This is a genomic window from Paenibacillus sp. EB106-06-01-XG199, assembly GCF_058791575.1.
In genome coordinates this window covers 115,344-173,014 of record NZ_JBYTDQ010000011.1, presented here as the reverse complement: position 1 = coordinate 173,014, position 57,671 = coordinate 115,344, and the positions used below count along the sequence as shown (strand labels likewise).

At 46.9% G+C, this 57,671-nt stretch carries 50 protein-coding genes, 2 pseudogenes and 1 riboswitch (1 of these 53 only partly in view); of the genes and pseudogenes, 49 read left to right on the top strand and 3 right to left on the bottom strand.

Annotated elements, in window-relative coordinates; all coding sequences use genetic code 11:
* The first annotated feature begins 208 nt into the window (after nt 1–208).
* The 30 genes and pseudogenes from AC3WT9_RS29515 (at nt 209) to AC3WT9_RS29370 (ending at nt 30,812) form a co-directional block, all read left to right on the top strand.
* Entirely contained in the window at nt 209–514 is a 306-nt protein-coding gene (locus AC3WT9_RS29515; RefSeq protein ID WP_341379898.1) for a DUF3888 domain-containing protein, read from the top strand.
* 304 nt (nt 515–818) lie between these two features.
* Nucleotides 819–1,259, top strand: a complete 441-nt coding sequence (locus AC3WT9_RS29510) for an HIT family protein (protein ID WP_341379895.1) — start codon at nt 819–821, stop codon at nt 1,257–1,259.
* A gap of 212 nt (nt 1,260–1,471) precedes the next feature.
* Entirely contained in the window at nt 1,472–1,813 is a 342-nt protein-coding gene (locus AC3WT9_RS29505; protein ID WP_341096576.1) for a hypothetical protein, read from the top strand.
* Nucleotides 1,810–2,031 carry an abortive infection family protein gene (locus tag AC3WT9_RS29500; protein WP_341097792.1) on the top strand — a complete coding sequence of 74 codons (222 nt, stop codon included), beginning with the start codon at nt 1,810–1,812 and terminating at the stop codon, nt 2,029–2,031. The genes AC3WT9_RS29505 and AC3WT9_RS29500 overlap by 4 nt, the downstream gene beginning before the upstream one ends.
* A 575-nt stretch (nt 2,032–2,606) precedes the next feature.
* Nucleotides 2,607–3,614: a LacI family DNA-binding transcriptional regulator gene (locus AC3WT9_RS29495; protein WP_341096573.1), complete on the top strand. Its 1,008-nt coding sequence runs from the start codon at nt 2,607–2,609 to the stop codon at nt 3,612–3,614.
* 205 nt (nt 3,615–3,819) lie between these two features.
* Nucleotides 3,820–4,290: a hypothetical protein gene (locus AC3WT9_RS29490; RefSeq protein WP_492408482.1), complete on the top strand. Its 471-nt coding sequence runs from the start codon at nt 3,820–3,822 to the stop codon at nt 4,288–4,290.
* Nucleotides 4,287–5,300 carry a CehA/McbA family metallohydrolase gene (locus AC3WT9_RS29485; RefSeq protein ID WP_341096570.1) on the top strand — a complete coding sequence of 338 codons (1,014 nt, stop codon included), beginning with the start codon at nt 4,287–4,289 and terminating at the stop codon, nt 5,298–5,300. The genes AC3WT9_RS29490 and AC3WT9_RS29485 overlap by 4 nt, the downstream gene beginning before the upstream one ends.
* Before the next feature lie 19 nt (nt 5,301–5,319).
* Nucleotides 5,320–6,021: a glycerophosphodiester phosphodiesterase gene (locus AC3WT9_RS29480; RefSeq protein WP_341096569.1), complete on the top strand. Its 702-nt coding sequence runs from the start codon at nt 5,320–5,322 to the stop codon at nt 6,019–6,021.
* A complete protein-coding gene (locus AC3WT9_RS29475; protein WP_341096567.1) occupies nt 6,018–7,406 on the top strand; it encodes an MATE family efflux transporter in 1,389 nt (462 codons plus the stop codon). Before AC3WT9_RS29480 ends, AC3WT9_RS29475 begins: the two co-directional genes overlap by 4 nt.
* Nucleotides 7,407–7,465: 59 nt before the next feature.
* On the top strand, nt 7,466–8,395 hold the full coding sequence (locus AC3WT9_RS29470; protein ID WP_341096565.1) for a carbohydrate ABC transporter permease: 930 nt from the start codon (nt 7,466–7,468) through the stop codon (nt 8,393–8,395).
* Between the two features lie 16 nt (nt 8,396–8,411).
* Nucleotides 8,412–9,257, top strand: coding sequence for a carbohydrate ABC transporter permease (locus AC3WT9_RS29465; RefSeq protein WP_341096563.1), 846 nt, complete (start codon nt 8,412–8,414; stop codon nt 9,255–9,257).
* A 94-nt stretch (nt 9,258–9,351) separates the two neighbouring features.
* A complete protein-coding gene (locus tag AC3WT9_RS29460) occupies nt 9,352–10,758 on the top strand; it encodes an extracellular solute-binding protein (RefSeq protein WP_341096561.1) in 1,407 nt (468 codons plus the stop codon).
* Nucleotides 10,759–12,147: 1,389 nt separating this feature from the next.
* Nucleotides 12,148–12,831, top strand: a complete 684-nt coding sequence (locus AC3WT9_RS29455; protein ID WP_341096559.1) for a response regulator — start codon at nt 12,148–12,150, stop codon at nt 12,829–12,831.
* Complete coding sequence (locus AC3WT9_RS29450) at nt 12,824–14,194, top strand: sensor histidine kinase (protein WP_492408477.1); 1,371 nt, start codon at nt 12,824–12,826, stop codon at nt 14,192–14,194. Before AC3WT9_RS29455 ends, AC3WT9_RS29450 begins: the two co-directional genes overlap by 8 nt.
* Before the next feature lie 87 nt (nt 14,195–14,281).
* Nucleotides 14,282–15,649 carry a S41 family peptidase gene (locus AC3WT9_RS29445; protein ID WP_341096557.1) on the top strand — a complete coding sequence of 456 codons (1,368 nt, stop codon included), beginning with the start codon at nt 14,282–14,284 and terminating at the stop codon, nt 15,647–15,649.
* Nucleotides 15,650–16,301: 652 nt separating this feature from the next.
* A complete protein-coding gene (locus AC3WT9_RS29440) occupies nt 16,302–16,673 on the top strand; it encodes a LytTR family DNA-binding domain-containing protein (protein WP_256718263.1) in 372 nt (123 codons plus the stop codon).
* A gap of 12 nt (nt 16,674–16,685) precedes the next feature.
* Complete coding sequence (locus AC3WT9_RS29435) at nt 16,686–17,120, top strand: DUF3021 family protein (protein WP_341096556.1); 435 nt, start codon at nt 16,686–16,688, stop codon at nt 17,118–17,120.
* A gap of 225 nt (nt 17,121–17,345) precedes the next feature.
* The gene (locus tag AC3WT9_RS29430; protein ID WP_341096555.1) at nt 17,346–18,308 is read left to right on the top strand and encodes an ABC transporter ATP-binding protein; all 963 of its coding nucleotides are present in this window, start codon (nt 17,346–17,348) and stop codon (nt 18,306–18,308) included.
* Nucleotides 18,309–18,328: 20 nt separating this feature from the next.
* Nucleotides 18,329–19,489: an ABC transporter permease gene (locus AC3WT9_RS29425; RefSeq protein WP_341379890.1), complete on the top strand. Its 1,161-nt coding sequence runs from the start codon at nt 18,329–18,331 to the stop codon at nt 19,487–19,489.
* Nucleotides 19,486–20,616 (top strand): ABC transporter permease, encoded by a 1,131-nt coding sequence (locus tag AC3WT9_RS29420; protein WP_341096551.1) that lies wholly within the window; start codon nt 19,486–19,488, stop codon nt 20,614–20,616. Before AC3WT9_RS29425 ends, AC3WT9_RS29420 begins: the two co-directional genes overlap by 4 nt.
* 113 nt (nt 20,617–20,729) lie before the next feature.
* Complete coding sequence (locus tag AC3WT9_RS29415) at nt 20,730–20,954, top strand: hypothetical protein (RefSeq protein WP_341096550.1); 225 nt, start codon at nt 20,730–20,732, stop codon at nt 20,952–20,954.
* A 462-nt stretch (nt 20,955–21,416) separates the two neighbouring features.
* A complete protein-coding gene (locus AC3WT9_RS29410; RefSeq protein ID WP_341379889.1) occupies nt 21,417–22,382 on the top strand; it encodes a helix-turn-helix domain-containing protein in 966 nt (321 codons plus the stop codon).
* Between the two features lie 121 nt (nt 22,383–22,503).
* On the top strand, nt 22,504–23,106 hold the full coding sequence (locus AC3WT9_RS29405) for an MptD family putative ECF transporter S component (RefSeq protein WP_341096547.1): 603 nt from the start codon (nt 22,504–22,506) through the stop codon (nt 23,104–23,106).
* On the top strand, nt 23,103–24,905 hold the full coding sequence (locus tag AC3WT9_RS29400) for an ABC transporter ATP-binding protein (protein ID WP_341379888.1): 1,803 nt from the start codon (nt 23,103–23,105) through the stop codon (nt 24,903–24,905). Before AC3WT9_RS29405 ends, AC3WT9_RS29400 begins: the two co-directional genes overlap by 4 nt.
* Entirely contained in the window at nt 24,902–26,641 is a 1,740-nt protein-coding gene (locus AC3WT9_RS29395; protein ID WP_341096543.1) for an ABC transporter ATP-binding protein, read from the top strand. The genes AC3WT9_RS29400 and AC3WT9_RS29395 overlap by 4 nt, the downstream gene beginning before the upstream one ends.
* A 3-nt stretch (nt 26,642–26,644) precedes the next feature.
* Complete coding sequence (locus AC3WT9_RS29390; protein ID WP_341096541.1) at nt 26,645–27,316, top strand: energy-coupling factor transporter transmembrane component T; 672 nt, start codon at nt 26,645–26,647, stop codon at nt 27,314–27,316.
* 14 nt (nt 27,317–27,330) lie between these two features.
* Nucleotides 27,331–28,845 carry an ABC transporter ATP-binding protein gene (locus AC3WT9_RS29385; RefSeq protein WP_341096540.1) on the top strand — a complete coding sequence of 505 codons (1,515 nt, stop codon included), beginning with the start codon at nt 27,331–27,333 and terminating at the stop codon, nt 28,843–28,845.
* A gap of 118 nt (nt 28,846–28,963) precedes the next feature.
* A pseudogene (locus tag AC3WT9_RS29380) lies at nt 28,964–29,936 on the top strand (transposase); the annotation flags it as partial.
* An 89-nt stretch (nt 29,937–30,025) separates the two neighbouring features.
* Nucleotides 30,026–30,154: pseudogene (locus tag AC3WT9_RS29375) on the top strand (IS5-like element ISLpl3 family transposase); the annotation flags it as partial.
* 178 nt (nt 30,155–30,332) lie between these two features.
* Nucleotides 30,333–30,812 (top strand): hypothetical protein, encoded by a 480-nt coding sequence (locus AC3WT9_RS29370; RefSeq protein ID WP_341096535.1) that lies wholly within the window; start codon nt 30,333–30,335, stop codon nt 30,810–30,812.
* A gap of 528 nt (nt 30,813–31,340) precedes the next feature.
* Here AC3WT9_RS29370 and AC3WT9_RS29365 read toward each other — a convergent pair.
* Both AC3WT9_RS29365 and AC3WT9_RS29360 read right to left on the bottom strand, forming a co-directional pair.
* Nucleotides 31,341–32,192, bottom strand: coding sequence for an RCC1 domain-containing protein (locus AC3WT9_RS29365; protein ID WP_341379884.1), 852 nt, complete (start codon nt 32,190–32,192; stop codon nt 31,341–31,343).
* Nucleotides 32,193–32,342: 150 nt separating this feature from the next.
* A complete protein-coding gene (locus AC3WT9_RS29360; RefSeq protein WP_492408470.1) occupies nt 32,343–33,260 on the bottom strand; it encodes a DMT family transporter in 918 nt (305 codons plus the stop codon).
* Between the two features lie 115 nt (nt 33,261–33,375).
* On the opposite strand from AC3WT9_RS29360, the gene AC3WT9_RS29355 reads away from it, so the two are divergent.
* From AC3WT9_RS29355 to AC3WT9_RS29265, 19 genes are all read left to right on the top strand, one after another.
* Nucleotides 33,376–34,260: an AraC family transcriptional regulator gene (locus AC3WT9_RS29355; RefSeq protein WP_341097791.1), complete on the top strand. Its 885-nt coding sequence runs from the start codon at nt 33,376–33,378 to the stop codon at nt 34,258–34,260.
* Nucleotides 34,261–34,340: 80 nt separating this feature from the next.
* Nucleotides 34,341–34,712 (top strand): iron chaperone, encoded by a 372-nt coding sequence (locus AC3WT9_RS29350; RefSeq protein WP_341096529.1) that lies wholly within the window; start codon nt 34,341–34,343, stop codon nt 34,710–34,712.
* 279 nt (nt 34,713–34,991) lie between these two features.
* Nucleotides 34,992–36,434 carry a cellulase family glycosylhydrolase gene (locus AC3WT9_RS29345; RefSeq protein ID WP_341096528.1) on the top strand — a complete coding sequence of 481 codons (1,443 nt, stop codon included), beginning with the start codon at nt 34,992–34,994 and terminating at the stop codon, nt 36,432–36,434.
* Between the two features lie 324 nt (nt 36,435–36,758).
* Nucleotides 36,759–37,613: a P-loop NTPase family protein gene (locus AC3WT9_RS29340; RefSeq protein ID WP_341096527.1), complete on the top strand. Its 855-nt coding sequence runs from the start codon at nt 36,759–36,761 to the stop codon at nt 37,611–37,613.
* A gap of 153 nt (nt 37,614–37,766) precedes the next feature.
* On the top strand, nt 37,767–38,309 hold the full coding sequence (locus AC3WT9_RS29335) for a PadR family transcriptional regulator (protein ID WP_341096525.1): 543 nt from the start codon (nt 37,767–37,769) through the stop codon (nt 38,307–38,309).
* Nucleotides 38,310–38,339: 30 nt separating this feature from the next.
* Nucleotides 38,340–39,158: an SDR family oxidoreductase gene (locus tag AC3WT9_RS29330; protein WP_341096524.1), complete on the top strand. Its 819-nt coding sequence runs from the start codon at nt 38,340–38,342 to the stop codon at nt 39,156–39,158.
* A 54-nt stretch (nt 39,159–39,212) separates the two neighbouring features.
* Nucleotides 39,213–40,271 (top strand): NAD(P)-dependent alcohol dehydrogenase, encoded by a 1,059-nt coding sequence (locus AC3WT9_RS29325; RefSeq protein ID WP_341379879.1) that lies wholly within the window; start codon nt 39,213–39,215, stop codon nt 40,269–40,271.
* A 104-nt stretch (nt 40,272–40,375) separates the two neighbouring features.
* Nucleotides 40,376–40,482, top strand: a riboswitch (TPP riboswitch).
* 104 nt (nt 40,483–40,586) lie between these two features.
* On the top strand, nt 40,587–42,365 hold the full coding sequence (thiC, locus tag AC3WT9_RS29320) for a phosphomethylpyrimidine synthase ThiC (protein ID WP_341379878.1): 1,779 nt from the start codon (nt 40,587–40,589) through the stop codon (nt 42,363–42,365).
* Nucleotides 42,366–42,564: 199 nt separating this feature from the next.
* Nucleotides 42,565–44,106 (top strand): response regulator, encoded by a 1,542-nt coding sequence (locus AC3WT9_RS29315; RefSeq protein WP_341379877.1) that lies wholly within the window; start codon nt 42,565–42,567, stop codon nt 44,104–44,106.
* Between the two features lie 21 nt (nt 44,107–44,127).
* Nucleotides 44,128–45,894: a sensor histidine kinase gene (locus AC3WT9_RS29310; protein WP_341096518.1), complete on the top strand. Its 1,767-nt coding sequence runs from the start codon at nt 44,128–44,130 to the stop codon at nt 45,892–45,894.
* Nucleotides 45,895–46,180: 286 nt separating this feature from the next.
* Nucleotides 46,181–47,482, top strand: a complete 1,302-nt coding sequence (locus AC3WT9_RS29305) for an ABC transporter substrate-binding protein (RefSeq protein WP_341096517.1) — start codon at nt 46,181–46,183, stop codon at nt 47,480–47,482.
* Nucleotides 47,483–47,614: 132 nt separating this feature from the next.
* The gene (locus tag AC3WT9_RS29300; RefSeq protein WP_076114021.1) at nt 47,615–48,481 is read left to right on the top strand and encodes a carbohydrate ABC transporter permease; all 867 of its coding nucleotides are present in this window, start codon (nt 47,615–47,617) and stop codon (nt 48,479–48,481) included.
* Complete coding sequence (locus AC3WT9_RS29295; RefSeq protein ID WP_076113989.1) at nt 48,481–49,305, top strand: carbohydrate ABC transporter permease; 825 nt, start codon at nt 48,481–48,483, stop codon at nt 49,303–49,305. The genes AC3WT9_RS29300 and AC3WT9_RS29295 overlap by 1 nt, the downstream gene beginning before the upstream one ends.
* A gap of 69 nt (nt 49,306–49,374) precedes the next feature.
* Nucleotides 49,375–52,431, top strand: a complete 3,057-nt coding sequence (gene lacZ / locus AC3WT9_RS29290) for a beta-galactosidase, LacZ type (protein WP_492408464.1) — start codon at nt 49,375–49,377, stop codon at nt 52,429–52,431.
* Between the two features lie 162 nt (nt 52,432–52,593).
* Nucleotides 52,594–53,961, top strand: coding sequence for a hypothetical protein (locus tag AC3WT9_RS29285; protein WP_492408462.1), 1,368 nt, complete (start codon nt 52,594–52,596; stop codon nt 53,959–53,961).
* A gap of 630 nt (nt 53,962–54,591) precedes the next feature.
* A complete protein-coding gene (locus tag AC3WT9_RS29280) occupies nt 54,592–55,110 on the top strand; it encodes a GNAT family N-acetyltransferase (RefSeq protein WP_341379873.1) in 519 nt (172 codons plus the stop codon).
* 146 nt (nt 55,111–55,256) lie between these two features.
* Nucleotides 55,257–56,120 (top strand): copper amine oxidase N-terminal domain-containing protein, encoded by an 864-nt coding sequence (locus tag AC3WT9_RS29275; RefSeq protein ID WP_341379872.1) that lies wholly within the window; start codon nt 55,257–55,259, stop codon nt 56,118–56,120.
* Nucleotides 56,121–56,163: 43 nt separating this feature from the next.
* Complete coding sequence (locus AC3WT9_RS29270; RefSeq protein WP_341379871.1) at nt 56,164–56,571, top strand: DUF7674 family protein; 408 nt, start codon at nt 56,164–56,166, stop codon at nt 56,569–56,571.
* A 36-nt stretch (nt 56,572–56,607) separates the two neighbouring features.
* Nucleotides 56,608–57,030: a macro domain-containing protein gene (locus AC3WT9_RS29265; RefSeq protein WP_341096508.1), complete on the top strand. Its 423-nt coding sequence runs from the start codon at nt 56,608–56,610 to the stop codon at nt 57,028–57,030.
* 124 nt (nt 57,031–57,154) lie between these two features.
* On the opposite strand, the gene AC3WT9_RS29260 is transcribed toward AC3WT9_RS29265, so the two are convergent.
* Nucleotides 57,155–57,671, bottom strand: the final stretch of a protein-coding gene (locus AC3WT9_RS29260) for an LLM class flavin-dependent oxidoreductase (protein ID WP_341096506.1). It continues 545 nt past the right edge of the window; the window shows 517 of its 1,062 coding nt (coding positions 546–1,062); its start codon lies off the right edge, out of view; the stop codon is at nt 57,155–57,157.

Genomic DNA, 57,671 nt, shown 5'->3' with positions numbered 1-57,671 from the left:
TTCCACACGCTTCTTCTGTTCCCGCATACCCAAGATCGAGACAACGGTGTCTAATGAGCTTACTTTCTGAACGTTAACTGTATTCCGAGGCGACGAAATCCTACGAATGAGTGAGTATATGTGAGATAAACCCTTAAAACCGAGGGATGGGCAGGATAGTTTAGAAGTCGTATGGGAAGATTATTAAAAAAACTGAGGGGCGATCTCCATGCGACGCGGTGTAATGACATGTACTCTGATCATAATTTGTTTTTTGGCATCAATTCAAACAGCTTACGCTAAAACGAATCCAGACCCATATAGGGTCATACTTACCTTGTTAACGCCCAAGATACAAGAACAATTAGATATTTATTACAAGGATAAACTGAATGAAAAACCTACGTTTGCTCCATTTCTTGATCCATTGAACGTATTGGTTGGATATCAAGATTCCCATATCATCGTTAATGTAACAGTATCACCTTATATCGGTCCACATCTTGATGTTGGAACTACTTTATTTCCTTCATGATTGACAATATGGGAACGGTAGAAGTAATCGGGTTTGAGCATCTTAAGGATTTTGAGCTGCCCCCCAATTGGAACCACATTATTAAGAATGAGAAAGGTGTGGGCAAAACTAACGAGGAACGATAGCTCAATTCAGACATGACTGCAGCCGGCCAAACGATCGGCTAATCTTTTCATTACGCTAACGGGCAGGATAGCTTGATGATTTCCCCGAATACTCTACATATGGAGCTAAAGTTCGTAAATAAGACGTTATCTGAAATTACTGTAAAGTAAAAAAAACAAGAAAACAGGTGATATTCGTTATGAACTGTCTTGGATGTAGAATCGTAAATCTTTTAGAACCACATGTTAACATTATCTATGAAGACGAATTAGTAATATGCGTATTAGATATCGCACCTTTTAATGAAGGTCATATATTAATACTTCCTAAAAAGCATTTTTATGATTCGGATGAGATGGACAGGGATACTTTATATGCAATTATGAATGCCTCAGTCTACATATCTAAAGTACTTAAAGAAGTCTATAAACCGGATGGAATCACCATTTGTCAGAATGGTGGAATGTTTAATGACTTGACACACTATCACATGCACGTAATACCTAGATTTAAGGATGATGGTTTTACATGGTCCGATCCGATCATAGATCATAAAGCAGGAACTAGATTATTAGAAACAAGAAATAGAATTTTACAAGAAATTGAAAGGGTATCCCAAGGAGATAGTAACTTCAGATAACAATGCCTTCCACGCATCGGCGGACAAGCCGCCTCGGTCGCCAGAGGTATTTCGAAGAAGAGGATTCAGGCGACACATCCGCACCACCTAACCGCATCGCAGCCGCTCACATTCGTTCGCTTAAGGTGGTGGGACATCGTGAACACGGAAACGTTAGCTGAGATTCGGCAAAAACTAAAACAAATTAAAAAACTACTTGGAGTGAATCATTGATGGAAAGACTAGGAGGTAAGGAAGTAAACAGTGTTTTGGGGTACATCGGTGGCGAAGGTGGTTATCTTGGTAACTTTACATATGCTTCTCATGCTCAATTTTATCCTATGTATTGTGGTGTAGACATTGATCCCAATGAATTCCAAGGTACGACAAGGCAAAGATTTACAAGAATATTATCCGAGGCAGAACCATTTATTCAGTCGAAGATATTACATGGAGTAATAGATAAATATACCTTGGAGTTTTTTGAAGATCGGTTCAATGAAGAAATTTTGACTCAATATGAATTTGAACAAAAAAAGCGAATACACGACAACAAGATTACTGGAGTAAGCTGAAACAGGAACATCCTAGTATACTTATTGATCATTCACAAAGTCATTTACAAATCAATCAAATCGTTAATGCAATTAGCAAGCTGCTTGAGAATTTAAATGAGATAAGAAATAACAAGTCTTATACCCATCCCAATGAAGAAATAATTGGTGAAGAAGAGGCGAAACTTGTTTTGAATTTATTTAGAAGTATTTTACAATATATTGATTCCAAAATATAAGGAGAGTTTGGAAGCTGGTCAAAGATGTGCCGAACAGTATCGGAGAGACATCTGCTGAAGTCCCCCTTGCCGATGTGAATGCGGTAAGCTGCTTAACTAACGGGGGAACGAAAGCGTAAAGAGCAGACTGCTAAATCGGCTGCTTTTGTTTAACCTAACTGGCAGTCAAGCGCAATGTTATTATACATCGGATTTGTTTGGATCGGTCTCCAGAGGATGCGAACGATGCTGACAATTTTGTGCAAGAAATGCCCGGCAAGTCACTTTTATTTACGATAGTATTTAACTCGAAGGGAGAACGATGGATTGGTTGGAGAGGATACTTATTTTCCAAAAGCTGACGATTCTTCAATTCAAATACGTTGTTAAATCAACGACTCTAGTCTAATACTTTATTTTCACAGAACATCAAGTAGTCGTCATCCGTATCAGAAAATTACACAGGCCTTACACTTCGAAACGCAACAGTCTGTATAATGGATGATGTAAATTCTATAGCTGCCGCCAAATATTTCACAAAAACAGCAGCAGTTGTATGATTCATCCGCATTGACCTTGCTAAGGAGTGAGTACACATGAGCGCAAGAATAAAAGATGTAGCTAAACGAGCGGGTGTTTCTGTCACCAGTGTGTCCCGAGTTCTGAATAGTGAGAAATATATTAGCCAACATATTCTTGAGAAGGTGAACCAGGCGATCAAGGAATTGAACTACACCCCAAGCCAGATTGCCCGCAGTTTAAAAAAGCAGAAAACCGATACAATTGGTGTCATCGTTCCCGATCTCACGAATTATTTCTGCTCAACTATATTAAGCAGTATTGAGGAAAGTGCCAGCGAATATGGCTACAATCTAATCGTCTGCAATATTGCAGAAAATCTGGATAAGGAATTAAAATATCTGTATGCTGTTCAGGAGATGCGGGTAGACGGAATCATCATCATGCACCAAAAGGTGAACGAACGTATCCTTTCTTTTATAGAAAGTGCTTCTATGCCTATCCTGTTCTCTTGTGTCCGCTCCCCGCTGCCGGACAGGTTCTCTGTGCTGATTAATGACTATCAGGCGGCACTGGATGCCACCGAATATCTGATCGGCCTCGGTCATCGCCAGATTGCCTTCCTGGGTGGGGATCTGGAGGATGTAACGGCAGGCCGTAGTCGCTATCAAGGTTATTTGGATGCCTTAAACAAATCCGGTATTCCGCTCAATCCTAATTTCATCAGGTTTGGCAACTATAAACTCGAAAGCGGACGATTAATGATGCAGGAGATTCTGGAGCAAGGAGAGCGGCCTACTGTTGTTTTTGCTGCCAGTGACGATATGGCAGTAGGTGCCATGAACTGTGCGCTTGATTATGGACTTAGTGTTCCTGAGGATATATCTGTCATGGGATTTGACGACAGTCTGATTGCAGAGGCCGTCAGGCCAATGCTTACTTCTATGCAGCAGCCTGTCCGGGAGCTCGGACGGACTTCGCTTGAATATCTGCACAACTTAATTCAAGAAGGGGAGCAGCCGGACTGTAAAGACATTTATCTGCCGCACCGGATCATGGAGCGGGCAAGCTGTCGAAGAATATAATATGAAACACTGTACATGCAGGTCCGTCTAGGTTGACGGACCTGCTTTTTTTTTATATCAATTACGAACAAAACAATCGACTAACTTTAATATAAATCGACTGAAAAGCAGGAGTTCTTTTAACAAGAAATGATTATGCTAGTGAAGAAAAGTTTTCCGGTATCGATACCATATGAGTGATTACGGTGAGAAAGAGGTACAGGCCATGCATAAAGATATCATCACGGTTGAGGGTAAGCTCACTCCGCTTAGTTCTAAAACTCATATTACTTACCAATTCCACTTGGATTACCCCTTGTCTTCACTGGAGATCGATTTCAGGTATGCACCCAAACAGTTTTTAGACAGAGAAGCATCACAGCCGCTTATATTAGAAGCTATCGAGATATACTCCGATCCGGCTTGGGTGGCATTGCATAAGAAGCAATGGGACAATTTCTATCCCTTGCAGAATTTGTTGACATTATCTCTGGATAGCCCCTTGGGCTTCCGCGGCTCAGCACACCGGCATGCTCCAGAGCAGAAGCACATGATCTGCCCGGATGGGAGCAAGACTTCTCCCGGGTTCATCTCAGGGGACATTCCCTCCGGAGTATGGAAGATAACGATCAGCGTGCATTGTGTTGTTACACCCGATTGCCGCTATGAATTATTTGTGAGGGGGACCGGCAGATGAGATGGCTTCCATTTGAGCTTCATACCCATACTCCCCATAGTGATGGGACACATTCTCTACTGGAGATGTGCCGGGCAGCAGCAGAGCTTGGGCTTACAGGCATCGCGCTTACAGATCATAACACCGTATCGGGACTGGCAGATGCTGAAGCTGTCAGCAGGGAGACAGGCATTACTATCATTCCCGGCATGGAATGGACGACGTTTTACGGCCATATGCTGACCCTTGGCGCTCCTTATTGCGAATGGAGGGATCTCGGTCCCTACGATATTCATAAGGGCATCGCTCGTGTTCATGAGCAGGGAGGCATCGTGGGCATTGCCCATCCTTACAGCTTCGGCAGTCCGATCTGTACAGGCTGCCACTGGGATTACACCGTAAGCGACTGGAATCAGATTGATTATATGGAGGTATGGCATGAAACGAACCCTTCCATGAAGAATCATAATGTGCCTGCTTTCAGACAATGGACCGAGCTGCTGAACGAAGGGTACAGGATATCCGCTACAGCCGGTAGGGATTGGCATAGATCCGATTCGGCGGACAAGCTGGCGGCTTACACGTATATTGGCCTTCCCGATGCACCATTGCCGCATTCATTAACTGATATCATTAACGCAATCAGGCAGGGACAGATCTGCCTAAGTATGGGGCCGCTTCTGGAAGTCAGTCTTTCTCTTGGAGCTGACCAATATGGACTTGGGGACGAGGTTCCCTTAGCCATCAGGGAGGACCATCCTGTTGCAGGGATGACTGTACAGATCACACGTTCAAACCAGCCTGAGCGTCCTTGGGGACCGGAGGAGGGCAGCCTGATCATCGTAGATTCTAATTTGGGGGAGCTGGCAAAAGTACCGGCCTTCGGGTATAACGGATTGCCTATTATGCTGACAACCGCAGGATTGCGATGGCTGCGTGTACGGCTGTTTGGCATCATCGACGGAATCCTGACAACCATTGCCTGCACCAATGCGATTTATTTCGCAAGCGGGCAGCGGGATGAAGAATAATTGCAAAGGAGGGATAGCAATGCAATATCCGAAGCTGATCGCCCATGCAGGCTGCGAGGGAACGAGCTACAATTCGCTTGAATCCTGTGAAGCCGGAGTGAAGGCGGGGGCTCCTATTCTAGAAGTGGATGTCAGAGTAACCAAGGATAATGTGGCTGTTCTCCAGCATGATGATGAGCCTTCCGTCCACCAGTTGAATTATGGGCAGCTGCTGGAGACAGGGCAAAAGCCGGAGACGCTGAACCGGGTATTAACACGGTTCAGTCAGTTGCCCGTCGCCTTCAATCTGGATCTCAAAACAGAAGAGGCGGGGTTGGCGGCCATAGCTGATGTAACAGCCACATCTACCTGGAGTCAGGTATGGTTCACAGGGGCCACAGGGCTGATAGCGAATTCCGGATATTCCAGACATGTAATGTGGAATTTACCGAAGGAACTCAGTGAGTTGGACGAAGTAAGCTATCGGCAGCAAACGGCAGAGCTGTGCCATCGAGCGGCTGAAGCGAAGTTCGGCGGTGTGAATATCCAATATGAATGCTGCCGGCCTTATTTGGTTCAGCAGGCCCATCTTCACGGGTTGCAGGTTTGGATCTATACATTACCCTATGATCAGGACTTGTTCTTTAAATATATGGACATGGGCGTAGATGCAGTTACTGTCTATGAGGTGAAGAAGTTTGCAGCGCTGAGAGCTGTTATGCCTGAGGACGGCGGGGCATGAAGAGCAGCGCTCCCGCCCTCACCCTGCTGGAATTGGCCGGACCGCTGTTTCTGAGCCAACTGGTGCAGACGGTTATCTTCACAATCGATACCTTGATGCTTAGCAATTATTCTGATCTTGCCGTTGCAGCCATAGGTACGGTCTCGCAATTGCTCTCTACAATCAATCTGCTGTTCGGATTCGCCACCATAGGGGCCGGAATCATTATGAGTCAATTGAACGGCTCGGGGAAGCGGGCCGAGGCGGCCGATGTCGCCCGGACCGCAATAATAGCGAATCTGCTGCTCGGTGGTATAGCTAGCATAGGACTGTTCTTATTCCCTGAACCGGTCCTGCGCGCCATCTCCTTGCCTGAAGAATTGATGCAGTACGGGACAGTATTTCTATCGGTGACAGGACTTGCCTCCTTTGCCACGGCCTTCATTATGACTGCGGAAATGACCTTGCGCATGAACGGTATGGTCAAGCGGATGCTTCTGCTGTCCTTCGCGATGGTCGCTCTCAATACGTTTGGCAATTATATAATGCTGTATGAACCGTTCGGCCTGCCTTCCTATGGGGTTGAAGGTGTAGCATGGGTGACTTTCGGAAGTAAGCTGGTTGGTGTGGCGTTGGCTGTGTTCCTGTTGATCCGTGCGATGGGCCAAACTCTGTTCAGCGTTAAAGGCATCTTACTCCGACTTGCTGATTTACGGGAAATCTTCAAGCTGGGTATTCCTTCAGCAGGTGAGAATCTCTCCTATTCTGCTTCTCAGGTAGTCATTATGATGATGGTAACGCTTCTCGGGACTACAGCCATCACCACTAAGATATACACACAAACGCTTACCGGATATATTTTCCTGTTATCTGTCTCTATCGGTCAGGCGACTTCGATTATGATTGGTCATCTGATTGGAGCTGGAAAATCGGAGAAGGCGAGTACCACCGGGCTTAGGCATCTGAAAATCGGTCTCTTCCTGAGCTGCTCCGTCAGCCTGTTGCTGTATCTGGTATCCAAGCCACTGATGGGTTTGTTTACGGAGGACAGCAATGTCATTATCATGTCTGCCAACCTGATCCTGCTGTCCGTCCTGCTGGAAGCTGCCCGTGCCTGCAATGTTATTATGATTGCTTCGCTGAATGCCAGCGGTGAAGTGAAATATCCTGTCATTATGGGACTTATTCTGATGTGGGGAGTAAGCGTCCCTGCGGCTTATCTGTTCGGTATCGTATGGGGTTACGGGATATACGGCATTTGGCTGGCTTTTATTATAGATGAATGGATTAGAGCCTACTTCATGCTCCGACGCTGGAAATCAGAGAAGTGGCGGCAAATTCGCTTGTCTGCTATCGATACCAAATACAGAAGCACAGAATTGCAGCCCGATTCCGGAGCTGTCTAACGTTAACTTTACACAATATTTTTATTCTCCAAAATGAATAGTAGGGAGGGATAGTCCCCTTGTCCGACCACATGTCAAAGGCTACACCGCTGGGCGTCTTAAACCAACGTATGCTGCATAAACGCAACAAAATGATCCGGAGGCAGCCTCCGTTTGCCTGGTATCTGTTTCTTCTGCCCACCTTGCTTGGCATTTCGGTGTTCATGATCTACCCGCTGGCTGAGTCGCTGCGGCTCAGCTTCACCAAGGGGGCTGATGAGCGGTTCGTTGGACTGGAGAATTACGTGAGTGTGCTGGAATCAGGCACCTTCTGGTATTCGGTGTACAACACGCTCTACATTACCGTCTTCCAGCTTCTGATTGCCATTCCACTAGGTTTCATCATTGCTTGTCTAATCAACAATTTACGTCGTGGCTCAAACTTCTTCAAGGTGCTGTTCTATCTGCCCAATGTCACTTCTATTGTTGCAGCTGCCACTGTCTTTCTGGCGCTTCTACATCCCGATGGGCCACTCAACTATGTGCTGCAATTGCTCGGTTTCGAGAAGGTAGTCTGGCTGTCACAACCCCTCTCTGCCAAGTGGGGGGCGATCATTCTCTCTGTTTGGCATTGGCTGGGCTTCGTCATCATTATTAATCTGGCCAATTTGCAGGCGATATCAAGCGACTACTATGAAGCGGCTTCTATAGATGGGGCTTCACGTTTCAAACAGTGGCTGTACATCACCCTGCCAAATATGCTTGGAAGTCTGACTGTCCTGTTTATCATTGGCTGGATCGGCGGCTTGCAGCGGTTCTCCGACGCTTATATGCTCGGTGGCTTGCAGGGAAGTCCGGCGCGGTCCTTGCATACTGTTGTAGGGTTTATATTCGAAAGAGGGTTCGGTGGGCATGAATATGGTCTGGCCTCTGCGGCGTCATATATTCTATTCCTCTTTATACTTGCTTTCACTTATATCAATACCAAGGTCACGAAGATGAAAATATAAGGAGGAGACTCGTAACATGTTGAGCGTAACAGGAAAAGGGAAACTGTCGGGCGGATTGCTGTTCCTGCTCCTGCTTGGTATGGGTGTGCTGATGTTGTATCCCTTTCTCTGGATGTTAAGCGTCAGCTTGGAAAGAAGCAGCAACATAGCCGTTCCGTTTCCACCGCGGATCATTCCTGAACAGTTCTCCATATTCAACTATAAACTGGTATTCGAGAATGGGGTTCTGTTCAAGACCTATGCCAATTCAGCTATCATTTCATTGTTCAGTGTCATTCTCAGTGTGTCTTCTGCCCTGCTGGCCGGCTACGCCTTCTCCAGGGGGGAATTCAGAGGCAAGAAATTCCTATTCTTCGCAGTCCTGGCCACCATGATGATTCCGTTCGAGGCCAGACTGATTCCGATGTTCAGTATGTTCAATGATCTCGGTATGATTAATACCAAATATCCCCTGATATTTCCGGCGATCATTAATGCGCTAGGTATTGTGTTGGTGAAGCAGTATTTTGACCGTCTCCCTGAAGGGTTACGTGAATCAGCCAAGATTGATGGGGCCAATGAGTTCACAATCTTTATCCGTATTTTCGCTCCCCTGACCGGACCGATTACAGCAACACTGGCGATTCTGGCCTTCCAGGACAGCTGGAATTCCTTCCTGTGGCCGCTCGTTGTCATCAACGATCAGGATATGAAGACCGTACCGTTATTTCTTTCCAGCTTCTCTTCAGAGAATGGCAACCGGTTGGTGGGGGTTACGATGGCTACAGCGGCAATGAGTATTCTGCCGATCCTGCTTGTGTTTCTCTTTTTACAAAAATACATTATTCGCAGTATTGCCCTTAGCGGCTTGAAGGGAGAGTGATAACTGGAGAATGCGAGGTCACTTCAAGCGACAGGACTGGTAAGCAGGCAAGTGGCAATTTATAAAAAATATAATGGAGTTAGGGGAGCTAACAATGTTTAGTAAATCGACCCTGAAGTTGACAGGAACGCTGCTGCTGGCGTCTACTATGATTCTAAGTGCATGTGGGACAAACGGTAATTCGAACGGGGCAGTGAAGGCCAATAATGAGCCGGCAGAAACTGAAGGCACCAAAAGTGCAGTGGCGGCGAATGAAGCTCTGACAGGAACACTGAAAGTACAACTTGTGGGCGATTTCTCGCTGGAGGACAAGACCGATGCAATCTCAGGCAAAACCTCCAAGGGTGTAAAGGTGCTGAAAGAGGAGTTCGAGAAGCAGTATCCTAACGCAGCTGTCGAGTTTGTACTTATGGGCTGGGATAACTACAACGAGAAGACTCAAACTATGCTTCAATCAGGAGCAGCCGATGTATATCAAGTGCCTGGGATTGCCGCTTTTGCCGAACAAGGTCTGCTGGAGCCGTTGCAGTCCTACATTGATAAAGACAGCTATGATCTGGGGAGTTATCTGAATGGACAGGTGGATGGCTGGAAGGCCATGGGACCGGATGATCAGGAGCTACAGATTTATGGCTTGCCTTTTATCGGCGATGCGCGGGTAATTGTATATGACCGGCAGTTGTTCGATGAATGGGGTGTGGAATATTTGTCCGAGTCTCCGACTATCGAGGAGGTCATGGAGAAAGCCTCCAAGATGACAGGCAAGAACCCCAAAACGGGCGAACAGAACTATGGTCTGACCTTCAAGGGCGCCGATGCTGCCGATACTGTAATGAATATTAATGAATCGCTGGGTGGACAATGGGGCACAGGATTCTTGTGGAAGGATATGAAGCTGAACTTCGAAAGCGAGACCATGGTGAAATCAATCGATTGGTTGAAAGAAGCGATTAAGTATGCACCGGAGGGCGTAATGGCCGGACAAGGCTCTGAAAACTTCCTGACGGAAAATAACAACATTGCGATCAACCTGCGTGAAAGTCCGGGATTTATCAATGGTCTGGCCAACTTTGGGCTTGAAGACCGCTACGAGGCGGCCTTGCTGTTCAAAAATCAGGATACAGGTATGGGCGGCATGTTCGCCGGAAGCCCGTTCGCAATTGGAGCATCCAGCAGCAAAAAAGACCTGGCTTGGGAATGGTTGAAATTCAGCGGCAGCGAGTTCTTCCAGCAATATATGTGGGATGAACAGCGTTCGCAGAGTATGCCAGTCATCAAGGCAGCTGAGAAATGGCCTTCTGTTCAGGAGATTGGACAAATGGACATTATTCTGAAGCAAATGGGCCAGCTGTGGACACCACGTTATCCATACCGCTCCGGTCAACCGCGCTATATTCTGTCAGAGAATGTAGAACGTGTTCTGTTAGGTGAACTAGGTGCGGCCGAAGGAATGAAGAAGGCTCAGGAGGAAGGCACTAAATGGTTGGCCGATCAGCAGTAATGCTATGATGTAGACTATAGAGAAGTCTTGCCCTGGCAAAATGTAACTGACTAATGTATTCATACGGAAAATGTGCCGGCATAAGGCGATACCTAATTCGATAGGGAGTTGTCCATAAAGCCATGAATGGGCTGCTTGGGACAGCTCTATTTTTTACACGGATTGATGTGTGTGCTTAGGTGGGCACTTCGCAAATGGACCGTTGTTCCAAGCGCATTATTCTATGATTTTCCAAACGATCGTCGCAGGACAAGAACGTAGTCCCATAAGAACCCGCGCCCAGCGCGGTTTTTCTGTTTTATGCCGAAAATGGACAAGAACATGATTAGACATTCGTTTGTCGAAGACACCGGATATATTTGAATTGCATAAGAAGAGGACGATAATTATGAAAGTCCGCTGCTATAGAGAAATAGGCGAGTTGATTCTTCTTAATAGAGAAAAACACGGCTTAACTTTCAAAATATTGTAAAATCAAAATTAGTATAGTAACCTATTTGTATAATATTCCCACTAAAGAATATTATATTGTTTTATTCTATTTAGGAGGTGAGAAAATGAAGAAAAAATTTCTAGCTATCGTTTTTGCATTCGTTATGTGTGCATCAGTATCTAGTACTGCTCTAGCCGATGGTAGAGGAGGTGGCAAAGACCTTCCTGGTGGCAATCCTCCTCCTCCTCCAGCCTATTGCCCTAACGGAATTCATGGGCCTTGTTATTTGCCTTAGAGAAATTTATGCACCTTAGATATTGCCTGATTAATGCAATGATTTGGCGGGAGAATTCCTCCCGTCACTTCATTTCTAAGACGGCCACTTTGTTAATACAACTCCCTAATATAACTCCAAAGATTCTTACTTAAAAAGCGAATATTAGGGGGAGTGTGTCAAATAGTTTATTATACTCCGGTCTAATACTTTATTTTCTCCATACACTTGTCTGGGGTATAGAAACAACATAGTTATGAAACAGACATTAAGGTTATGAAGTTGTCTGATAATAAAAGTTGGCACAACAACCCAGACATCATAAGCCGTCCTGAAATCTCAGGACAGCTTTATTTTTTTAATGGAGACTAAGAGCAAATTGTTGAACAATTATTATTGTTTGGTGATAAAAAAGTTGGATGCTTCGCAGCCTTCTTTTTGCTTCCTCTCAGATATCATGGCGCGATTACGGAGTATTGAATCGTTTTGCAACGGCCCCCCTGTTCCGTGTAAGATAATATGGAGGGGGCTTGTCATTATGACGGTAGGGCTCCGTTCAACGGAAACCTTTCTTTAATGATAAAAAGTTCGGTGAAACGTTAAAGCGAATTTGGCAAGAAAAGCTTCAGCTTGCGCAGGGTCATTCCTCACGGAGCGGGCTTCGAATAGAGGTGAATGAATATTGCCGACGATTATGGTAGTGGATGACGACGCCCTTGTCCGCGAACTGGCAGGGCTGTTATTAAGAGACGAAGGTATGGACGTCGTAGAGAAAACGGATGGTCTCGAAGCCTGGGATTATTACTTGCATCATTCCGTCGATTTAATCATTTTGGATATTATGATGCCCGGCATGGACGGTTGGGAGCTGTGCAGAAAGCTGCGGGAGGCCGGGGACAAGCCGATGCTGATGGTCACGGCCAAAAAGGAGTCGCTGGACAAAGTCAAAGGCTTTCGATTGGGGACGGACGATTATTTGACCAAACCTTTTGATCCGATGGAGATGGTTATGCGGGTCAAGGCACTGCTTAAAAGGTATCGGATCGCTACCTCCCATATCGTGAAGCTCGGTCGAGTCATTCTCGATAAAACGAGCTACCAGGTTCACTTTTCCGATACGGGCGAAGAATGGGCTCTTCCTTTAAAAGAATTTGAGCTGCTTTACAAACTGGCCAGTTATCCCGGGCAAATTTTTACGCGCGACATGCTGATCCGCGACATCTGGGGTTACGCGTACAACGGGGATGAACGCACCGTGGACACGCATGTCAAACGTCTGCGCGACAAGTTTGAGCAGTATGCCGAAGATTTCCGCATCGTAACGATGCGCGGCATGGGCTACCGTCTGGAGGCGTATCATGATTAACTCGCTCTATGCCCGCGTCGTGTTCACGTTTCTGGGAGTCGTCATAGTCAGCCTGCTCTCGGTTTTAATCGTTCAAAGCTATTTCTACAAAGGCCATATCGAAGCGACAGTGGAAGAGAAGATGATTGGCAATGCCCAAATGATCATTCAATTATATAAGAAATTGGCTCCGAAGGATGCGAAGGCTTTCGTGGAAGTAAGCAATTCTATGCCCTTTTATAAGATACGATTTTATGACAGCGCTGGAACGCTGCTGAACCCGGGGAGCGCTGCTCCAGACCGGCAGAAGGATCAAACTTATCTGCAGCAAGTGCTTAAGCAAAACAAAATTTATCACAACGGGTCCAGCGATGATGACGAGATTACGGTTGGCCTGCCTTTTGCGCTGAACGGTTCGCCGCACGTCTTGTTGGTTACGACTCAGACCAGTTTTGTCCTCGACGAAATCGATTCCTTGATCCGGTATCAGCAGCTGTTTACTCTCGGTTTGGGAAGTATTCTGGTGTTGATCGCTGCGCGGTATATGGTCAGGCCCCTTCGGAAGCTGACGCATGCAACGCAAAGAATGGCCAGGGGTGATTTTAACGTTGGCCTGTCTACCAAACGTCGTGACGAAATTGGACAGCTTACCCTAAGCTTTAACGCGATGGCGGCTGAATTGGGAAGGCTGGATATGCTCCGTCGGCGGTTTGTTTCCGATGTATCCCACGAAATCCAATCTCCTCTAACGTCGATCAAAGGATATACCCGTGTGCTGAAGATCAAGTCCATGGACGAGAAAACCCGTATGCGGATGTTGAATATTATCGACGAGGAGAGCGACAGGCTGTCCCGGCTGTGCGACGATCTGCTGGAATTGACCAGCCTGGAGCACGAGCATGCAAAGCCCGCCCCGCAAAAGTTTTGTCTCGACGAGCAACTGCGTAAAGCTGTCATTCGCCTGGAACCGCAATGGTCTGCCCGCAATCTGGATATGCAGCTAATGCTGGAACCGATAACCATTGTGGCGGATGAAGACAAGATGAATCAGGTGTGGAACAACTTGCTTGGCAATTGCATCAAATTTACCGCCGATCATGGAAAGATAATGGTGGAGTCCTTCAAGAAAGGCGAAAGCGCAGTCGTCCGAATGACGGACAATGGAATCGGCATACCTGAGGAGGAAATCAGCCAAATTTTCAAACCGTTCTACAAAGTGGATAAAGCGAGAAACCGCAATGTTAGCGGCAACGGAATCGGTCTTTCCATCGTCAAGCGAATTGTCGATCTTCATCATGGAAAAATTGAAGTGTCCAGCAGATTGGGGGGCGGAACCTCCTTCTCGATCACACTTCCCCTCGAAGATACAAAGCCCGAATTGTAATCCTCCGTTCAAACTGAGGACAAATTCGGGCTTTATACTATCCTCGAAAGCCAATTTTATATATTTTGATCAGAAGGAGGACCAAAAATGAAAGTATTGATTGCCATCTTGACCCTCCTGACATTCAGCATGTCGGGAACCTATGTCCAGGCGAAGGAGAACCGGAAGCAGCCGCCCCCCGCAACCGCAGCCGCCGAACGCCAGCTTTGGCAATCGAAAGGGTATGGCCATATAATCGAAATAGAAGGCCAATCCGTTAAGGTCTACAGCTACACCAAGGACAGCTTGGTACCGTTCGGGAAAGGAAATATCGATAACAACGGCGACATTTATATTAATGAAATTTACGACAACACCAAATCCCTGGAGCAATTTAATGCCCCACGATTTCCGATGGGCCGCTTCGTTAACGGCAGCTTGACCGATGGCTTGGGGTACGTGCAGCATCTCACACGGATCGATAATCTTCCCAAGGTGAAGTATAACGGATTCAGCAATGATCCCGTACAAAATTTTGAAGTATTCTGGCAATCCTTTGAAGAGAATTTCAGTTTCTTTCCGCTCGTCAAAGTGAATTGGAAAGAGGTGTACAAAGAGTATCGGCCCAAAGTTGGCGCCGCTACCTCCGAGAAGGAACTGGAGGACATTTTGACGCAAATGTTTCAAAAGCTGAACGACGGACACAGCGTCATATTCGGTAAAAAGGGTATGATCTTCTCCAAGTCCAAAGTTGAGCGAGAGGAATTTTTCGAAGCCAATTCGAAGTCGATGCAACGAAACGTCGAAGACGGATATATAAAAGGGGCGGTAAAGAGCAAGCTCGACGGGCGCATTGTTTATGGCCAAACGAAAAGCGGCGACGCTTACATCAAGCTGATTGGTTTTGACGAGTCCGATCCGCAGAAAGTTGACCAAGCGCTGGCGGAAATGGTGCAGGATCTGGCGAACTGCCGCAACTTTATGATCGATATGCGCTTTAATGAGGGGGGCGAGGACTTCTTCGGGTTAAAAATAGCCGGCTTGTTTGCCGAGAAACGCAAGCTGGCGTATGCCAAACAGGCCCGAACAGGCGGATACGAGCAATTCTCCAAACCTACGCAGGTATATATCGAACCGGGAGCAAAGCAGTTTTCAGCTGACAATATTGTGGTGCTGACCAGTCCGCTAACGGTAAGCGCCGGCGAGACAGGGACGATGGCCTTAAAAGCATTGGACAAAGTAACGGTTATCGGGGAAAAGACGTGCGGATACTTTTCGGACATGCTGCTTAGACTGTTGCCGAACAAACAGTTATTCTCCCTGAGCAACGAACGCTATACATCGCCTGACGGCACTAATTACGAGCAGCGCGGCCTGCCGCCGGACGAAAAGATCATGATCAAGCAAGCCGATATTGATGCCGGCAAGGACCCGGTGATGAACCGAGCTTTGGAATTGCTTAAAAAGAAGCTATAAGGGATATCCCTTTCACTCATCGGGACTCCTCCAATGGGATAAAATACAAGCCCCTGGCAAATGTAAATGCCGGGGGTTTTTGGGCGTTCATTCCGCAAAATCACCGGTCATCATGCGAAATTACCTGGGCCCTTTCTAGAGGATCACAAAGCGCGCCTTGTATTGGTTTCTTACCCCCGTATAGTCCGAATTGAACCTGGTGGAGGGACTTTGGAAATGTGCCTCAGAAAACGCTGATTTGTTGTAGACTGAGAAGGATTTAGCTAAGAGGCAGCTATAATTCTAATATACATTTACATTACGAATAATCCGAAGATATACTAATTGCAGTGGATATATCATCCAATTTGTTCTTAATCAATGAAAGATCACTAAATTATAAAGAGGGGTTGCATTAAACTGAGCTTGTTTGTTTATGCGGTCACAAGCTAATTTTGTACAGCCCTGTTCCTTTGCCCGATCGGGAGTGGTTTCATAATTACTCCTTCCATTGATCGATATGATGTATTATGGCGTCATATAAAAATTCGGCTAAATCTTCATCGCTATGTTCGAGATAATAATTTGAAATCCCGAGGGTGATCCTATTAAAATTTCCATCGAAGAAATCAGCAGAGATCAAGAAGAGGAGATCCGCATCAGGTGTCATGAAGTGGATGACGAAATAAACGAGATTGTAAATAAGCTGACAACAGAAGCTCTCGTTATACTGGGATATCAGGATGACAGTGTGAGCCGTATTAATCTCAGTGATATCTATTATTTCGAGGCCGTTGACGGAAAGGTGTTTGTGTACAGCAAGAACAAGGTGTATGAAGTCAAACAAAAGCTGTATGAGCTAGAGGAATTATGCAGTGAAAAGAACTGTTTTCGTGCATCCAAATCTACGATTTTGAATATTGCCAGGATTGCAAGTATTCATCCGTCTATAAGCGGCCGGTTCGTAGCATTGCTTGATAATGGGGAACGTGTAGTTATCTCAAGACAGTATGTACCTGTGCTCAAAAACAGACTTGGATTATAAGGGGGGATCGACATGAGGTTTTCTGAATTTGTAAAAGAGACCATTAGGGAGTTCTTGATGATCTTCGCATCCGTAGTCATTATAATTACAATTTTACGGCAAATTTTTGCTCCCGATATAGCCTTTGATCTGAAGTCGATATATATCCTTATGGCCTTTTCATTTTTGAGTGCATTAACGGGAATTATTTTGTATGCTCCTCATGGGATAAGTGAGAAGAGAATGCGTGTCCGAATTGTCGTCCATTTCTTCACCTTAGAGTTCCTTTTGATTTCTCTTGGCAGCTTAATTGGTGCTGTAAGTAGTGTATCCGGCGCACTCACTCTTGCAATCGAAATTGCAGTGGTTTATGCCATAGTTCGTCTATTGTCCTATGAGAATGATAAAAAGGAAGCAAACAGGATCAACGAAAGACTAAAGGCAGTTAAGAAAGGAACTTACGAGTAGTCTATACAATCATAAAGCAGCATTTAAGGCTCTTTAAAAGAAGGCGGTAAGCTCTATGCTTACTGCTTTTTTGCATCTTATTGGTTCGTGGATACAGCTTATCGTTTTTCTATATACACTCTTTTCGCAGTTTTTTATGATGAGTTCATTAGAATATCTAGAGTTGAAAATCCTATTCGGGATTTATGAAATTGATTTTCATTTACTATTAAGTGGGGGTAGAACATGACGACCTGTATTATGGAGGATGTGCGTACGATAATCGAAGTTTCAGACGTGGTCAAAAAATACAATAATCTCGATGTGATGAAAGGGGTTAATCTGAGCATACGTGAAGGTGAGATATTTGGGTTGCTAGGACCTAATGGGGCTGGGAAGTCTACGTTGATGAATACGATATTAGGACTTTTACGTTTTAACAGTGGCTCAGTGAAGATATTCGGCAAAGACTTTTCAACACATGCAACAGAAATTAAACGTGAAATTGGTTACGTTCCTCAGGAAATTGCTGTATTTGAAACGTTAAATGCGATAGATAATGTCACTTATTGGGGCGGATTGTATGGTCTGCGAGGAAATGAGTTAGCACAACTGGTTAAGAAGGCACTGGAGTTTACTGGTCTGTGGGACAGAAGGAAATCGAAAGTGAGCACCTTTTCAGGCGGCATGAAGCGAAGGCTCAATATTACTTGTGCGATTGTGCATAAACCGCGTGTTCTATTTATGGACGAACCGACGGTTGGGGTTGATCCGCAAACACGCAATCATATCTTGGAATCTATCCGTTTAATGAACAAAGAAGGCACGACGGTCATTTATACGACTCACTATATGGAAGAGATTGAAGCAATTTGTGACCGTGTTGCTATCATGGATTTTGGTCAGTTAATTGCACTTGGGACAATTGACGAATTAATCGCAGACCATATCCACGAACAGTGCCTAAGATTGGAACTCACTGCTAATACAGCGGAAGCTGTCAAATTAATCGAGTCCTTTGATGGAGTATTGTCCTTTAGTGTTAACAAAGAGATATTAGAAATTAAACTAGACAAAGATGACAGTTGTATTCCTCTTATATTGGAACAATTAATCAAGCAACACTTTAATATAAAATATATGGCAGTAGAAAAACCGGATTTGGAAACTGTTTTCCTCCAATTAACAGGTAAAAAGTTGCGTGATTAATTCGGAAAAGAGGATATGCAATGAGTATTTTGTTCCAGATGTTCTATACGGTTAAACGGATGATCATGAATCCAAAAGCAATTTTGATTAATCTGCTTACCTATGCCATCATTATTCTCATTTTGGGTTCGGTATTCGGTAGTACATATGATATACAAAGGTCATTGGGGAAGGTCACAATAGCTTATGCAAACCTTGATTCAGGCAGGTATGGCGCTATTTTTGATGCTGTTTTACATTCAAATGATGTTACTCAGCTTGCGGAACTAAAGCCGGTTAAGTCATTAGATGATGGAAAAGTTCTTATTAAAAAGGATAAAGCAGATGCCATTATTTATATTCCTGATAATTTCTCTGACGATAGAGATCTCCCCCATGTCGTCAATGTCTACTTATCAACAGATTATGGTGTACCTACGCTGGTTGTTAAGAACATTGTAAGTAGTCTAACCAATTTGATGAATACGTCTAGCGTTATTTACAACATAACAGGACAAACAGAAGTTGATGCGATGGGTTCCGAGCCGCAGAAGAATAATGAAGAGAATGTAAAAGAACAATCCTTAACAAGCTCAAGTTCAAATTCAAGTTCGCAGGCGACGACTGCGATGGGGTATTACAGCATAGCGATGATACTGATGCTGTTATTATACGGGCAAGAATACGGGATTTTTATGGCGTCTGAAGACTACTTGGGCACTTTAGGTAAACGAATACGCTTGTCTGCTGTGAAACCGTATGTACAATATATTGGCAAAGGACTTGGTTTATCATTGGTGACATTTTTCCAAGGGGTCATCTTACTCTTGCTTACAAAGTACGTATATGGCGTGGATTGGGGAAACCATATTATAGTTGTACTTCTTACTTTGTTTATATTATCCATACTCGTTACACTACTTGGGATGATGCTGGTTATTATTACACGTAGCATTCAAAAAGCACAATCATTATCCAATTTTATAACGCTTGGGGGGACTTTCATCGTTGGCGGTTTTGTAATCGTGGACTTTGGATCACTTGCCTATCTATCACCAAGCTATTACGCTAAGACTGCTCTTTTCAATGTTGTATATGGGAATCAAGTGGAACAGGCACTTATTAATATAGGCGTAATGATATTGATTTGTGTCGGATTTGTGCTTGTAAGCCTGGTTGCTTCGAGGAGGACGGCAGAATGACAATATTTCTTAATTGTATTAGACGTGTTTTCCAGAAGGGTTGGAGTTTGTTGTTTATTTTTGTTATACCGATTTTACTGATTGTCTTTTTGATTGTGGTGACATCTCAGGAAGTTCAATATGAAGTTGGGATAATAGATGAAGACAATACCTTGTTTACTCAAGGTTTTATAGAACAATTGAAGGGGCAGTACGAGATTATCAATCTGACGAGTAATGATGATGTCAAAGGAATGGTTATTAATTCAGAACTAGACGGCGGGTTGCTTTTTCAGCAGGGCTTCACCGAAAGCCTGTTGAATGGTGAGGACGTCTCTGTATTAATCTATGACTTAGCAGGTACTGACATCTTTGGTCCTGTAAAAGTGTATGTGTCAAGCTATGTATCTTCTGCAAAACAAATTGCAAGAGCGTCTGGAGGTGATCAGGAAATTTTTTACCAAGGCATGGACCTTTACAAAAACAGTGCGTTCAACGTTACATATGAAAGTGCACTTAATTATGCAGGCTCAGAACGAGACGTCAGCAATGCGGTAGAATCATTAGGGTTTATTGCTTTTGGTATGGTATTTCTCATGACATTCTCCTCCAGTATAATCCTGCAGGATAAATTATCAGGTGTGTATGATCGTATTGCAGTTACGCCCGTTTCAAGATTAAGCTATCTCCTACAAAACATGCTGGCATGTTTTGTGATCGCTGCTATTCAATCAGTACTGTTACTGAGCATTATATCTAGCATAGTAGATTTTTCATTTGGGCAGACCTCTGAGGAGAAACAAGAAGTGTTGCTCGTGTGCTTGGCTTTCTCTCTTGTTTGTGTCGCCCTAGGTGTAGCAATCAGCAGATTCTCGAACACCCGCCTAATGGCTGGTTCGCTTTCGACTTTAATTTACTTTCCTATGCTAATGCTTGGGGGTTGTTTTTGGCCGCGGGAGATTATGCCTAAATTTGCGCAGCAGATCGGAGATTTTTTTCCGACGGCATGGTTTTTGCAGGCAGGTAGAGATGTTATAGCCGGGAAAGGTATTGCTGCTGCCTCACAGCAACTGATATATATGCTTAGCTTTGCAGCTCTACTTATATTTGTTTCCTTTATCGTAAAAAATGAAAAGGTAAGGACGTGATATGAACATAGAGAAACAATTTTGATAGATCAATAAAGTGCTGATGCTGTCAGAATTGTGCGTAAACGGGGAGAGTTGATGCATATTATAATCGGAAAAGAGGTTTTGAATCAATGAATAACAATATTATTTGGGGGATAGTATTATTAGCGCTGAGTTTGTTTTTTAAGCCATTATTGGCGATGGTGGGGCTGAATGAAAAGTTGTTAGGATTGTACTGGCAAGGTGAAACTGTGTTTTCATTGAGTCCATTCTTAGTTCGGATTATTCTTGCAATAATTGGGATTATCATGCTTATCATCGGTGGTATGCAAGCTGCAAAGCAGAAGAATACATAGTGAATTCTAGTGGTTCCACACTTTCTTTTTTACGCGTTTATCAAATGTCCCGAAAATTCTAATAAAATCAACAAAATTAGTTTACCTATGTCCCACAAAGTTCCCACTGAGCACTTAAAGTTTGCCGCGATCATTTTGTGCTCAAATGGGGTATCAAATAAAGTCCAAAAAAAGAAGGGCCTGTGCACAATATCTGCAGGCTCTTCTTTTTTTTGGGCGGACGGCGCAGCCGTTTCAGCTTGTACCATTGACATTATAGGAGGCAAAAGATAAGATACAGGTTATTATTCGTAATAATTACTATTAAATATCGAGGTGGTTGTAGAATCTTCATAAACAGCAGCTTCAATTCATGATTAGGATTCAGGCCGGCAGTACAAAGCAGCCCGATTTTGGGCTATAATGAGAATAGTTCTCAATTAAAAAATGATGCGTTGTATATATGAAAGAGGTGAAAGCGACATGAAGGTGGGGGAAGCAGATTGGTATGATATTGAAAGCCTGCAGCCCAGGCATAATGCACTCGCGGAAGGACTGAACGGCTTATATCGTCCGCATTCGACAAAGAGCAGTCTACAGATTCCGGAGCAGTTCGGTGAAGGTTACTGGGAGCGGTTCAGGGTCAGTTCCGCTATTGAGATTACTGTGTGTGAGTTGTGCTTCCTTGAGAACGTCGAGATGCGCAGCAGCGAACAGAAGGGCACCTTCAAATGGAGCTACTGCCTGGGTGCGCCGATTGAGTGGCAGGTCCGGACATCGAACCGTGATTATCGCCTTAACCACGGGGAACTTTCTGTATTCGGGCATCAGCCGGCGGATTGTGTGGGGATGTATCAGGCCGGAATGCCGTATTACGGAATTACCGTCAAGGCAGATCCGTATTTATTCGAACCAGTGCGCCAACTCAGTAGTGAGGCTGGCCGGCAGGAGCCTTTTCAGACGCATACCGCTACTCCGCTGATGCAGCGGATCTTCCAGGAGATGCTCCGCTGCAGCTTTGAAGACAGCCTCAAGCGGATCTATCTTGAAGGGAAGGTTATGGAGCTGACCGCTGTATATATGCATGAAGCGCTGGGCAGACCTGTGGTGCGTTCAGCTCTGTCCAGAACCGATATCGATTCGCTCCTTAGGGCCAAAGAGATTCTGGATCATGACCTGCTTGCTGCTCCCGGCATCCAGGAGCTCTCTAAGCGGGTATGTCTTAACGAAAACAAACTGAAAAAGGGCTTCAAGCAGCTTTTTGGCATGCCGGTTCATGCTTATATTATTGATAGCAGACTGAAGGCTGCGTATCGTCTACTCGAAAACGGCTCATCCACAGTAACTGCTGCAGCGGTTATGACGGGCTTCAGCAATCCCAGCTTTTTTGCCGAGAAGTTCCGCCAGAAGTATGGCTCCGTCCCCTCACGCTACTTCGGCAGAGCCTAGCTGTATCAGAATAATCCGTTTCTGTATGCCAATCCTCCCGATTCGGGTGTCGGATAAAGTTGTTTTATGCGATAGTTACAATTGATAATTATTATCAATTAACCGCAGGGAGAGATTCGAAATGATCAAAGCAAAAAGACTTCAAACCAAGGATTACATATTGATCGGTATCTTCAGCATTCTAATTTATGCGGTCAATGCCATTGTTGGCTCCATATTGACCCCTGTAATAGGAGCGGCGGCTATGCCGCTCATTGCTGGTTTTTGTCTCTTTTTCTCAGCGGTTGTGTACCTGGTCATGGCGATGAAGGTTGCTAAAAGAGGGGCTCTGCTAGTGCAAAGCATTGTTAACGGACTGGTGTATACCCTGATGGGAGTTCCGCTGATGCTGGTATTCTTCGCACTGGCCGGGCTGTTCGGTGAAGCTGTTCTGTTCTGGGGAGACGGAACCCAGTACAGAAGACTGACCAGACAATCACTTGCGTACGCGGTCTACGGCTGCTTCTATGGCATGGGCACCACGGTAACCATTTATGTCTACGGCAGCGCTTATCTCTCCGGCATGTTTGATGCAGATACGCTGGATAGAATGTTGTACTTTGCTTACTCTCCGGCATGGATTTCTGCAAGCATTATGTTTGCCTTCGGAATGACGCTGCTCGGCAGCGGCTTCGCCTCCAGGCTGCTGAACAAGCATTTCATCAAAGCGGGTGTCATCCGATGAAAGATAATTCCGAGGCGCTGGGACTGCTGAAGACTGTAGCCGGCAAAAAAGGGCTTCTGGTTACAGCCAGCATCTTCACCATACTCTCCAGTCTACTGCAGGTCGTTCCCTTTGCAGCGGTATACCGCATCATCGAGGAGCTGCTGCTTCATGCCCAGGATATTGGCGGAATTAACAAGAACCTGGTTGTGCAGTGCGGGATTATCGCCTTACTGTCGCTGCTGGGCTCCTTAATTACCCTCTATATCGGAGGGATGTGTTCGCACATCGCCGCATTCAACATTCTTTATGAGCTGCGGGTACGGCTGTCCGACCATGTAGCCAAAGTGCCGATGGGTTATCATACCCGGACTGCTACCGGAGAGCTGAAGAAGATTATTGAGACCAGTGTAGAAAAAATAGAGAAGTTTATCGCCCACCAGCTGCCTGATCTTGTAGCAGCGGTGATTGTCCCGCTGCTGCTTCTGGGGTATTTGTTCTGGTTGGATTGGGTTATGGCACTGGTGCTGCTGCTGCCGATCGGGGCAGGCTTCTGGCTGCAGGCCAGAGTGTTCGGGAGTGAAGGCGGACAAAAGGTGTACCGGGAGTTCCAATATGCTGTAGAAGAGATGAATGCAACGGGTGTGGAGTATGTGAGAGGCATGCCTGCTGTCAAGGTGTTTGGTATTACCGCAGATTCCTTCTTGACCTTCCGGGACGCGGTGACCGGCTACCGCGATATTTCCCTGCGGATTACGAACCTGTGCAAAACCTCGTACAGCCTGTTTTTTGTTATTATCGGCTCGTTGTTTGTCTTCGCAGTACCTGCAGGCATTCTGCTGGCAAGCGGAGAGGCTGGCAGCCAGTCGTTCGCTGTTACGATGATCTTGTTCCTGCTCATCAGTCCGAGTCTGTCAGCTCCGCTGCTGAAGCTGCTCTTTCTGGGTGGGGGCATGAGAGAAATCGTTGAAGGCAACAAGCGAATTGAGGCGGTGTTTGCCGAGAAGCCGGTAAGTGAACCGGAGTCGCCGCGGCTTCCCTCCGGATATGATATCACTTTCGATGACGTGTCCTTCGCCTATGAACCCGAGGATAGTATGAATTACAAGCAAATCCTGTCGGGGATCAGCTTCACGGCCAGAGCCGGCGAAATGACAGCGCTGGTGGGGCCGTCAGGGGGAGGCAAGTCGACGATTGCTAGTCTGCTACTGCGTTTCTGGGATGTGCAGCAGGGCCGGATAATGATCGGCGGCGTGCCTGTTCAGGAGATGGGCACCGAGAAGCTGATGGATACAGTCTCCTTCGTATTCCAGGATGTGCACCTGTTCTACGATACGATTGAGGAGAATATCCGCATGGGCAATACCAGGGCAACGAAAGAAGAGGTTATCGCTGCAGCCAAGACAGCCTGCTGCCATGAATTTATCGGGCGGCTGGAGTCCGGCTACGATACCAGAATCGGGGAAGGCGGCACCTATCTGTCGGGCGGAGAAGCCCAGCGGGTGGCCATCGCCCGCGCGCTGCTCAAGAATGCCCCGATTCTTGTGCTGGATGAAGCAACGGCCTATGCCGATGCCGAGAATGAACGGAAGATTCAGCAGGGGCTGGCAGAGCTGGTCAAAGGCAAGACGGTGCTGATTATCGCCCACCGCCTGTCTACGATCCAGGGGGCTGAACAGATCCTTGTAGTGAAACAAGGTCAAATCACAGAACGGGGAACCCATGAGGAGCTGAGGGCGGACAAAGGCCTGTACGAACAGATGTGGCAGTCGCATATCGCTGCCGCCAAGTGGAGACTGGGGGAGGAGACAAAGGGATGAACCAATATTTCCATAATATTTCGGGCGGTAATACGCGCAGCCTGCTGCCTTCCGCTTTTGCTGCCATTCTGGACGGCATCGCCAAGGTTGTACCTGCCGCTCTGCTGGCAGATATCTTCAACACGATCTATCTCTCCTTCGCTGAGCCGGAAACCGGCCTGAACCTTGGCCGGATGTGGACCGTAAGCGTGATTCTGCTGATCTGGCTGGTTGTGGAGTATGCGGCCTATTCCTATCTGTACGACAAAACCTATACAGCAGCCTACGGCCTGGCTGCTTCCGGCCGGCTCAGCCTGGCGGAACACATCCGCCATCTATCCCTGGGCTTCTTCGGGCGGCGGGACCCGGGAGATATTACGAACCTGCTCTTAAGCGATTATGGACAGGTGGAGCAGACCATTTCGCACAATGTGCCGCAGCTGATTAGTGCGGTCATGCTGCCGGTGCTCGCGCTGGCCGGCCTGCTCTTCGTGGATTGGCGGATGGCGCTGGCGATGTTCGCAGCCATGCCGTTCGGTGTTCTGCTGCTCTGGCTGACCGATTCACTGCAGGCTCGCTTAAGCGAGAATCATGTACGGGCCAAGAATGAAGCGGCCAGCCGTCTGCAGGAATACCTGTCGGGAATACGCGAGATCAAAGCCCACAATATGGGCGGCAAGCGTTTTGAGCGGCTGCGCCTGTCCTTTGATGAACTGAAACGGGCGTCTATCCGGCTGGAAGGCATCATGGGCCCGATGATTATGGGGGCGATGCTGCTCACCCGCTCCGGCCTCACGCTGATGATCGTGACCGGGAGCTATTCGCTGGCCGGGGGCAAGCTGACGCTGCCTGTCTTTCTGCTGTTTCTGCTGGTCGGGACCAAAGTCTTCGAGCCGCTTACGGTTGTGCTGATGAATTACGGCGAGATACGTTATTCGGCCTACAGTGCGCGGCGGATTATGGACGTCCGGCAGGAGCAGCCTCTGCAGGGAAGCGGAAGTATTCCTTCGGGTGCGCCGATTGTATTTGATCATGTGACCTTCGGATATGATGCAGGGAAACCTGTGCTGAAGGACCTTTCTTTCACGATTCAGCCGCATACGATTACGGCACTGGTAGGACCGTCAGGCAGCGGGAAAAGCACGGTTACCCGCCTGATTGCCAGGTTCTGGGAGATTCAGAAAGGCACAATCTCTATCGGGAGTCAGCCGCTTAGCGGCGCTGATCCGGAGCAGCTGCTGTCCGAAATATCAATGGTGTTCCAGGATGTGTACCTGTTCCAGGACACGATCGGCAACAATATCCGGATCGGTAATATGAAGGCTACCCAGGCAGAGATCGAAGCTGCGGCCATGCGGGCCTGCTGCCATGAGTTCATCACCGCACTGCCCCAGGGCTATGACACTCCTGTAGGTGAGGGCGGCTCCACTTTATCGGGAGGTGAGAAGCAGCGTGTATCCATTGCCCGTGCACTGCTGAAGGATGCATCGATTGTACTGCTGGATGAAGCTACGGCTTCGCTGGACCCGGAGAATGAGACGGCTGTGCAGCAGGCGATCAATGAACTGGTGGCGGATAAGACCGTCATTCTGATTGCCCACCGGCTGAAGACGATACGCAATGCAGACAAAATTATTGTTCTCGATCAGGGGGAACTGGCGGAAGAAGGGACACATGAAGAGCTGCTGGAGCATCACGGATTGTATGAGAAGCTGTGGGATACCCAGCAGGGAGCTGAAGGATGGAGAGTGAAATAGCCAATGCGTGCAATTTTTGACCCGCGCACACAATTGCTTGTAGTGCTGGTCACGAGCGTGGCTGTCTTTTGGGCCGGTATGGATAAGGTCTGGATGGTTACCATCTTCATGGCCGCCTACCTGCTGGTACAAGGCATGTATGCACCGGTGGTGAAATATCTGTTTCTTGCTGCCCTGCTGATCGGGCTGCAGGAACTGTTGAACCGGGGCGGAAGCGGGGCGTGGAGCTCGCTGCGGTTCCTGACTTATCTGGGACTGCGGTTTATGCCAGTAATGATGGGGACAGGGTCGCTGGGCAGGGTCCCCTCCGGCAAGCTGATATCGGCGCTGGCATCACTTCGTCTGCCCAGAGGACTGCTTATTTCGTTAGCTGTCTGCTTCCGGTTCATGCCGGTGATCAGACTGGAATATGAAGCGATCCAGGTATCTGCCAAGTTAAGGGGAGTTTCCTTTACCTCACCTGTGAACTGGCTGCGTCCCTTGCGTACCTACGAATATACAATAATGCCGCTGCTCATGAGGAGCTTGAAGATATCGGATGAGCTGGCAGCCTCGGCAGCGGTAAAGGGAATAGATGATCCAGGCCCAAAAACAAGTATTCACCGCATTGCATTCGGGCTGCAGGATTACCTCGTGCTGGCGGCTTATGCCTGCTTATTGGCTGCTGTATTCTAGGACGGGGGAAAAGAATGGGGATACAAACGATAATTGAGCTGAATAACGTATCTTTTCAATACAATGATTCCTATGAACAATTAAGCGGGGTGGATCTGACAGTAGCGGAAGGTGAATGTGTTGTCATCACCGGACCGTCTGGAAGCGGGAAAACCACATTAACCCGGATGCTGAACGGACTGATTCCTAATTTCTATGAAGGTAATCTTACAGGCAGCGTCAAACTCAAAGGCAGGGATATCCATGAGATCGAGCCTTGGAGCTTCGGGAGGACGTCAGGCAGCGTATTTCAGGATTCCAGAAGCCAATTCTTCACTTCGGTTGTGGCTGACGAGATTGCCTTCAGCGGTGAGAATTACGGTCTGGATCCGGCGCTGATTCTTGAACGGGTAACAGAGCTGGCAGAGGAATTCCGTATCACAGGGCTGCTGTCCCGCGGGCTCCACAGGCTATCCAGCGGAGAGAAGCAAAAGACGGCCTTCGCTTCCGCCCGCCTCACCGATCCGGAGCTATTCGTAATGGATGAGCCCTCGGCCAACCTGGATATGGCAGCGACCAGGGAACTGGCCGGAATGCTGTCAGCCCTGAAGGCCAGGGGCAAAACCATCCTTATTGCCGAGCACCGGCTGTATTACCTCCTGCCGCTGGCGGACCGGATTATCTACATGGCCGGTGGACAGATTACCGCAGAATGGACCCGGGCCGGACTGCTTGCCCTGACTTCCGGACAATTGGACGCGTATGGTCTGCGTTCACCTGTAATTCCTGAAGGCGTGGCTAACTTCACAGTACGGCAGGCGGAGGATCAGGGGAGGGGAAGCCGGCAGGAGCACCAAGAGCATATCACGGTACAGCATGCGAATATTGCCCCTGGAAGATTTAAGCCAGCGGTTCTGGAGGACCTGAGCTTCGCACTGAACAGAGGGGAAATTGCGGCACTCGCCGGACCCAACGGTGCAGGCAAAACCACATTAGCCAGAACGCTTTGCGGCCTGCTCAAGGAACGGGAAGGGTTGATCCGGATTAACGGGCAGCCGTGCAAGCCCAATCAGCGTCTGCGCAAAATGTGGTTTGTGATGCAGGACAGCGATTACCAGCTGTTCTCAGACAGTGTGCTAAACGAGTTGCTGATGACCCATGAGGATGAGCCGGGTGCAGCCGGACGGGCGGAACGGTTATTAAAGGAACTGGATTTGTGGGAATATCGTGAACATCACCCGGCTTCGCTGTCAGGCGGACAGAAGCAGCGCCTAACCTTTGCGGTTGGACTGATGAACAGGCCGGACATGATCATTTTGGACGAGCCCACCTCCGGATTGGATGGAAGAAATATGCGCCGTGTAGTAAAACTAATCTGGGAGATGGCTGAATCCGGAGTAACTGTGCTCGTAATCACTCATGATTATGAGCTGGTATGCGGTGCCTGCGATCGGCTACTTCTCCTTGATAACAGAAAGCTGCAGGTGGATCTGGCGATTACTCCTGCTACGGTACCAGAGGTAATCCGGCTGATGCAAGCGGGAAAATAAAAAGAGTAGAACCTGCGGACAATGTCTGCAGGCTCTGTTCTTTTTTAATGGATGGTGCTTCAACTTGGAGAAGTTTTTTGGTGACGAAACCAAAAAACTCAAGGGGAGGAAGTCCCCTTTGTATATTCTCCAAGAAAGTCTTTTTTCTTCAAAAAATCGAATCCAAAGAACGACTGCCTATCTTTTTCAGCGCACTCGACCTGCGACCTTATGCGAGAAAATTGAGAAATCGCTCACCCCGAGGAGCAGATGGGCACTGTCGTCAAGGCATTCTTCGCGCGTTACTCGCGGCTCCCTTAGAGAACATCGATACGTTTAGCGGCCTACAACGCAGACTGGAGTTTGACATTCGTTTCCGTTACCAATGTGGGCTTCGGTTGGATCGTCCTGCCCCTTCCATTTCTACATTAAGCCGAGTCTTCGCCGGGTTGACTCACAAAGGCCTTGCCCAGCGGTTGTTTGAGGATCTTGTGGCTCAGTGTCAAGAGGCTGGAATCATCGACGGCACTCATGTAGCCATCGACAGCGCAGCCATTGAAGCCTACGAGAAAAAAAACCAAGCGAAAAAGCGAACTCACCGGCAATGCCAACTGGGGTGCAAAGTTTGACACCTTTGGCAACAAGGTCAAGTGGTTTGGCTATAAATTGCATCTGGCCGTCGATGCCAAGAGTGAACTTCCCATGGCGCTCAAGGTGACCCCTGCCCATGTGAACGACGGAGACGAAGGGCCTGCGCTTATGGCGCCTATCGCCTCGAAATCCAAAACGAAATTCTTCATGCTGGATGCGGGCTATGACCAAATGAAAAACTACAGGCAGCCCGGAGCGTCAAGGCACAAGCCATTATTCCGCTGAATCCCCGAAATGAAAAGGAACCGCCAGCAGGGATCACACGAAAAGGCACGCCCCGTTGTTCGATGGGTTTTCCCATGACGTATTGGGGACACGAAAAGGTACATTTGAAATTCCGTTGTCCGCATGCGACAGGTCAAGTGGATTGTCCTTTAGGCATGGCCGCTCGTCCTCCAATTATGTAATGGTGGTCAAAATCAACAGTCAAACGCATCTCCGGCACTGCGTTACCGCATCGTTAAAGCCGAGGCTGGAAGGAGCTTTACAAAGGAACGTCTGAAAACTAAATAACATGGTAAGATTTGATAAAACGAATGGGGCGTCAAGCATGATTCAAAGACGGTACGAAATAAGCGATGAACAGTGGGAACAAATTAAGGGCATGTTTCCACCCTACAAAACAGGACGTCCGTCAAAATTAAGTGAAAGAACCATGTTTAACGCTTTTCTATGGATCGCTTGAATGTATCTCGAAGAAGCCGGCACCATCGCATAACACCATGTTCACGCTTCGGGCATTCACCCCTCGGCCGGCAGGAGTAAGGAAGCAGATTCGACTGGAGTCATTCAGCTGCAGGGAAGCGGAATCAGCCGGACACATCCGCAGCATTACTAAATAATGAAAGGAATTAAGAATGAAAAGATATATTGAATTTTCTTTTTATCTACCGTTTTTTGATTTGATAGATGACATGTTTGAGGTATTTAGTTTAGAAGAATTAATGAGACAATTAAATATAAGATTTAATTTCATGGAATTATGTGACCAGTATTTATCATATGGCGAAGGACCTAGCAGAGCAGGAAAGGGAGATGTTTTTGTATTCTTTACAAAAGACGATAGGGATAGTTTTATATTAATAGATTTGTTTAATGACTTTACCGATCAGCATAACATGGTGAAATTAGGAGTCCGCTGTGAAATTAAACATGATAACGATAAGCGGATAAGGAATATACTTAATAATATACACTCAAGGGCAGAGATTAAAAGTAAAATAAAAGAGAGTAATGATGATTTACTGAAGTTAGAGATCAACAGCGAAGAGTATCCAAAAGAGATTCGTTATGGAGATCAAAAATACATAAAGAACATTTATTATAACAACATATAGACCTTATGCCACTAGTTCAAGAAGGCAGATACATCATATAACAACGTATTCAGACTGCATCCACATGTCCCTTGGTCTGTAAGAGGCTTTTCGGGGAAGTGAACTCAGCAGACAACCCTGCACTGGCTAAGTCCGTCGGACCTCGGGCTACGCCCCTTAAGCCAGTGAGGGTTCGTGATCGTGTTTGAAAGCCACATTAGAGTTAAATACTTAATGTGGCTTTTCTATTTATAAAACTTTGGCATTATAACACTGTTCGATCCCACGACCAGTCTACAACTTTATTTTCATTATTCAGTTGTAGTATGACATTAAAGTTAGTAATTGGCATTAATGTGAGTAACTTAACAATATGGTTTGTGTCTTAAAAAAATAGATTGTAATTACTCATTTGAGCGACTTTTTTATGCTTACAAAGAGAAAAAGGTGTTCGGAGAAAATACAGTAGACTAGGAAAATAAAGTTGTAGACTGAGTACCTAACGATAATCCATTAAATAAATCCGATTGCGGGTACTTGGATGCCGCGCTAGCCGCTTACATCGCATTGGCCATATTGATTATCACCTACAGCAACCACCGTGCCGTCCGATTTAAGCCCGATGGTATGAGCGCAACCCGCGGCAACTGCCACAATATCGCGCCAGCCGCTTATATTACATTGGCCATACTCATTCCAACCCACAGCCGTCACCGTACCGTCTGATTTAAGGCCGATGGTATGATTACTACCCGCCGATATCGCCACAATACCGCGCCAGCCGCTTACATCACATTGGTTACGCTTATTCCAACCCACAGCCGCCACCGTACCGTCTGACTTTAGCCCGACGGTATGAAGGTAACCCGCCGCAACCGTCATCATATCACGCCAGTCACTTACATTGCATTGGCCATACCGATTATTACCCACAGTAGTCACCGTGCTGTCCGATTTAATCCCGACGGTATGCCAGTCACCTGCCGCAACCGCCGCCATATCACGCCAGCCGCTTACATTGCATTGGCCTTCATTATTTCGACCCACGGCCACCACCGTGCCATCCGATTTAAGCCCGACGGTACGGCGCCAACCCGCCGCAACCGCCACAATATCGCGCCAGTCGCTTACCTCGCATTGGTCATGTTTATTCCAACCCGCGGCCACCACCGTGCCGTCCGATTTAAGACCGATGGTATGAGCATTACCCGTATGAGCATTACCCGCCGCAACCGCCACAATATCGTGCCAGCCGCTTACCTCACATTGGCCATATTTATTATCACCCACAGCCGTCACCGTGCCGCCTGATTTAAGCCCGACGGTATGGCGATAACCCGCCGCGATGGCGGCCGGCGCGCCGACCAGTGTGTCATATCTTTTAGGCGCAACGGTTTCCATAATCGAATCCCCCATAATTCATAATTTTATAGATAGTATTGCAGAACCTTCACGAATTTTCAACGATTCAGTGTGGCCGGTCACCTCACAGCTCGCCTCGGGCAACCGTCTGTTCTGGGAGACCTGATCGTGAATACCTCATATCTAAAGTCATTGATTATTTGCAGTAGACTTCTTATTCAATGTCATTAACAAAATCAGTCCGATGATACATGCTGTGCCAATCCATTGGAAAAATCCGAATGGCTCTTTTAACCAAAATACAGTTGTTAATATAGCGGCTAGTGGTTCCAAACTACCTAGAAGGCTTGTTTCTTTTGCTGAAAGACTCTTTAAACTTTCTATATAGAACCAGAATGCTATCATTGTGCCGAATAGAATAACGAAGATTAAGTATAAATAGGTTTCTAGCGTCCAGTTTTTAAAGTCTGACTGCCAAGGTGGATGGATAAGGCTTAATCCGAAACCACCGATTATCATAGCCCAACCAACAATGACGAGGGAATCGTACTCCTTCAAGAGAGGAATTGCGTATAGGGTATAAAAAGCTAGGGCTATTCCTGATAAAAGACCCCAAACTATTGAGATTTTTGGCACGGATAGCTGAGAGATCGAGCCGTTTGTTAGTAAGAAGAAACAACCAACTAAAGCAAGGCAAATAGTTACCCAATCATTTCGTGTTAAGACAATGTGTTTGCGAAGAATTAAATAGATGATAATCATTATAGGGGCTAAACACTGTAGTAGTGTTGCAACAGCAGCATTACCGGATTTGATTGATGCCATGTACGTGTATTGAACGGAGAGCATACCAACCAAACCGAAGACAAGGAGTTGGAAAGCTGTCTTTCTATTTTTCCATACACTGAATAGTTGTGAACGGTCTTTAATGAAAAACTGAACGGTTAAGAGTAAAGCACCAGCTATGAGCAAACGTGTTGCTACAAGCCAATTTACATCAATTGTGAATTGTTGAAAGAGTTTTTTTGAAACGGTACCACTAATCCCCCACAATATAGCCCCTGTTATAACAAGAAACAATCCTGTTCTTCTAGCTGATCTATCCATGATGATTCCCCACCTTAAAATATAATAATAGTGTTATAATAGGTGAAAAATCTTTTTAATTATATCTATATTGGATGTTAAAGTATAAATATATTGAGGTTGTGGTCATTTGCAAATTAAAAATTTCATGATTGATCAAAACTTAAAAGAGCTCACTGAGCATCGAACGGTCGTACTACCGGTTGCATGTTACGAAACAACGATTAGTCAAAATATAAATGGATATATACCGCTTCATTGGCATGATGAAGTTCAGTTTGTTCTGGTTATAAAAGGGGAAGCAATCTTTCAAATAAATGAAGATAAATTAGTAGTACCACAAGGTAATGGGGTATTTATAAATAGTGGCTGCCTACACATGGCCGAAGAAAAGAAAGAATCGGGTTGTGTCTATATCTGTTTAAATGTTTCTCCTCATTTCGTTTTATCACAAGAGCTGTATACAACCTATGTAACTCCTTATATTCAAGCGACTAATTTACCCTATTTATTTATAGATGCTAATAAGCCTTGGGGGAAAAATATATTAGATGCCATTATGAAAATAAATCAATGGATTCAACAAAAATCCCCCTACTTTGAAATCGATATTACCATGCACCTGACCCTAATTTGGAAAAACTTAATCATTAATGGCTTTCAATTAGAGTACGACCAGATGGAAATGGTAAAGAGCCATCGGATGAAGCAAATGTTGAGTTGGATATATTTGCATTATGCTGAAAAAATCACTTTAGATGATATTGCAAGAGCAGGCCAACTGAGCCGTTCTGAATGCTGCCGATATTTCAAACGAATGTTAAAGATAACTCCGTTGAATTATGTTATGGATTATCGAATACAAAAAAGCTTAGCCTTACTGCAACAAGCAGAATCTAATGTTACAGAAGTTGCCTATAAGGTTGGATTCAACAGCACCAGCTATTTTATAGAAAGATTCAGAAAGGAGATGAATATGACACCCTTAGCCTACAGAAAATCAAAAACGGATAATTACTAATTTTGTGGAGTGAAGTGCTTTTTATTAAGCAAACTAGGGTATATTAAATACATTAATAAATTTTATTTTAGGGGGATGACATGGAAGTTTTTGCAGAATATTTGGCGCAAATTGATAACCCGGTACATCGGGACCGTGTGGAAGTGGTTCTCGCTTGGGTAATCAAGAAATTTCCAAACCTAATGCCGAAAATTGGCTGGAATCAGCCTATGTTCACCGATCATGGCACATACATTATTGGCTTTAGCGTAGCCAAACATCATATGGCTGTTGCCCCTGAAATCGCAGGGATTCATCATTTTTCTGCTGAAATTGTGCAGGCTGGCTATGATCATACCAAGCAGTTGGTACGTATCCGTTGGGATAGTCCGGTTAATTTCTCATTGCTTGAGAAAATGATTGAGTTTAACATTCTGGATAAGGCAGATTGTTCAACTTTTTGGCGGAAATAAAGTCGTCAAGAAGCGAGCAAGCTGCTTGGATTTCAACATATTAAAGGTGAAGTGCTGAATGGAACAGCGCTTCACTTTTTTTTCTGGAAACTTGAGATTGTTTGGTATTAAAAACCGTTTGCTGATTGTATAATATAACAGAATATGTAAGCGTTTACTGAGTATAGGGATTTCATAAGGCACCCCATAGATTTGCAAGTTTGGTGAAGGGGGGGATGAATCTATTCGGAAAATAGAGCACGGGAAAGTGCAGCAAACCATTTAAGGAGGTAGCTTTATATGGTCAAAAAAATGATTGCGGTTTTTTGTGCATTAATTATCACCTTCATGACCGTATCTTTTGTCCTACCGCAAAAAGTGAAGGCCGAGGCTAATTCAGTCGTAGCCCAAAATGGCCAACTGCGAGTTTCTGGGAACCAATTAGTGAATCAGGCAGGAGAAGCGATCCAATTAAAGGGGATGAGTTCCCATGGGTTGCAGTGGTTTGGGCAGTACGTGAATTATGATAGCATGAAATGGATGAGAGACAATTGGGGAATAACTGTATTCCGGCCAGCTATGTATACGCAAGATGGCGGCTATATCAATGATCCTTCGCAAAAAAATAAGGTGAAAGAAGCTGTACAGGCCGCAATTGATCTGGGAATCTATGTGATTATCGATTGGCATGTGCTGGGTGAAAAAGATCCGAATATTTATAAAGAACAGGCAAAAGGTTTTTTTGCAGAAATGGCCAATTTGTATAAGGATTATCCGAATGTGATCTATGAAATCGCCAATGAGCCTAATGGATATGCTACGTGGAACGGCCACATTAAGCCATATGCAGAGGAAATGATTCCGGTCATCCGATCCATTGATACGAATGGAATCATTATCGTAGGAACCGGAACATGGAGCCAGGATGTGCATGATGCCGCCAATAACCCCATCGCCCAAAGCAACATTATGTATACAACACATTTCTATGCTGGAACTCACGGTTCATGGCTGAGAGATCGTATTGATTATGCAAGGAGCAAAGGTGTGGCCGTATTCGTCACAGAGTGGGGAACGAGTGACGCTTCTGGAGACGGTGGTCCTTTCCTTGCTGAATCTAAAGTATGGACGGATTTTATGAAAGACAGAAAACTGAGTTGGACCAACTGGTCGTTATGTGATAAAACGGAAGCCTCGGCTGCATTGGTGCCTGGCGCAAGCCCTTATGGAGGATGGTCTGACGCGCAGTTAACGGCATCTGGTAAATTTGTCAGAGATCAGATAAAGTCAGCGACACCTCCAAGTGACGGTATCGTTTCTGGTAAAACCTATAAAATGGTTAATGTAGGCAGCGGTAAAGCCTTGGACGCAGCTGCTGCAGGCACTGCAAACGGCACAAATGTACAGATCTGGGACGATAACGGAACGGGCGCTCAGCAATGGATAATCACAGATGTTGGCGGAGGCTTGTATAAGGTTATTAACGTCAATAGCAATACAGGTTTGGATGTAGCCGAGATGGGGACTGCCAATGGATCGAATGTGCAATTATGGAGTTATGGCGGCGGCTCCAATCAGAAGTGGAGCATTGTTAAAGTTGGAAGTGCTTATAAATTGATTGCCAGCAACAGCGGGAAAGCTCTGGATGTCGCTGCTGCTGGTACTGAAAATGGAACCAATGTTCAAATTTGGGATGACAATGGCTCAAACGCGCAAAAGTGGAATCTGTATCAGCTAAACTAGCGGGGTGGTTTGAAGAAGGCTCCCGGATTGAATTCAACTCTGCTCAATGTTAATCTAACTAATAGAGATGCATACAAAGGAGCGTTAACCTGATCATGTGGATTACTCTGTAAAGATTAACAATGCGAAAGGATGCCTGTAATAGTGATTACACTATTTTATTCAGCATGCTTTTCTTTGAGCTTACAGGGTATGCAGGGAAAGGTGTAATGTAAACCCATTCTGCGGATACCTTAGGGTATCCGCTTTTAATGTTGTGGGAAACCGTATCTCTATCACTCCTAACCTACATATCCTCCTAATAATGATTGGAGGGATTTTATTATGAAACCGAAGTTAGTCTTGATTGAGGGATTACCAGGATTCGGGAAAACAACAACGGCTCAATTAGTCCATGAAATTCTTACGGAAATGAACCTTAAATCTCAGCTGTTTTTAGAAGGGGATTTGGAGCATCCAGCGGATTATGAGGGAGTCGCCTATTTGGAGAAAAATGAATTCAATGAATTATTGAGTACCCATGGGAAGTTTCGGGATTTGTTGAATAATCGAGTGATTAAACAAGGGAACCATTATTTCCTGGAATATCGAAAAATCGCAAATGAATATGGGCCTGATTTTCCAGATGAGTTATTGCAGGCAGTTACCAAAAATGATGTTTATGAATTGTCGCTTGATCAAAACAGGAAACTGATAACAGAGCGTTGGAAGGGATTTGCAGCAAGTGTTTTAAATGGCTCAGACACCTTTGTTTTTGATTGTTGTTTTATACAAAACCCTGTAACCATTGGGATGATTAAATATGGTGCACAGAAGGAAGACGTTATAAGTTATGTGCTGGAACTGGCAGCGATTGTGGAGCGGCTGAATCCATTGCTGCTTTACGTAGAGCAGAACAATCTTGATCACTCTTTCAGAAAGGCCGTTAGGGAAAGACCTAAAGAATGGTCGGAGGGATTTATTGAATATTATACTAACCAAGGGTATGGAAAAAAGCAGGGTTATACAGGGTTAGAAGGAACCTTGGAGGTACTGAAGGCAAGAAAAGAATTGGAAGAAGAGATATTTAACGGCATAAACTTAACCAAGAAAAAAGTAAATAACTCTTCTTATGAATTAAATGATTATAAGCAAGTTTTGGTGGGGATTTTATCAGAATACTTTAGTTCAGTAAATTAAGCACATATGACAAGCTGAGTTGATTTCAGGCATTCACTGCTGATTTCACTCGGCTTTTTTTTACTTAAGTCTTATATATTGACTTGATATATATTGGTCTGTTATATTGCTAAGTGTGATGTGTAGATATCTTTAAATAAGGAGGAGCTATTCTTGAACACTCAGGATGTTATTTTAGGCTTGCTCATGAAAGAAGCGTTGACTGGCTACGAAATAAAGCAGTTATTGGAGAATGTGTTATCTAATTTCTATAGCTCTAGTTATGGCACGATTTATCCTACGCTTGCCCGCATGGAGAAGGAAGAATTAATAACCAAGGAAATTGTGCCCCAGAAAGGTAAGCCAAATAAGAATGTTTATAACATAACGGCTAAAGGGCGAGATTGTTTTAACGACTATTTACTAGCGCCACTAGAGGGAGACAGTAGTAAGAAATCCGATTTTATGATGAGGCTTTATTTTGGCCGATTTGTGGGGTATGACAAGGTGATTTTTTGGTTGAAGCAAGTACAAGAGGAATCACAAAAAAAGTTAGATCAGTTATTAGAGCAGTATTCACATTATAAAGCTGAAATGCACCCGGCCCAGATCATTTGCATCCAGATTGGGATAGCAGAATATAAAGCTAAACTTGCAACCATTGCCGAGGGATTGTTAAGCATGGAGCAGTTAGTGGAAGGGAATAGCAGTATTTAACGAATTCTGATACATTTAGGAGGGATTTTATTGAAAACAATTTTTGTCACGGGTGCTTCATCCGGCATTGGGAGAGCTACAGTAAAACATTTTGCTGAAAGAGGATGGAACGTAGTAGCCACGATGCGTGCACCTGAAAAAGAAACTGAATTCATCACATTGGACAATGTGTTGGTGTTGCGGTTAGATGTTGAGAAAACAGATACCATCCAATCTGCATTAGCTGAAGCTGTCCAGCGGTTTGGTAAAATTGACGTTCTCCTGAACAATGCCGGATACGGGACAATGGGGCTTATAGAAGTAGCTACGGATGAGCAGATCCGAAGACAATTTGAAGTGAATGTTTTTGGTCTTATTAGTATGACTAAAGCCATGTTGCCACATTTTAGATCTAATCAGGAAGGGTTGCTAATCAATATCTCTTCAATGGGAGGGATCGTGACCTTTCCTACGATGTCTCTGTATCACTCCACTAAATTCGCGGTAGAAGGTTTTTCTGAATCCGTATCTTTTGAATTAGCATCACAAAACATCAAAGTAAAGCTGATTGAACCAGGAGCCATTAGCACGGACTTTGGCGGAAGATCGATGGAGTTCTTTTTTAATGATGACTTAACGGATTATAAATCATTCACTACTGCCTTTCTGGGTAAATTAGGGGAAATGGAAAAAGCTCCAGACTATGCCTCGGCACCAGCACTTGTAGCTGACACTATTTATCAAGCGGCCACAGACGGTACAAGCAAATTCCGTTATGTAGTGGGAGAAGATGCGAAAATGCTCATAAGTATGAAGAAAAATACGGTTGAGGAAGAGTATCTAAGTAATATAGCTCAGCATTTTTCATAAAAGAGGAAGACGGTTATTCTAATAAAGGGAATTACATTTTCCTTGGAGAATAAAATGCCTATCGAATGGAGAATGACCATGAGAGAAGAGATGATGGATACAGGCTTACCCAGCGAACGAGTAGCACGCACGATGACGGCGATGGTCTATGATACCTACGGATCGCCAGAAGTCTTACGTATTGAAGAAGTGGATATCCCTGCACCGCAAGACCATGAAGTGTTGATCGAGGTCCACGCTGCCTCTGTTAATTCCTGGGATTGGGATCTCCTCCGCGGCAAACCGTTCATGAACCGCCTTGGCGGGCTCCGTAAACCCCGTTACCGTATTCTTGGCGCAGATATCGCAGGACGGGTCATCGCCGTGGGTGCCAATGCCAAAAGATTCCGGCCGGGGGACGAGGTTTTCGGGGACCTTTCCGGTTGCGGCTGGGGCGGATTTGCGGAGTATGTATGTGCCAGCGAGAAAGCCTTGTCACCAAAGCCGGCAGGCCTGAGCTTCGGGCAGGCAGCGGCTATTCCTCAGGCAGCCGTTCTAGCCTTGCAGGGCATGCGTGACAAAGGAAAGCTGCGAAAGGGCCATCGGGTTCTGATCAATGGGGGCGGTGGCGGAGTGGGTACGTTTGCGGTTCAATATGCCAAATGGGCCGGAGCGGAAGTGACCTGCGTTGACAGCGCCGAGAAGCTGGATATGCTGCGTACCCTCGGGGCGGATCATGTATTGGATTATACCAAAGATGACTTCACCACAAGCGGACAACGATACGATTTAATCCTCGATGTCGTTGGAAACCGTCCGGTTGTCGCGATGAAGCGCGCACTAACGTCAGGCGGTACGTATGTCATGGTCGGCGGTTCCTTTTCTTATATCCTCCTGGCTCTGTTGGTTGCACCGCTGTCTGCCTGGTTTGAAAAAAAGAAAATAGCACTTCTAATCCATAAGCCGAACCACGAGGATCAAATGGTTTGGAAGGAGCTTGTCGAAGCAGGCTACGTAGTGCCAGTTATTGATCGGCAATATCCGTTAAGCGGCGCGGCCCATGCCCTTCGTGATCTTGGAGAAGGCCGTGCGAAAGGGAAAATTATCGTGTGCATAAAAAGTCAGCTAAGCTAACAGTGCTCATCTGATGCAATCGATATTTATGATTTGCCAATTCCTTTATAAGAACACCGGTTGACAATTGCTGGATTTCTCTGTAACTTTAACATAACTAAATAAGAAACCACTAGGGGAGCCTGAATAGGCTGAGACGGGAAAAATGCATTCCTGGACCCTTGAACCTGATCTGGATTATACCAGCGTAGGAAAGTGGAGCCGGACTTTTATTTCATTGTTGGCGTTAGCCTTATATGGATTTTTGAGCCGCTCCATGTGGAGCGGCTTTTTTGCGCGTTTTCTTATTTACTCAAACCTTAAGGAGGAAATAAGATGCTGAATCAAGAGAAGAAACATGAGGTTGATCTGTGTGCTTTTCCGGGAAGTCACAAGGTGTATGTGGAGGGCTCACGGCCTGATATTCAAGTTCCGATGCGCGAGATTACATTAAGCCGAACCACGGGTACGGCCGGAGAAGCGGAGAATGCTCCTGTCCGTGTCTATGATACAAGCGGGCCTTATACTAACGATGAAGCCTATAGCGATATCCGCAAGGGGTTAACGCCTCACAGGCTTCAGTGGATCACGGAGCGGGGAGATGCCGAATCTTATGAGGGAAGAGCGGTTAAGCCGGAGGATAACGGGAATCTCACAGAGAAGCCGGCGGCAGAGGTGTTTCCGGGCTTGCAACGTCGTCCCTTGAGAGCCAGAGAGGGCCGCAATGTCAGCCAGCTGCATTATGCCCGCAGAGGCCTGATTACGTCGGAGATGGAATTTATCGCAGTCCGGGAAAATGTAACTCCTGAGTTTGTTAGAGAGGAAGTAGCCTGCGGCCGTGCGATCATTCCAGCGAATATTAACCATCCGGAGAGTGAGCCGATGATTATCGGGCGGAATTTTCTGGTAAAGATCAATGCTAATATCGGGAATTCGGCGGTGTCCTCTTCCATTGATGAAGAAGTAGAGAAGATGAGATGGGCTACCCGCTGGGGAGCGGATAACATCATGGATTTGTCGACGGGTAAAAATATTCACACCACCCGTGAATGGATTATCCGCAATTCTCCGGTGCCTATCGGGACAGTGCCAATCTATCAGGCTTTGGAAAAGGTAAACGGCAAGGCCGAGGATTTAACTTGGGAGGTATACCGGGACACCCTGATCGAGCAGGCGGAGCAGGGAGTGGATTATTTCACCATTCACGCCGGGGTACTGCTGCGTTACATCCCATTAACGGCCAAAAGAATGACGGGCATCGTCTCCAGAGGGGGTTCGATTATGGCGGCCTGGTGCCTGGCCCATCATCAGGAGAACTTTCTTTATACACATTTCGAGGATATTTGTGAAATCATGAAGGCTTATGATGTGGCGTTCTCTTTGGGTGACGGGCTGCGTCCAGGCTCCATTGCCGATGCTAATGATGAAGCCCAGTTTGCCGAGCTGGAGACGTTGGGTGAATTAACCTCGCTTGCCTGGAAGCATGATGTTCAGGTGATGGTGGAAGGCCCGGGCCATGTACCGATGCATCTGATCAAAGAGAATATGGATAAACAGCTTGAGCTTTGCCATGGCGCTCCTTTTTACACACTGGGACCACTGACTACGGATATTGCACCCGGCTATGACCATATCACCTCGGCTATTGGAGCGGCGATGATCGGCTGGTTCGGCACGGCGATGTTGTGTTATGTTACCCCGAAGGAGCATCTAGGATTGCCTAATAAAAATGATGTGCGGGAAGGCGTCATCACCTATAAAATTGCCGCCCATGCAGCCGACTTGGCCAAAGGACACAAGGGCGCGCAGGATCGGGATAACGCACTCTCCAAAGCGCGCTTCGAGTTCCGTTGGCGGGACCAGTTCCATTTGTCGCTCGACCCGGAACGGGCGCTGGAATATCATGATGAGACCCTTCCGGCGGAAGGGGCCAAAACGGCTCATTTCTGCTCCATGTGTGGACCCAAGTTCTGCAGTATGCGCATTTCTCATGGTATCCGCGATACGGCGAGGGTGCAGGAGGGACAAGAAGAACCGGAGCAAGCGATGATTACCGCAGGGATGCGGGATAAAGCAGAAGAGTTTAAGGAAGGCGGAGGTCTGATCTATAAATAAACCGTCGGTCCGGGACTGCCGCTAATCGCCCTCCCCCTCTCAATTGACAGTCTCCGGGCGTATACCTATAATGTAAATCAGATTATGAAAGCTGTTTCATTTCTGGTGGATAAGTTTGTTTCGGTGAGATGGAACCCCTTAATCAAGCGGGTTTCATTTTGTTTTTTCAGTGTATTTTTGTTCGCAAAAAGGAGAAGCCATGGACACAACGTTCTGCAAAATATTGGTGGTGGACGATGAAATGCTGGTACGGCAGGGGATAATCCATCTGCTGGATTGGGAAGGGGAAGGGTTTCAGATTGCAGGCGAGGCCTCCAACGGAAGAGAGGCTTTTGAATTAATTGAATTACAGCGTCCGCATATCATCCTGACCGATATCGTTATGCCTGTGATGGACGGGGAAGAGCTGATCCGGCTCGTCAAGGGGATGTATCCGGAAATTGAGGTGATCGTGCTTAGCAGCTTCAGTGAGTTCGAATATGTGCGTTCAACCTTCCAAAGCGGGGTTGCCGACTATATCCTGAAGCCCAGACTGGAGGCCGCTTCCCTGCTTGCCGTGCTGAAAAAAACCGCGCAGCGGATTCCGCTGCTTCAGCATGTGGACTGGAGAAGCGACAAGCTGCAATCCGCAGACTATATTCTGGACAAACTGGTTTCAGGCTTTCCAGTGGAGTACGACGAGGAAGCGCTGCGGGGGATGTTCCCCTTACCGGGCTTCGTGCTGCTAATTGCTGATATTGGCGACGAACCCGCTGCGAATAGCCGCAAAGAGGAATGGCTGGAGAACAGTATTCATTCTCTGCTGCACAGCAGCGTCAGCAGGGTGACCTTCCGCCGGCTGTCTCCGCTGGAGGGGCATGTCCGTCTGCTGTTTAATCTGGAGGAGGCTGGGTATGAGGCGCTCATCCGTCTTGCAGATCAGGTATTCACGGCGGGCATCCGTGCAAATATGTTCCTGAATCTCGCGGTCAGCCGGGTTTTCACTGAGCTGAGTGAACTGCATACGATCTATAAGGATGATCTGATGAAGCTGCTGGACCGCCGCTTCTTTCTCCCGGATCATTGTTTACTGGTAGATAACGGCGAGGAGGGACGGCAGGGTCCCGCTTTCGATCAGGATGCTTTCAGCGCAGAGCTGAACAGGCAGGAGTTCGATTTGGCTTTCGGCCGCTTGAGCGCATATGTCGCGTCCATGTCCGGCCGGAGAGATACAGGGATGTCCGAGTTCAAATCGTTTTTATGCCACAGTATGTTTCAGATCATCGGAATGCTGCTGCATTTCCATTACGAGGCCCGCGCCCTGGACCAAAGCAAATACGAATTCTTCCGCTCCATTCATGAGGCACGGCATATCGGTGAAACGGAGATACGGCTTGAGCAGTTTTTGCAAGCTGCGACGGAATGCGTAACCAAGAACCGCGGCGGAGTACCAGCCATTCAAAAAATTTTACTGTATATCGACGAGCATTATTCACGTCAGCTTACGCTGACCGAAGTAGCAAGGCAATTTCATTTCAACCCGTCCTATCTGTCTAATTATTTTGCGCTACATAACAAAGAGGGCTTCAACGAATATTTAAACCGGGTGCGGATCGAAAAGGCGTGCCTGCTGCTGAAAGAAAATGCCGGTCTATCCATTTCCGAAATCAGCAGTCTTGTGGGCTACTCAGACCACAGCTATTTCACCAGAGTATTCCGCAAGCTGATGGGAATCTCGCCCAGTCAATACCGGAAAGGCTAATGCAGCGGGAAGGAGTCCGAAATGGGACTAACGGAGAAATGGCTCACAAAGCTCAAGGATCAAAGCCTGTTCAGTAAAATATTCGCCGTCATGGTCATCAGCATCATTCTGGTTACCGTCCTGATTACCGGAGTGACCGTACAAATGTCCCAAAAGCTATTCGTGCAAACCTTCAGCATCACCAATTCCAAGATTATCGACCAGATCAAAAGTGCCTTGGAGAACTCCCATTATGCAACCGTCAACAGCGCTATTGAAGTCGGGCAGAGCGGCGTGATCAGAAGCTTCATGACGGAGAAGGATATCAATTCACTGGCGAACTTCAAGCGGTATTACAGTATGCGGGATCAGATGGACCGCATTCAATCCGGCATCGGAGGGACCAATATCGGCCTCTCCATTCTGGGTGTGAACGGAAGAAGCTACACCAGCGATGTTACTTATTGGTCGGGCTCCTCAGAAGAGTTGAAGAACAATCCCATTACAAAGGCCGCTCAGGAACGCAATGGGCAGCTCTTCTACAGCTTTATGGACGCCAGCCCGTTCAATTCACAAAGCCGTTATCTGGTCGCCGCCAAGGCGTTGACCGCCCCGGGTCTATCCAAGCCGTACGGCACTTTGTATATGTTCACCCGTGAAAGTGACTTTCGCAAGAACTACGCCAGCTTTACGAGCCAGGGAAACGATGTAATGTTTCTGGATACATCGGGCCTGATCGTGTCCAGTAACCGGACGGAGCAAATCGGCAGCATGTCTCCCGACCTGCTGAAGAGTGCGCAGCAGATCGCCGAGGTGGGCCTATCCAGCCAGGAGCTCACCATCGGGGGGCGGGAGGTCATCGTGCTGGCGGACTATTTGCCTTCGTACAACCTGTATATTGTGAATCTGATTGATAAGAAACAGACAATCGGTACGCTGCTGGACAAAAAGGCGATTTTTCTGATCGTTGCAGCAATCGCCGCCGTAGCCGTACTTGTCATCTATTTTCTGACGAAGAGGCTGACGCAGTCTTTGCGCACATTGGTCAAAAAAATGTCTAATGTCACCAAAAAAAGTTTCCATAACTACATGTCAGTTACCGGTACCTATGAGACAAGACAGCTAAGCACCGCATACAACTATATGCTCAAAGAGCTGAACGACTATGTCGGTCAGCTCGTGGAGACCCAAAAGGAGCAGCGGAAGGCGGAATTGGCCGCGCTTCAACAGCAGATCAATCCCCATTTTCTATACAACACGCTGGCGTCAGTCAATATTCTGGTGCAGAGAGGAAGCAAGGAACAGGCGACGGAGACCATTCATGCGCTGATTTCCCTGCTCCAGAACACCATCAGCAATGTGAACGAGACGATTACAGTGGAAGAAGAGCTTATTAACCTGAAGCATTATGTATATATTAATCAGGTCCGCAACGGCAACCGCATTAAGGTGGATTATTTCGTTTCACCGGACTGCATGTCTGCTAAAGTACCCAAGCTGGTTCTTCAGCCTTTTATAGAAAATGCCTTCTTTCACGCGTTCAATATCAAAACCTCCGGCTATATCTATGTCACCATTATGAAGGACAGGGATACGCTGCACTGCGAGGTGGTTGATACGGGAGATGGGATGGATTTGGACAACAAGGATTCGATTCCTGCCTCGTCCGTCAGCAGGCAACTGTTCAGCGGCATCGGCATCCGCAACGTTCATGACCGCCTGACATTGCTGTACGGTGAGCCTTACGGCGTATCCATCTCTAGCACACCGGGGCAGGGGACGAAGGTTTCTATCAAAATCCCCTGCTAACTACGGATTGAACCGGTGTTTTTGCAGCATACTATCCAAGCCACGCCATGAACCGGAGCCCTATATACGGCGCCGGTTTTTTGTATGTGCGATGTTTGTTGGACGGGAATTTACCTAAAAAAAGTGCGAAAGGAGAAAAAAAATGCTAACTCACTCTCCATGGAAGCGGATACAAAGACAATATTATCACTATTTTAACTAAATTAATTTCTAACGAAATGAAGGACCCGGATGATATTCTTGATAAAGAAAGCACTTTCAAATATACGTTAGGGGGATATACATCATGAAGAAAAAAGCTACTGCTCTTCTGCTCGCCGGCTTTATGCTGCTGACAGCCTGCTCCAGTAACGCCAATAACCAGGCAAAAACCAACAACGGGGGAGCTACAGGCACCTCCAAGGAAATCACGGTCTGGGCATGGGACAAAAACTTTAATATCGCTGCGATGAATCTGGCGAAGGATGCCTATGTGAAAGACCATGCGGATGCTAAAATCAACGTTATCGAATATGCCCAGGATGATATTATCCAGAAGCTGAACACCGGTCTCAACTCGGGAAGCGCATCGGGGCTGCCGAATATCGTTCTAATCGAAGACTACCGTGCTCAAAGCTTTTTGCAAACGTATCCAGACTCCTTCCAGGAGCTTGGTGATGCCATTAAACCCGCTGATTTCGCCGATTATAAGATCGGACCAACCAGCTTTAACGGCAAGCAATATGGCGTTCCTTTCGACTCCGGGGTTGTAGGCCTGTATGTCCGCACAGACTATTTGCAGGAAGCGGGCTACACAGTTGACGATCTGCAGGATATCGACTGGCAGAAGTACATTGAGATCGGCAAAGCAGTCAAAGCCAAAACCGGCAAAGATATGCTGACCCAGGACCCGAACGATCTGGGGCTGATCCGGATGATGATTCAATCCGCCGGCTCCTGGTATCTGAAGAGCGATGGTACAACACCTGACCTGAAGGACAATGCTGTACTGAAGGAAGCATTCGAAAGCTATAAAGAGCTAATGTCTGCGGATATCGTTAAGGTTAACTCCGACTGGAGCTCGTTCCTCGCCGGCTTTAACAGCGGTGCCGTTGCATCCGTTCCAACAGGCAACTGGATTACACCATCGGTGAAATCGGCAGCTGACCAGTCCGGCAAATGGGCGGTTGTACCGTTCCCTAAATTGAAAAATGCGGCAGGCTCAGTGCATGCCTCCAACCTGGGCGGCAGCTCCTGGTATGTACTTAACAACGACGGCAAAGAAGCCGCAATTGAATTCCTGGGCGCAACACTTGGCTCCAACACTGACCTGTATCAAAAGCTTGTGACCGACGTTGGCGTTATCGGTACCTATAAACCGGCCGCTGAAGGGGAAGCTTACACTGCTGCAGACAACTACTTTGGCGGACAAAAGGTCATTTCCGACTTCGCAAAATGGACTGCGGAAATTCCGAATGTTAACTACGGCATGCACACCTATGCTATCGAGGACATCCTCAAGGTTGAAATGCAGAATTATCTGAACGGTACGGATATAGATAAAGCGCTCGGCGATGCTCAGTCCCAAGCGGAGTCTCAAATCCAATAACCCCTTGTAGGACCTGATTACTCCGCTGTCCTCCCGTACCGGCCGATTTAAGCCTTGGCGGGGGGACGGCGGCTTATCCGTTTTCCGATTCACGCCTGTATAGAGAAAGGATTGAGAGCTGTGAACCATACCATGCGCAACCGCGCTAAGCTTACCGGCTGGTTATTTATTGCTGTGGCTGTCCTCATGATTTGTTTGTTCTACTTTTATCCGATGATTCAGGCTTTGCTGCTCTCCTTCAAAACGGGCGCAGGAGCCAATCTTCATTTTGACGGATTAAGCAACTATAAGCGGCTGCTCAGCGACAAAACCTTCTTTACCGCCGTAAAGAATACCTTTCTGTTCCTGATTGTGCAAGTGCCGCTCATGATCACTTTTGCGATGATTATTTCGGTGCTCCTTAATGACAGCAAGCTGCGCTTCAAAGGGTTTTTCCGTACCGCTATTTTCCTGCCTTGTGTAACCTCGCTTGTGGCCTACTCCGTCGTATTCAAATATCTGTTTGGTAATGACGGACTGGTGAATCTGGCTTTAATGAACATGCATTTGTTATCCGAACCGATTCAGTGGATCTCCGATCCCTTCTGGGCAAAGGTCACAATTATTATCGCAATTACATGGCGGTGGACGGGATACAACATGATCTTCTTCCTCTCGTCGCTGCAGAACATCGACAACTCCATTTATGAAGCCGCGCGGATTGACGGCGCCTCGGGGGTCAGACAATTTTTCTCGATCACCGCACCGTTGCTTAAGCCGATTATTCTCTTTACGTCGATCACCTCAACTATCGGGACGCTGCAATTGTTCGATGAAATCATGAATATTACTAAGGGAGGTCCCGGCAACGCGACGCTCTCCATTTCCCAATATATTTATAACCTTTCGTTCAAGTACACTCCTGACTTTGGATACGCAGCTACTGTGTCTTATTCCATCGTCGTTATGATTATTGTACTGTCCTTCCTTCAAATCAAATTGGCAGGTGATGATAAGTAATGAGAACCTTACGCCGCGCACCTATTTATGTGTTTCTGTCCATTGTTGCGATCGTTTCGATCTTCCCGTTTTTGTGGATGATTATTAGCGCGACAAACCTTTCGGTAGATGTAACTCAGGGAAGAATGCTTCCCGGAAGTCATTTGATCGAGAATATCAAGAACCTGACGGATTCAATCAATCTTGTTCCTGCTCTGTGGAACACGCTCAAAATCTCTGTGACGACAACGATTCTGGCCTTGCTGATCTCATCACTGGCCGGATACGGATTCGAAATTTATCGCAGCAAAGCAAAGGATATTGTCTTCAATTTGTTATTATTATCCATGATGATTCCTTTCGCCGCGTTGATGGTACCGCTCTATCAAATGTTCTCAAAGCTGTCTGCTACAGCTCCGCTCATAGGAGTCAACACGATGGCTGCGGTCATTCTTCCGACCTTCACAACGGCGTTTCTGATCTTCTTTTTCCGTCAGAGCTCCAAGATGTTCCCGCGGGAACTTCTGGAAGCCGGCCGGATGGACGGATTGTCGGAGCTGGGATTGTTCTTCCGAATTTATGTTCCGACCATGAAGACAACCTATTCGGCTGCCGCCATTATTACGTTCATGTCCAGCTGGAATAATTACCTCTGGCCGTTGATTGTGCTGCAGACCCCGGAGAAACGGACAATACCGCTGCTGATCTCCAATCTGGGCTCCAGCTATTCGCCTGATTTCGGCGTGATTATGGCCGCGGTTGTCATTTCTACGCTTCCGACAGCACTTGTCTTCTTCCTGATGCAGAAGCAGTTCGTTGCCGGCATGGTGGGTTCCGTGAAATAACAATGACTAATAAGCTGAACATAAGAATGAAGCAGCTAACATTCTTATGTTCACGTTCTAAAGGAGGAAATGAAATTGGCAGTTACCCCAAGTTTGAGCTGGCTGGAAGACCCGGGTGTGTTCAAGGTGAACCGGCTGGAGGCCCATTCGGACCATCGTTATTATGCAGACATGGCTAAGGCAGAGGCGGGTGCGCCGATGGATATGCGCTATAGCCTGAACGGCAGCTGGAAATTCAGCTATGCGCCGAATCCGGCCAGCCGTGTAGAGTCGTTTTTTGCGGAAGCCTATAATTGCTCCGCATGGGACAGCATTCAGGTTCCCGGACATATCCAGCTGCAGGGCTTCGGCCGGCCGCAATATGTCAATACGATGTATCCGTGGGATGGACTAAGTGATGTCCGCCCGCCGCATATCCCGCAGGAGCATAACCCGGTCGGCAGTTACGTGAAGGAATTCCGTCTACCGGCGAACCTTGAGGACGGACCGCTCTATATCTCCTTCCAAGGGGTGGAATCGGCTTTTTATGTCTGGCTTAACGGGGAATTTGTCGGCTATGCCGAGGATAGCTTTACGCCGTCGGAATTTGATCTGACCCCGTATGTGCGTACAGGCAAAAACAAGCTGGCCGTCGAGGTATACCAGCGCAGTACCGGAGGCTGGCTGGAGGATCAGGATTTCTGGCGGTTCTCGGGTATTTTCCGCGACGTCTATTTGTATACTGCTCCGAAGCAGCATATCCGGGATCTCGCGGTGCGGGCGGAGCTTGACGATACTTATACGCAAGGAAGCCTGAATATTCAAATGCAGCTGCTGGAAACTCCGCAGGAGAACGTTAGCGCAAGAATTGAGCTCAAGGATAAAGCAGGACAGGTCCGGCTGAGTGCGGAGGGCGGATTCAGCGGACGTGAACTGACCTTGTCTGGAGAGATTGCGGATGTTCTGACATGGAGTGCAGAGAATCCGTATCTGTATTCAATCTGCATCTCGCTGCTCGATGCACAGGGGAAGCTCATTGAAGCGATTGTCCAAAAGACGGGGTTCCGCCGGTTCGAGCTGAAGAACAAGCTGATGTGCATCAACGGCAAGCGGATTGTATTCAAAGGCGTCAACCGGCATGAATTCAACTGCCGCACCGGCCGGACGATTACCCGTGAGGACATGCTATGGGACATCCGTACGCTGAAGCGCAGCAATATTAACGCCGTACGTACGTCGCATTATCCCAACCAAACGCTATGGTATGAGCTGTGCGATGAATACGGCATTTACGTCATCGACGAAATGAATCTGGAAACCCATGGGTCGTGGCAAAAGATGGGGGCTGTTGAGCCTTCGTGGAACATTCCCGGCAACGATCCGAATTGGCGCGATATCGTGCTGGACCGGGCAGAGTCTATGCTGGAACGGGATAAGAACCATCCATCCATACTAATCTGGTCCTGCGGCAACGAGTCGTATGCGGGTCAGGTCATTCTGGATGTGGCGAATTGGTTCCGCAGCCGCGATAATAGCCGTCTTGTCCATTATGAGGGTGTGTTCCATAACCGCGACTACGATGCGACAAGCGATATGGAAAGCCGGATGTATGCCAAGCCGGCGGATATCGAAGAATATTTGAACAGCAATCCGGACAAGCCTTATCTCAGCTGCGAATACATGCATGCGATGGGCAATTCGGTGGGCGGCATGCATAAGTACACGGAGCTGGAGAATAAGTACCCGATGTACCAGGGCGGCTTCATTTGGGATTACATCGATCAGTCGATTATTACTAAGGATCGTTACGGCCATGAGTATTTTGCTTACGGCGGCGATTTCGGGGACCGTCCGACGGACTACAGCTTCTGCGGCAATGGCATTGTCTACGCCGACCGGCAGTGGACGCCGAAGATGCAGGAGGTTAAATTCCTGTACCAGAACTACAAGCTGGAGCCTGGTAAAACAGGCATTCGGCTCATTAATGAAAGCTTGTTCGCAGGAACCGGACATTTGGCATTGGAATACCGGCTGTATCGTGAAGGCGAGCTGCTCGGCACTTGGACAACTGATGTCAATGCCGCGCCGCAAAGCGAGGTGCTGGTGCCGGTTGAGCTGCCGCAAGCAGACGGGAAACCGGGCGAATACAGCATTCAGGCCTCATTGCTGCTGAAGGATGCGGAGCTCTGGGCTGAGGCCGGATATGAAATTGCCTTTGGAGAGTCCATCTTCGTAGTGCAAGAGGAAGCTGAAGCGGAGCAGCCAGCCGGCCAACTGAAGGTTGTGGAAGGGGATGTGCAGATCGGCGTCCTCGGCGAGGACTTCACCGTGCTGTTCTCTAAACAGACTGGTTCTCTGGTGTCCTTGAACATCCACGGCCGCGAAATGATTGCGGCTCCTCCGGCCCCGCTGTTCTGGCGGGCGGCGACCGACAACGACAAAGGAACGAATCTCGGCTACAATGCCGGATGCTGGTATGCTGCAAGCCTGTCGCGTAAATGTGTAGAGGTGAGCCTTTCACAGGAGGAAGGTGCAGTTACGGTGAGCTTTGATTACCGGTTCAGCATCCATCCCGGGCTGTCGGTTCAAACCGCCTATACGGTCTACGGCGATGGAAAGGTGCGGGTGCGTACCCGCTACAACGGCGCTGCCGGGCTACCGGATCTGCCGATCCTGGCATTGTCCTTCAAAATGCCGGCCGACTACGGCCAGACGGAATGGTATGCGATGGGACCAGAGGAGAATTATATCGACCGTGCGTACGGTGCCAGACTTGGCGTGTTCAGCCGGAGCGTGCAGGAGCTGCCGTCCCGCTACCTTGTTCCGCAGGAATCCGGTAACCGCACCGGTGTACGCCGCGTGAAGATTACCGATAAATCGGGAGTGGGCCTGCAAATCTCGGCCCCTGCAACTGCGCCTGTGGAATGTAATTTGTCGCCGTATACCGCGTTCGAGCTGGAGCATGCCAGTCATGCGTTCGAGCTTCCTGCGGTTCATTACACCGTAGTGACAGTAGCAGGAAGACAAATGGGCGTAGGCGGAGACGATAGCTGGGGCGCGCCAGTATATAAGGAATACACCATCCCTGCAGAGCAAAGTCTTGAATATGAGTTTTTCATTTCAAGCGTGGGAACGGAAGAGAAATAGCTTGTTAGACTTATTAAAGCTGTAAACCGGCCTTGGTCCTGAAGTTCATGGGACCAAGGCCGGTTGTGTTTTGGTCTGATCTATAAATAACCGTCGGTCCGGGACTGTAGCCTAATCGCCCTCCACTGAATACATTTGAAAGATAAGATGATTCAGGAGAGGGTGTTGGCCGTGCAAGCTGTTCCTCATGATTTTGTTCAAGAATGGATCGCCTACACATCGGACCGTGCCGGAACGTTCGACATTTGGCTGTACCGACCGCAGGACGGTTTTACTTTTCAACTTACTAAGGGACTGGGTGCAGAGTTTTCCGTTCCTTATTGGTCTCCTGACAGCAGGAGAGTCGCTTTTATTGGCATTGGCAACGCGGTCTATCTAATAGATACCGTCACGTTTAGGGCTGCCCGGATCGACCAAATCGAACCCTACACGCTGCTGGATTGGTCCCCCGACAGCAAATTTCTGGCGTATGTCAAAAACGGGCGAATCGTCATCTATGATACATTCTCACATAACAGCAATAGCCTCCCGGAGCCGGGTGCCAATGATGTCCAATGGTTCCCTTCGGGCACGGAGCTTTTGTTTGCTGCTCCGGATTCAACCGGTAACACTCAGCTCTACCGCATCCGGACAGATGGTACAGACAGGAGACAAATCACGCAGAATACGGAAGGGCCGCTGCATGATGCTCGGCTTTCCCCGGATGGAGCCTTCGCGCTTTATACGTTTCCCGGCAGCAGCATCTCAATCATTTCCACGGTGGATCTGGCCACCGGCACCATCTACACACTGGAAGGGGGACCGCTCGCCAAAAACTATTTTCCAGCATGGTCCCCGGACTCCCGAACCATCGCTTATAGCGCAACCGATTATAAGGCACCGAATTATTATTCTCTCATCCAAATGGACAGCCGTACCGGTCAGCAGCAGACTTTAGCGGCTTCGGATTGTTTCGCGACTCCCGTCAGCTGGTCGCCGGAAGGCAGCAGAATCGCATATTTATCGGGATGCACTGATGCAGGAAGAGCAACTCAACTCTGGATTGCCGATATCAGAGCGCCGATGCCGGTGAATGTCCTCAGCGGTGGTCAAATTACCGCCCTGCAATGGTCTCCTCGAGTCAGGGTGCCGAAAAGCATCTACACAAACTCCGTGTACCGGGTATCCTTTCCGTATCCCTCGGACTGGCGCCCGGTCAGCGAAGTGAGGTACGAAGGGCCCGGCGGTTTTTTTCAGGTATCCGCAATTTCAGCAGACAACCGGATTGCCGAGGTATGCAGCTCCGAAGCCTTTCATCCGTTGAGGCCTTACGGATCTTCTCCTCAGATTGTCATGACGACGATACAAAAGCAGGAGGCCTGCTTCATTTTTCCGTCAGCGGATCAACCCGTGGAGATGAACAAACAGGCTGCCCTCATCGTAAGATACCCCCGCCCAGTCCAAATCGGGGGAATGTTCTACAATTATTTTATTCTGTGGGCCGACGTAAACCATATCCGCCAAATTGGCGGGCGGCTGTCGTTCCATTAGCCAACCTTGCAGCGAACCAGCCCATTGAGGGCTGGTTTTTTGTAGTTCTTAAATGAAGCTGACTAAGTGGGGGCACTAGAGAGTGTCTTTAAACTGGAAGAGCTCTGGGGAAGCAGGGATTTAGTATTGAAGGTAGGGTCCCTCAAGCCCGCAGCGGGTTCGTTTACTCGGACTCAGGAGACGCTATGAAGAGTAAAACCCCTGTTTATTCTCTTTTGCGGACCCAGCGGACCTTATCTGCGCTGCATTCTATCTAAAAATGGCCATCGGGGAGAAATAACTGCACTGGAGTCCGTTTCCCTACTGTAACAGGCTAAAAGCCCCAAATAAGTGCAGCTCGGTCCGTTTGTACTGCCAGGAATACACTTTCCAGACACACACACGTCTTCGGAAGAAGAGCGAAGTCTCTGAAACCCCGAGACGTAAGCCTCCACCGAAAAAACTACCTAGTGGCGAAACACCTTTCATCGCGTGTGATCAGAAAATGGTACTGTACCCGTGATTCCTTAGAATGCATACATCAGCAGGTTTTGGCGAGTGAAGTGGTTTGAAGACACGCCCTAACTGAACATGGTAAAATATGCGTTAACTAAAATTGGATGGATTGGTAATATCCAGAGGGGGTTAGCAATGATTATTAGAGAATCCAAGATTTCAGATGCTAAAGGGATAGCAAAAGTACATGTGGATTGTTGGAGAACCACTTATAGAAATATAATACCTGACGAATTTTTGGAGAAGTTGTCTTATGAACAGAGGACTGCATTATGGATTAAGAATTTATTTAAAGATGATAATTATGTCTTTGTAGCAGAAAATAACCTTGGAGAAGTTATTGGATTTGCCGATGGCGGAAAAAGAGAAACGAATACAGTAGAAAACTCAGCGGACTTAACCTCGATTTATATCCTTGAACAATATCAGGGATTAGGGATAGGCAGGCAGCTGTTAAGAATACTATTTTTACAATTTGAAAAGCTGAGTATAAACAGGGTATTTGTTGAGGTTTTGGAGGGCAACAAATCTCGTTACTTCTATGAAGCCTTTGGCGCTGAATGGATTCAAACTGAAAAGGTGAAGATTGCAGGTTCTGAATTGAACCTATTAGTTTATGAATGGAAAGGTATTGGGTCTGTGCTTAATCCGTGAGAGATTGATTTCTGCAACGGGACTGTTTGCATTTATAGAAACAATTCCCTTTTAGCAGCGTCTACAAATAATGAAAACTAATCGCGGAGGAAGATAAAATGAAGAAAAAAATGATGCTCCTCATTTGTACTCTTATAGGGTGTACTATGTTTACAATGCACTCTGCCCGGGCGGCTGCGCTTCAAAATGAACTTCACTTAAACATAAATGGGGTGCAGACGGGGGATCAGAAGCCCATCGTAGTGAACAATGTAACATTAGTGCCGATTCGTACGGTATCCATTATTCCAAATGTAAATGTAGATTGGAACAGCAAGACCAAAACTATCACGGTAACTGACTCTGTAACAAAGGATACTCTGAAATTAACAGTGGGCAGCAAGGAAGCAATTGTAGGCGGGGAACGGGTAACGCTTAAGACGCCTCCTGTAATCAGAGATGGAGCGGTGTATGTTCCTTTTCGGTGGATTGGGGAAGGAATTAAGGCAAATGTGGTATGGGATGCTCCAACAAAAACTGTAGTTATTTATAAGACGAGTCCAGAGTTGTTGAAGGATTCGGTCAGTGCTGACCTGGTCAAGTCCAGAAATGCAGCGCTTGATTTGCCGCGTATTACGCTGCAGGATGACCTAATCCCGGATCAAGAAGGCGGAGCGGGCGGAACTTATTATTTTCAATATGGGAAAAGCAATAGCTTTATCTATGAATACAGAGGTATCTCCACCTACTATAAAGTCATCAATGGAGCGGCCTGGGGGGTATGGCAAGGGAAAGAGGTACTTCAGATCGGAAACGGATTTAAGATTAATATGATGAAACCCAATGGGGAAGAGTGGGGAACCCGTCCTGATTACAGCGGGAAGGTTAATTATTTCATGGATCTGTGGAAAATGGAGGAAGTGAAATACGGTACGTTTGACGAAGCGGGTAATGTGATTTTTAGTGCTTCCAAATCTTTTCCGGCTGGAGCTAAGAATTTTATCTCGGAAATTCCCGGGGAACAATCCTAAAGATAAGGTAGCAGAACCTGAGTACAAATAATAGAGGTGATACATGAGTGCCTGGAGAAGAATAGGGCTTGAGTTATTTTATGATCTTAGGTTTCAGTTTAATGAAAAAGAGGACTCGATTTATTCTTTACTAGTGTTCTTAGGAGATAGACTTGTTGAAGCACATAGGAATAAGGATTGGAAAGAACAAGATAAGATTTATAATTATGCGGAGTGGTGTTTTAACCAATACCGGAGAAGTCCGTATCTGAATAATGCAATTTGTGTCGGCTTCTATGAGCATTTAGTTCAGGATGAGATGACTCTGCAAGCTATTCCATATAAGATTAAACCGTATATTTTTGAAGCGGTCCGAACATTGTTCGAGTGGATGTTAAGCCAGCAGGAAGGGAAGTACAAGGAGTTATTGGAAGAGTACAATAAAGTAAATAACACGGATTTTGAAAATTGATAGATTTGACTATATCCTTGCACGGAGTGAATGACGATGGAATTTCAGGAGATAAAGAAAGACTTGTTTTCAATGCCGGAAGATTACTGTCTGGCCCATTGTATTTCAGCGGATGCTAAGATGGGGGCTGGAATTGCTGTGCAGTTTCGGAAAAGATTCAAGCTGTCCTCCCTTCAAGAGAAGGCCAACAGGAATGAATTACTCGTAGGTGAATGTTACAAAGTGGAGCGAGTGTTTAACTTGATAACGAAGTCAAAGTACTGGCAGAAGCCAACTTATGATACGTTAACGTTGTCCTTAAGAGCAATGAAGGAAATATGTCTGCAGGAAGCCGTCAATCAAATAGCTATGCCTGAAATTGGCTGCGGCCTGGATAAATTGCAATGGAAAAAAGTAAAAGAGATTATAATGAAAGAATTTAGTGATACCCCTGTACGAATCACTGTTTGCAGATTGTAGTTTGATTCCGTAGGCTGCTGATAAGGATGGGTTCTTATACCCCAAAAAAAAGGGATGTCTGGGCGGCCACGTATTTCCTGGCTTGCCGGACGTCCCTTTTGTATGGGAACTTATTAGGATTGACTTAGCCGCGGGCAAGCTCCTTGCGCACGATTGGCGCAACCTTGGTGCCGAGCAGCTCGATGGCGCGCATGACCTCACGGTGCGGCATGGTGCCGACATTGACGTGAAGGAAGAAACGTGTAACGCCCAGGTTCTTATGCAGCAAAATAATCTTCTCGGCGACATATTCGGAGTCACCGACATATAGAGCTCCACGCAGGCTGCGGGCATCATCATACGCTGCGCGGTTGTATGGCTGGCTCCAGCCCCGTTCACGGCCAATGACGTTCATTTGGGCCTGGGTGGAAGGATAGAACAAGGCTGCGGCCTGCTCGGTGGTTTCCCCGACAAAGCCGTGTGAATGCGTGGCAATCTGCAGCTTGCTAGGATCATGTCCGGCGCGTGCGGCGGCATCTTTGTAAAGCTTCACTAGCGGAGCAAACCGCTCCGGCATTCCGCCAATGATGGCGAAAGCGACCGGAAGCCCCAGCGTCCCTGCGCGGATCGCCGACTCCGGATTTCCCCCGGTGGCGATCCAG

Excerpts from the sequence above, each read along its gene's own strand:
- AC3WT9_RS29515 (WP_341379898.1), top strand. The coding sequence starts at position 209 with ATGCGACGCGGTGTAATGACATGTACTCTGATCATAATTTGTTTTTTG.
- AC3WT9_RS29510 (WP_341379895.1), top strand. The coding sequence starts at position 819 with ATGAACTGTCTTGGATGTAGAATCGTAAATCTTTTAGAACCACATGTT.
- AC3WT9_RS29505 (WP_341096576.1), top strand. The coding sequence starts at position 1,472 with ATGGAAAGACTAGGAGGTAAGGAAGTAAACAGTGTTTTGGGGTACATC.
- AC3WT9_RS29495 (WP_341096573.1), top strand. The coding sequence starts at position 2,607 with ATGAGCGCAAGAATAAAAGATGTAGCTAAACGAGCGGGTGTTTCTGTC.
- AC3WT9_RS29490 (WP_492408482.1), top strand. The coding sequence starts at position 3,820 with ATGCATAAAGATATCATCACGGTTGAGGGTAAGCTCACTCCGCTTAGT.
- AC3WT9_RS29485 (WP_341096570.1), top strand. The coding sequence starts at position 4,287 with ATGAGATGGCTTCCATTTGAGCTTCATACCCATACTCCCCATAGTGAT.
- AC3WT9_RS29480 (WP_341096569.1), top strand. The coding sequence starts at position 5,320 with ATGCAATATCCGAAGCTGATCGCCCATGCAGGCTGCGAGGGAACGAGC.
- AC3WT9_RS29475 (WP_341096567.1), top strand. The coding sequence starts at position 6,018 with ATGAAGAGCAGCGCTCCCGCCCTCACCCTGCTGGAATTGGCCGGACCG.
- AC3WT9_RS29465 (WP_341096563.1), top strand. The coding sequence starts at position 8,412 with ATGTTGAGCGTAACAGGAAAAGGGAAACTGTCGGGCGGATTGCTGTTC.
- AC3WT9_RS29460 (WP_341096561.1), top strand. The coding sequence starts at position 9,352 with ATGTTTAGTAAATCGACCCTGAAGTTGACAGGAACGCTGCTGCTGGCG.
- AC3WT9_RS29450 (WP_492408477.1), top strand. The coding sequence starts at position 12,824 with ATGATTAACTCGCTCTATGCCCGCGTCGTGTTCACGTTTCTGGGAGTC.
- AC3WT9_RS29445 (WP_341096557.1), top strand. The coding sequence starts at position 14,282 with ATGAAAGTATTGATTGCCATCTTGACCCTCCTGACATTCAGCATGTCG.
- AC3WT9_RS29435 (WP_341096556.1), top strand. The coding sequence starts at position 16,686 with ATGAGGTTTTCTGAATTTGTAAAAGAGACCATTAGGGAGTTCTTGATG.
- AC3WT9_RS29430 (WP_341096555.1), top strand. The coding sequence starts at position 17,346 with ATGACGACCTGTATTATGGAGGATGTGCGTACGATAATCGAAGTTTCA.
- AC3WT9_RS29425 (WP_341379890.1), top strand. The coding sequence starts at position 18,329 with ATGAGTATTTTGTTCCAGATGTTCTATACGGTTAAACGGATGATCATG.
- AC3WT9_RS29420 (WP_341096551.1), top strand. The coding sequence starts at position 19,486 with ATGACAATATTTCTTAATTGTATTAGACGTGTTTTCCAGAAGGGTTGG.
- AC3WT9_RS29415 (WP_341096550.1), top strand. The coding sequence starts at position 20,730 with ATGAATAACAATATTATTTGGGGGATAGTATTATTAGCGCTGAGTTTG.
- AC3WT9_RS29410 (WP_341379889.1), top strand. The coding sequence starts at position 21,417 with ATGAAGGTGGGGGAAGCAGATTGGTATGATATTGAAAGCCTGCAGCCC.
- AC3WT9_RS29405 (WP_341096547.1), top strand. The coding sequence starts at position 22,504 with ATGATCAAAGCAAAAAGACTTCAAACCAAGGATTACATATTGATCGGT.
- AC3WT9_RS29400 (WP_341379888.1), top strand. The coding sequence starts at position 23,103 with ATGAAAGATAATTCCGAGGCGCTGGGACTGCTGAAGACTGTAGCCGGC.
- AC3WT9_RS29395 (WP_341096543.1), top strand. The coding sequence starts at position 24,902 with ATGAACCAATATTTCCATAATATTTCGGGCGGTAATACGCGCAGCCTG.
- AC3WT9_RS29390 (WP_341096541.1), top strand. The coding sequence starts at position 26,645 with ATGCGTGCAATTTTTGACCCGCGCACACAATTGCTTGTAGTGCTGGTC.
- AC3WT9_RS29385 (WP_341096540.1), top strand. The coding sequence starts at position 27,331 with ATGGGGATACAAACGATAATTGAGCTGAATAACGTATCTTTTCAATAC.
- AC3WT9_RS29370 (WP_341096535.1), top strand. The coding sequence starts at position 30,333 with ATGAAAAGATATATTGAATTTTCTTTTTATCTACCGTTTTTTGATTTG.
- AC3WT9_RS29365 (WP_341379884.1), bottom strand. The coding sequence starts at position 32,192 with ATGGAAACCGTTGCGCCTAAAAGATATGACACACTGGTCGGCGCGCCG.
- AC3WT9_RS29360 (WP_492408470.1), bottom strand. The coding sequence starts at position 33,260 with ATGGATAGATCAGCTAGAAGAACAGGATTGTTTCTTGTTATAACAGGG.
- AC3WT9_RS29350 (WP_341096529.1), top strand. The coding sequence starts at position 34,341 with ATGGAAGTTTTTGCAGAATATTTGGCGCAAATTGATAACCCGGTACAT.
- AC3WT9_RS29345 (WP_341096528.1), top strand. The coding sequence starts at position 34,992 with ATGGTCAAAAAAATGATTGCGGTTTTTTGTGCATTAATTATCACCTTC.
- AC3WT9_RS29340 (WP_341096527.1), top strand. The coding sequence starts at position 36,759 with ATGAAACCGAAGTTAGTCTTGATTGAGGGATTACCAGGATTCGGGAAA.
- AC3WT9_RS29325 (WP_341379879.1), top strand. The coding sequence starts at position 39,213 with ATGCCTATCGAATGGAGAATGACCATGAGAGAAGAGATGATGGATACA.
- thiC (WP_341379878.1), top strand. The coding sequence starts at position 40,587 with ATGCTGAATCAAGAGAAGAAACATGAGGTTGATCTGTGTGCTTTTCCG.
- AC3WT9_RS29315 (WP_341379877.1), top strand. The coding sequence starts at position 42,565 with ATGGACACAACGTTCTGCAAAATATTGGTGGTGGACGATGAAATGCTG.
- AC3WT9_RS29310 (WP_341096518.1), top strand. The coding sequence starts at position 44,128 with ATGGGACTAACGGAGAAATGGCTCACAAAGCTCAAGGATCAAAGCCTG.
- AC3WT9_RS29305 (WP_341096517.1), top strand. The coding sequence starts at position 46,181 with ATGAAGAAAAAAGCTACTGCTCTTCTGCTCGCCGGCTTTATGCTGCTG.
- AC3WT9_RS29300 (WP_076114021.1), top strand. The coding sequence starts at position 47,615 with ATGCGCAACCGCGCTAAGCTTACCGGCTGGTTATTTATTGCTGTGGCT.
- AC3WT9_RS29295 (WP_076113989.1), top strand. The coding sequence starts at position 48,481 with ATGAGAACCTTACGCCGCGCACCTATTTATGTGTTTCTGTCCATTGTT.
- lacZ (WP_492408464.1), top strand. The coding sequence starts at position 49,375 with ATGAAATTGGCAGTTACCCCAAGTTTGAGCTGGCTGGAAGACCCGGGT.
- AC3WT9_RS29280 (WP_341379873.1), top strand. The coding sequence starts at position 54,592 with ATGATTATTAGAGAATCCAAGATTTCAGATGCTAAAGGGATAGCAAAA.
- AC3WT9_RS29275 (WP_341379872.1), top strand. The coding sequence starts at position 55,257 with ATGTTTACAATGCACTCTGCCCGGGCGGCTGCGCTTCAAAATGAACTT.
- AC3WT9_RS29270 (WP_341379871.1), top strand. The coding sequence starts at position 56,164 with ATGAGTGCCTGGAGAAGAATAGGGCTTGAGTTATTTTATGATCTTAGG.
- AC3WT9_RS29265 (WP_341096508.1), top strand. The coding sequence starts at position 56,608 with ATGGAATTTCAGGAGATAAAGAAAGACTTGTTTTCAATGCCGGAAGAT.